We start from the raw sequence: 57,671 nt of genomic DNA, 5'->3' as shown, positions 1-57,671 counted from the left end.
TATCGCTGCGGCGGGGTCTGTCGCCGCGGCGGAGAAGGCGTCGAAAGAACAGATCGAACGCGGGCGCTACCTGGTGAATCTCGGCGGGTGCAACGACTGTCACTCGCCCAAGGTGTTCAGCGCCGCCGGCATGGCGCCGGACGAAACCCGGCTTCTGTCGGGCCATCCGTCGGACGCCAAGGTGCCGCCGGTGGACACGCGCGCCTACGCACCCGGCTACTGGTATCTGATGGGGCAGCACCTGACCGTGTTTGTGGGACCATGGGGTGTGACCTATGCCGCCAACCTGACGCCGGACGAGCAGACCGGCATCGGCCTGTGGACCGAAGACATCTTCGTCAAGGCGATGCACACCGGCAAACACATGGGCGACGGACGGCCCATCCTGCCCCCGATGCCGTGGCAGAACCTCGCCCAGGTGAACGACGACGATTTGAAGGCCATGTTCGCCTATCTCAAGTCGTTGCCACCCGTCAAGAACCTCGTTCCGGTCCCGACGCCGCCCGCGCCCGCGGGCAGCGGAACCCACTAGGATCGCCAGTTCCCGCCCCTCCGGCGTATGCCGGCGGGGCGGGATTCCCGGCCTTTCCGGGCGGGGCCGCTTCTGTTATAGTGGGAACCGCCTAACACGTTATCTTCACGCCACTTCGTTGCGGTGACCCACCGCCGCGGTGACCGTGCGGGCAGAGGGCGCCGCAAATGAATCTCAACGTCTATATCGAAACCTACGGCTGTCAGATGAACGAGTACGACTCCGAGCTCGTGAAGTCGATCCTCGTCGGGCACGGCCACGCGCTCACCGACCGCTTCGAGCGGGCCGACGTGGTGCTCATTAATACGTGCGCCATCCGCGAGCGCGCGCACCAGAAGATCTACGGCCGCCTGCAGCGCTTGAAGCACCAGCGCGCCGCGCGCCGCACCGAAATCACCGTCGGCATCCTGGGCTGCATGGCGCAGAACCTCAAACAGGACCTCATGGACGGACACGACGTCATCGACTTCGTGGCCGGCCCGGACGCCTACCGCCACCTGCCGGAGCTGATTGCCGCCTCGCGCGGTGTCACCGGCCTCGATGCCTCCACCCTGGAGAAGGCGGCGCTCAAGCTATCCACCACCGAGACCTACAGCGGCGTGGACCCCGTGCGCAGCGGTGGCGTGAACGCGTGGATCGCGGTCATGCGCGGCTGCGACAACATGTGCACCTTCTGCGTGGTGCCGTTTACGCGCGGGCGCGAGCGCAGCCGCGATCCGAAGGGTGTCGTGGCCGAGGTGGAGGCGCTTGTACGCGACGGCTTCCGCCAGGTGACACTGCTGGGGCAGAACGTCAACTCGTACCGCCACGGCGACGTGCGCTTCGCCGACCTGATGCGCATGGTGGGCGACGTCCCCGGCGTGGAGCGCGTGCGCTTCACATCGCCGCATCCCAAGGACTTCCCGAGCGATTTGATCAAGGCCATCGCCGGGCACCCCAACCTGTGCAAGCACATTCACCTGCCGCTGCAGGCGGGGAACGACCGTGTGCTCGACCTGATGCGCCGCACCTACAGCAACGCCGAATTCCGCGCGCTGGTGGACGAAATGCGCGGCACCATCCCCAACCTGGGGCTCACCACCGACGCCATCGTGGGCTTTCCCACCGAGACCGCGGCCGAGTTCGACGAGACCGCGCGCCTCATGCAGGACGTGCGCTTCGACGCCGCGTTCATTTTCAAGTATTCCGAGCGCAAGGGCACCTACGCCCAGCGCAAGCTTGCCGACGACGTGACGCCGGAAGAAAAGACCCGGCGCATCGTCCACCTGGTTGAGATGCAGAAGGAAATCACCCGCGAGATCAACCGCTCGCTGGTGGGGAGCACGCAGGAGATTCTGGTCGAAGAGACCGATCCTCATCGGGCCGGTTTCGTAACCGGCCGCACCGACAATTTCAAACACACCATTCTTCCCGCGGATGGCGTGGAGCTGGGCGATATCGTTCGCGTTGTCATCGAAGACGCGCACGGTGCCACCCTCCACGGCCGCGCACTCGAACCGGCGCGCCGCACCGCCACGGGATAGAAGCGACTTCAAACCGAAGGGAACATCTAAAATGTCGACATCATCGCGAACCAGCACCACGGGCCGAACGCAGCGTGTAACCAGCAAGCCGCGCGGCGCCGGCGCCGCGCGCACCGATCGCGAAGCCATGCCGCGCCAGGGCGAGGAGATGTGGGCGCTGGTCTACGACGCCGACAAGGATCGCTGGGACAAGACGCGCGGCTTCCGCCGCGAGCGCGTGCTGCGGCCCACGCTGGATGCTGACGATCCGCGCGACGCCGAGTCCGTGATCTTGAAAGTGAAGTACACCGGCTTCTGCGGCTCCGACGCCGGCATCTGGTTCCGGCGCTCGTTCAAGGCCATGATTCACGACTCCCTCAAGGCGGAGGGCAAGACCACGCGCGTCATCGGGCACGAAGTGCTGGGTGAAGTGGTAGAGGTGGGCGCGGTGGCGGGCGCGCACTACGGCTTCAGCAGGGGCGACCTGGTGGCAGCCGAATCGCACATCACCTGCGGGCGCTGCCACCAGTGCCTCATCAACCAGCGGCACGTGTGCACCGACGAGCGCATCATCGGCATCTCGCGCGACGGCGGCTTTGCCGAGTTCATCAAACTGCCCGCGAGCGTGCTGTGGCGCACCGATCCCAGGAAGATCCGGCCCGAAGTGGCGGCCATCCAGGAGCCGTTCGGTAATGCCGTGCACGCCAGCACGGCGGTGGACCTGCGTGGCAAGACCGTGGCCATGTTCGGCTGCGGCGCCATCGGCCAGTTCGCCATCATGATCGCCAAGGCGCTGGGCGCCTCGCGCATCATCGGCATCGAGCCCAACCCCATCAACGCGGAGCTCGCGCGCAAGCTGGGCGCGGACGAAGTGGTGACGTTCAAGCCGAGCAGCGACGAGCGCAATGGCTGGAAGGCCGACCCGGACGTCGTCGCGGCGGTGGTGAAGTTCAGCGGCATCGACGGCGTGGACGTAGCCATGGAGATGGCGGGCTACAACTCGTCGGTCAACAATGCGATCCAGGCGGTGCGCCGCGGTGGTGACGTGGTGCTGTTCGGCCTCAAGTCGGGCGACTTCAAGATCCAGGACTTCCAGCGCACCATCGTCAAGGGCATCCGCATCCAGAGCGTGATCGGACGGCGTCTGTTTGAGACCTGGGAGATCACGCGCAATCTGCTGGAGCAGAAGGAAAACGGCATCCAGGACAAGATCTGGAATCTCATGCTCAACAAGGGCAAGGACACCATCGTGGATGCGCAGGACTTCAATCCGGCGGCGTTCGAAAAGAAGATCGGCACCCACCCGAAACTGATCATCCGGTGGTAGGGCGCGCCCGCATTCCATGCCCCTGACCCCCGGCAGCAAGATCGGACAGTACGAAATCCTCGCCCCGATCGGGGCGGGGGGAATGGGCGAGGTGTACCGCGCCCGCGATTCGCGCCTCGCGCGCGACGTCGCCGTCAAGGCGCTGCCCGACGAGTTCGCGCGCGATCCCGAGCGGCTTGCGCGCTTCGAGCGCGAAGCCAGGCTGCTCGCCTCGCTCACCCACCCCAACGTGGCCGGCATCTTCGGCATCGAAGACGTCGGCGGCCACCGCTACTTGATCCTGGAATTCGTGGAAGGGGAGACGCTCGCGCAGCGCCTCGACCGCGGGACGTTGTCGATCGAGGAAGCGCTCCAGATCGCCGTGCAGATCGCGGCCGCCCTGGAGGCCGCGCACGAGAGCGGCATCGTGCACCGCGATTTGAAGCCCGGCAACGTGATGATCACGCCCGCCGGCGACGCCAAGGTGCTCGACTTCGGTCTCGCCAAGAGCGGTACCGGCTCCGCCTCGGGCTCCGACGTCACCCTCACCCATTCGCCCACGCTCACCCACCAGGTCACCGGCGCCGGCGTCATCCTCGGCACTGCCGCCTACATGAGCCCCGAGCAGGCGCGCGGGCGCGCGGTGGACAAACGCACCGACATCTGGTCGTTCGGGTGTGTGCTCTACGAGTGTCTCACCGGCCGCCAGTGCTTTGCCGGTGACACCGTCTCGGATTTAATCGCGCGCATCCTCGAGCGCGAGCCCGACTGGGACGCGCTGCCGGCGCGCACGCCCTCGCGCATCCGCAGCCTCCTGCGCCGCTGCCTTGAGAAGGACATCAAGCGCCGCCTGCGCGACATCGGGGATGCCCGCATCGAGATCGAGGATGTGATTTCGACCCGGGAATCGGGCTCGGGTGTGGCGCACGGGCCGCGTTCTTCCCGGACGACGCGCAAACGGTTCGCTGCGGCGATGGGGCTGGTTATCGCAACGGCCACGGCGACCTGGCAGTTGACGGGCATGTTGAACAAGCCCGCGCCCGTGCCGGCGGCGCGCTTCGAGATCGCGGATGATCCCGGGATGCGCTTCAATGGAGACGGTGTGCACCAGGCGATCTCGCCAGACGGAAGCATGATCGTCTTTGTCGCCGCGGACTCCGCCATCGCGCCCACGTTGTGGGTCCGTTCGATGCAATCTCTCTCCGCGCGACCGCTTGCGGGAACCGACCTCGGCCAGCAGCCGTTCTGGTCGCCGGACAGCAAGTACGTCGGGTACTTCGCGCGCCAGAACCGGCTCATGAAGATCGCGGTGGACGGTGGCCAGCCGGAGTTCATCTGCGAAACCACGGCCGCGCGCGGCGGCACCTGGAACCGCGACGGCGTCATCGTGTTCTCGCCGCTCTCGGAGGGTCCGCTGTACCGGGTGTCCGCCAACGGGGGCGAGAGCACGCCGATTACAACGCTCGATTCCACCGAGACCGCACACCGCTATCCTTATTTCCTGCCCGACGGGAAACACTTCCTGTTTTCGACGCTGCCGCCCCAGGACGGAAAGTTCACGATCTGGCTGGGTTCGCTGGACGGGAGCGAGCGCCGCAAGGTGCTCGACAACGCCGGCACCGGGGCGGTCTATGCGGCACCCGGCTACCTGGTGTACCAGCGCGACGACGTGCTGGTGGCGGTTCCGTTCGACGCGGCAAAAGGACAGGTCACCGGCGAGGCGATTCCGTTGGGCGATCGCCCGCTGGGAACGGGATTCTCCGGCGCGGCGCCGCTCTCCGCGTCAACCAACGGAACGCTGGCGTACCTGCGCAACGTACCCTCTGCGACCCGGCTGGTGTGGACGGATCTTTCGGGCAACGTGCTGTCGCCGGTCCCCATGGTGCCCGGCGAGTACACCGACGTGCAACTTGCGCCCGACGGCCGTCACGCCATCCTGAAACGCAGCGACGGGTTGTTTGCCAGCGACCTGTGGTCGGTCGATCTGGAACGCGGTGTGGTGTCGCGTTTCAGCTATGACCCCGGGTTCAATGAAAATTCAGCCTGGTCTCCGGATGGCAGCCGCGTCGCCTACCTGCAGGCCGCCGCCAATTCGGCGCCCTGCTTTGTCGTTGCCAGCGTGGGAACGGGTGCGGCGGTGCAGCGATTCATGGAGGGCGACGACGCGTTCAAGTTCCTCAGCGGTTGGACCCCGGATGGAAAGGCGCTCGTCTTCTCCCGCCAGGATCCCAGGACGCGCCGTGACATCTGGGTGCTACCGCTGGACGGCTCGGATCCATGGCCGTACCTGGTGACGCCGTACGTCGAGGAAAGCGGCAAGGTTTCCTCCGACGGGCGCTGGATGCTGTACAACTCCGATGAGTCCGGGCGCACGGAAGTGTACGTGCAGGCGTACCCGCAGGGCGGCGCCAAGTACCAGGTCACGACGGGCGGCGCGTTCAACCACGGCTGGTCGAAGGACGGAACCCGCATCTACTACTCGGAGGCGGCGCGCTGGCGGGTGGTGTACGCGGTGGATGTCATTTCCCAGGATCCGTTCCGGGTTGGACGCCCGCACCAGGCTGGGCAGTTTCCGGAAGACATGTTCGACGCGCAGTTGGCGCCGGACGGGAAGCGCCTGTTGATGCTCCTCCCCAACGGGATCATTCCGCCGCAGAGCATCGCCATTGTGCAGAACTGGCCGTCACTGCTGAAGAAGCACTAGACAGCCACAAGGAGACCATCATGTACGGATCATTGAAGGACGTGCTCAACACGGAAATCGCGGCCATCCGCGAGGCCGGTCTCTACAAGGACGAACGCATCATCCAGAGCGCGCAGGCCGCGGCCATCCAGGTGGCGGGCGGCGAAGTCATCAACTTCTGCGCCAACAACTACCTCGGGCTGTCGTCGCACGCGAAGGTGGTGGACGCCGCGCGCAAGTCGCTCGACACGTGGGGCTACGGCATGTCGTCGGTGCGCTTCATCTGCGGCACCCAGACCATCCACAAGGAGCTGGAAGCCGCCATCTCGCGCTTCCTCGGCACGGACGACGCCATCCTGTACTCGTCGTGCTTCGACGCCAACGGGGGCCTGTTTGAGACGCTGCTCGGCGCGGAGGACTGCATCATCTCCGACGAGCTGAACCACGCCTCCATCATCGACGGCGTGCGCCTGTGCAAGGCCGAGCGCATGCGCTACAAGAACAGCGACATGAACGACCTGGAGAAGTGCCTCAAGGAGGCACAGAAGCACCGCCTGCGCATGATCGCCACCGACGGTGTGTTCTCCATGGACGGCACCATTGCGAAGCTCAAGGACATCTGCGACCTGGCGGACAAGTACCACGCCATCGTCATGGTGGACGACTCCCACGCCACCGGCTTCGTGGGCAAGACCGGGCGCGGCACGCCCGAGTTCAACAACGTGGTGGGTCGCGTGGATCTCATGACCTCCACGCTGGGCAAGGCCATGGGCGGCGCGTCCGGAGGATTTACCACGGGACATAAGGAGATCGTGGAGATGCTGCGCCAGCGCTCGCGGCCGTATCTGTTCTCCAACTCGGTGGCGCCGCCGATTGTGGCCGCGTCGCTCGCGGTGGTCGGTCTGCTGGAAAAGAGCACCGACCTGCGCGACCGCCTGGAGGAGAACACGCGCTACTTCCGCACCGGCATGACGGCGGCGGGCTTCAACATCGTGGAAGGGTCACACCCCATCTGCCCCATCATGCTGGGCGACGCCAGGCTCGCGCACGACGTGGCGCACGACATGCTCGCCGAGGGCATCTACGTGATCGGCTTCAGCTACCCGGTGGTGCCCAAGGGCAAGGCGCGCATCCGCGTGCAGATCTCCGCGGGGCACAGCAAGGAGCACCTGGACCGCGCCCTGGCCGCGTTCAAGAAGGTGGGGAAGAAACACAAGCTGGTGGGATAGCCCCGTTGCTCCCCGCAGCGGAGAAACTCCCTCAGCGCATGATTACCATCTTGCGCGTTTGTGTGGCCCCCGCGCCTGTGACGCGATAGAAGTACACGCCGCTCGCCAGCGGGCGACCGTGGTCGTCCACGCCGGAAAACGCCATATCCTGCCAGCCGCCCGTGAGCCGCGCCGACGTGCTGCGCACGCGCCGCCCCGTTGCGTCGAACACATCAACCTGCGCCTCGTCCTCACGCGGCGAGCACACCCGAAACGTCGTGCTCGCCTGGAAGGGGTTGGGCGCGTTTCCCAGCAGCGTCAGGGCGTGAAGTCCGGGGGTGCCGCCGATGCCGGTGGCCGCCCCGGAAACCGACACCCGCACGTTGTCGAGCGCCCACGACTCATCGTTTCCGCCCTGCCAGTTTGCCGCCGCTCCCCCCGAAACGGCGCCCAGGTACCAGGTGACCACGAGCGAGTCGGCGGTGTGGGGAATGTCGTTGAACACCGGTTCCACCAACATGTCATAGGCCCGGTCGCGGGCGTACCAGGAGCCGAGGCTGAATCCGAGCTCGGTGCCCGAGCTCAACAGTCCGCCCGGAGGCGCGATGTAGCTGGATGCATCGCCGGAGGCAAGCTGGAACCAGTTGGAGAACACCTCCACGCCGTCCACCGACACCTTGAGCAGCTCGGTGCCGTCCCACGAGTCGATCACGGCCAGCAGAAACGAGATGGAAACGTGGTCGTGCGCGGGCAGGTTGTGAAGCGTGAGCTTTGTGTCGACAATGGAAATGGTGCTGTAGCGGAGGAAACTCCCGGAAAACTGGTTGCCCGGTGTTCCCAGTCCGGCCCAGCCTTGGACCCCGTCCAGACCGCAGCCCGGGGCGGACATCTCCGCCGGTAACCCATTATCAAAACTGGAGTTAAATACCTCGGTCGACAGCGCCCCCGCGATGCGGGGGAGGGAGAGAAACCCGACAAACGCCACCGCCGCCACGGCGGAAGCGACAAGACGCGTTCTCATTGCGGCACCTGTTCTTTCCGGGCACTCGGGCCCCTGGACGAACAATGAGACGCAGGTGCCGCGTCAGAATCACAGGGCTATTTCATGCAGAATGGTGATCGGGGTGGGTTCAGCCGCCCGACGGTTTCAGCGCTTCGCGCGCCTTCTGCTGCTCTTCCTGCATCTCCAGCGCGAGTTTGTAGGCGACGTAGTATTTCACGATGTTGCGCACGTATTTCGTCGTCTCGCTGCCCACCTTTTCCGACACCACGATCTCCACGTTCTCAAACCACACGTCCGGGTTGAGTCCGCGATTGGCCGCCTCCTTGCGCAGGCTCGAGATCCGGCTGGGACCGGCGTTGTAGGCCGCAAACGCGAACAGGGTACGGTTGAAGTCGTCGAAGTGTGCGTCCTGGAAGTAGTCGGTCATGATCTTGTTCAGGTACTTGGCGCCGGCGTGGATGTTGGGCTCGGTCACCGTGATGTCCCCCACCTTCATCGCCGCCCCCGTATTCGGCATGAGCTGCATGACGCCGATCGCACCCACCGGGCTGCGCACGCTCTGGTCCAGCTTTGACTCCTGGAAGCCCTGCGCCACCAGCATCAGCGGGTCGAAGCCGTACTGCGCGCCGTATTTCTCGAACAGCGCCATCGTTTCCTGGAAGCGCTTCCAGTCGTTGCGCCCGGTCGGGTCCTGCAGCCGTTTCACCTGCTTGTTGTACTGGGCAAAGCGATAGGGAATGGTTCCGCGCTGCTTCTCGTACTTGTAGTAGAAGTCGTTCAGTTCGGCCGCGAGCAGCGGGCTGTTCTTGCGGTACGCCCACCCGGTGAGGCCGCCGCTGTGCACCGCCGCCCCTTCGTTGACGAGGATGCCGGGGAGTATCTGGGCCCACATGGTTGCCTTCCAGTCGTCCACCACGATTGTCTGCAGCACGCCGGCGTCCAGCATCTCCATCAGGTCCTCGTCTTCGAGCACTTCTGAGACGGCGACGATCTTGATGGGTTTCTTCTTGTCTTGCGCAAGCGTCTGATTTACCAGGCGCAGGCTCTCGTAATAGCTCGACGATGCGCGCACCTGCACGGTGCGGCCCGCGAGGTCGTCAACGCTCGCCAGCGGACCGTCCTGCTTGCGGGTGAGCACGACTTCCGAGACGGGCCGCTGGTCCGGGGGCGCGGTGAAGTCGACCTGTTTCAGACGCTCGTCGGTGGCGGTGAGGTTTCCGGCGGCGATGTCGCCCAGCCCCTGCACCAGGTGGGGAATCAGCTGGTCGCGTGGGGTGGGAATGATGAGGACGGTGATCGGCCGGCGCTTGAGGGTCTTGCGGTACTTCTGGTTGATGTATTCCTCGAAGTCGCGCACCAGTTCCGCGGTGAGACCCCGCTCCTTGCCCTTGTCGTTGAAGTACAGGGTGCGGCTGTAGGGAACCAGGACGCGTATTACGCGGTTGTCGCGCATCGTGTCGAAGTCGCCGGTGCGCGCCTGGATGGCGTTGCGCGGAGAGTCGTCCGGCTTCCGGTCAGCCCCGGACGCCGGGATGGCACCCCCGCTGAGCGCCACGAACAGGGTGCCGGCGAGAAGGAAACACCTTATGGAACTGGCTTGTAGTATTTCATCGCCTCCGGCATAAGGCTGTTGAGATTATTGATGCGAGTCTGATCCGACGGGTGCGTGCTCATGAACTCCGGCGGCTTGCCGCCGCCGCCCGCCGCCATCCGCTCCCAGAAGGGCACCGCCACGTGCGGGTCGTACCCCGCCATGGCCATGAACACCAGCCCGAGGTGGTCGGCCTCGCTCTCCTGCTTGCGGCTGAAGGGAAGCAGCGCGCCGTACTGCGCGCCCACGCCGAAGGCGGTCATGGCCAGCGCCTGCGTCTGCTCGGGCTCGCTCTTGAGCGCTTCGGACAGCGCCACGCCGCCCATCTGTGCCAGCAACCCCTGGCTCATGCGCTCGGAACCGTGCTTGGCCACCGCGTGCGCCACTTCGTGCCCCATCACCACCGCGATGCCGTTCTCGTCCTGGCACACCGGCAGGATGCCGGTGTAGAAGACCACCTTGCCGCCGGGCATGCACCACGCGTTGACCTCGTCGCTCTCCACCAGGTTGAACTCCCACTGGTAGCCGTCGAGTTGTTTGCTGTTGTTGGTGTCGCGCGCGTACTGCTCCACCGCCGCCTGGATACGCTTGCCGACGCGCTGGATCATGGCCGTCTTCCCGGCGTCGGTGGACTTCTTGTTTTCGGTGAGGAACTGGTCGTACTGCTGATAGCTCATCGAGAGCATCTCGGAATCCGGGATGATGTTGAGTTGTTTGCGACCGGTGAGGGGAACGGTGGAACACGCCGCAACGAGCATCGTCGCCGCGCATACCGCGAGCATACTACGAATCCAGGCAAAGCGAACCATGCGGCTTCCTCCTGTGCAGTTACTTTCGCGCCTCGGGGATGATCGACAGCGACACGCGCTCGCCGTCCCGAATGACGACCACCGTCGCCGGCTCACCCACCTTGAGCGCATCCAGCGCGTAGGTGTAGTCGTAGATGTTCTTGATCTCCTTGCCGGCCAGTTCGACGATCACGTCGCCGCCCTTGAGGCCCGCCTTGTCCGCGGGGCCGTCGGCGCGCACGCCGGTGAGCTTGACCCCCTCCATCTCGCCCTCCGAGTAGTCGGGGATGGTGCCCAGGAACACGCGCATCGACGCGCGCGACCCGGTGTTCTCGCTGGACGGTGCCACCTTCACGTACGCCAGTTTCTCGCCCCCGGCCATGATGTCGAGCGCCATGCCCATCGCGAACTTCGCGACGCGCTCCATGTCCGGGTAGTCGAGCGTCTCGGTATCGTCGCTGGGGCGGTGGTAGTCCGCGTGGCTGCCGGTGAAGAAGGCAATCACGGGCACGCCGGCGGGATAGAACGCGTAGGTATCCGTGGGCAGGTACGGGTCCTCCTGCAGTTTCAGGTCGAAGCCGGCCACCACGTTGCGCTTCTCGATGAACCCGGCCCACGCGTCCGACGACCCCACGCCCTGCAGCATCAGCGTGTTGTCCTTCATGCGACCCACCATGTCGAAGTTCAGGTACGCGGCCACGCGCTCCAGCGGAAGGGTGGGGTGCTGCACCCAGTAGTTGGAGCCGATGACGCCGATCTCCTCGCCCGACCACGCCGCGAACACGATGCCAAAGGTGAACTTGTCCGGGTCGCTCTGGTACAGGGCGCTCAGCGCGTCGGCCAGTTCCAGCATGGTGGCGGTTCCCGACGCGTTGTCGTCTGCGCCGTTGTGAATCTTGCCCTGCTCGTCCTTGTCGGCCAGCGAGCCGCTCTCGCCGAGGCCGAGGTGGTCGTAGTGCGCGCCGATCACCAGCACCGGCGCGGTGTCGTCGTTGTTGGCGGGGGGCAGGTAGCCGATTACGTTGTTGCCCTGGCTCTTCTCGCGCTCGATGTCGGTGGAGATGGAAACGGTCACGCCCTCCAGGTCGAAGGTGCCCTCCGCGTGCGGATTCTCCACGTCCAGCTGTTCCTGGATCTCCTTGAGCGACTTGTCGTGGCCCTTGAGCAGCAGGTCCGCAGTCTCGCCGGAGATGGAAAGCACCGGGATGCCGGAGCCGGCCAGCGACTGGTCGAAGCCCAGCGACTGCAGCGCGCCCGCATTGGGCGAGGTGGGTCCGGTGACCACGAGGATGGCTTTCGCGCCGCGCTCGCGAGCGGCCATCGCCTTGTAACGGCCGCCGGAATACATGTTCAACTCCATGCGCCGTTCCATGCTGACACCTTCGGGTACGTAGTTGAGAATCAACAGCACCTTGTCCGTGACGTCGAAGCCGCCGTACGCGTCGTAGCTGCCCTCGCCCGAGGCGGGGGTCTTCAGACCGTAGCCCACGAACGCCACCGGTCCCTCGACCGACGTGTTATCGCTGTACGCCAGGGGGCGGAAGTCCTTGTCGACTTCCAGCGCGCGGGTTTCGCCGTTCGCGGTGACGGAAAGCGTATTCTTCCCGGGTACCAGCTTTACGCCCGACGTGAACGGAAACGGCTGCAGGTAGTCGTCGTCGCCGAGCGGCGTGAGACCCGCGTCGCGAAAGCGCGTCGCGATGTAAGAGCGCGCCTTCTTCTCGCCGTCGGAGCCGGTCATGCGCCCCGCGAGGTCGTCGTCGGCCAGGTAGGCCACGGTGTTATGCATGTCTTCGGCCCGAATCTCCGGGGACATGGTGATGTGCTGGGACTTCTTGTCGCGCTTCATGGGTGCGCGGTAGACAGCGGTGTTCCGGTCCCAGAGCACGCCGTCCAGACTCGAACGCTGGTCACGCGCCGGCGCCGCCGCAAGGGCGGCGCGCGCGGCCTGGTCGTTCCACGCCGCCATGAAGATCTGCGACTTCTTGTCCGCGGTGCGGTTGGCCGTCCACGCCAGCGTCTTTCCGTCCGGCGCAAACACCGGCAATCCGTCGAAGCCGTCGGTGAAGGTAACCCGCACCGGCTCCTTGCTGCCCTCGCGGTCCACGATGTACAGTTCGAAGTTCGAGAAGCCCAGCTTGTTGGTGGTGAAGATCACGTACTCACCGCTGGGGTGAAAGAACGGCGCCCACGACATGGATTCAAAATCCGTCAACTGCACACGGTTGCCGCCCTCGAGGTCCATGGTGAACACGTCGGCCACCATGCCGTCGGGCGCGAAGTGGCGCCACACGATGCGCTTGCCGTCGGGGGTGAAGAACGGGCCGCCGTCGTAGCCGGGCTCGGTGGTGAGGCGCTTCTGGCCGGAACCGTCCGCGGCCATGATGTAGATCTCGCCGAAGTACGACGGGTCCATCTCCAGGCGCTTCTGGTCCTCCTCGGACAACGTTCCCGAGTACGCGTCGCGCATCGACGCGAACACGATCCACTTGCCGTCCGGCGAGTACGAGCCCTCGGCGTCGTAGCCGCGGGCCTCGGTGAGGCGCTTCATGTCGCTGCCGTCCGGCTTGCACGAGAAGATGTCGTAGGTCTCGTCGTAGTCCCAGGCGTAGCGGCGCTCCTTGCCCGAGGCGCGGAACTCGAGTTCGTCCTTCTGCTTCTGCGCTGCTTCCGGATCGAGGTGGGTGGAGGCGAACATCACCCGTTCGCCGTCAGCGCGGAAGTACGCGCAGGTCGTCTTGCCCACACCGTTGCTCACCCGGTGCGAGTCGCCGGTTTCGAGCGACAGAATGTAAATCTGATAGAACGGGTTGTCCGCCTCGCGTTCGGCCTGGAAGATGAGTTGTTTGCCGTCGGCGGAAAAGTAGCCCTCACCCGCGCGCTTGCCGCCGTAGGTGAGCTGGCGCGTGTTCTTGAGGAACACGGCCTCGCCGGCGGTGTCATCGGATGCCGACGGGGTTTCGGCGTGGAGTGTCGGGACGGTTAGAAAGAGAATCAGTGCGGCCGGAAGCAACGTGTATCGCATGCAATTCACCTCGGATGGGGTTGAGCGCCTAGGGTACGCCATTCGACGCCGATCTTCCAGCCCCAACTGTCGATTCTGCATAGGGATGCGGACCCCGGCCACTTTCTTTGCCCGCCGGCCCCAAAGCCACCAACTTGTGGGGCCGTCCGCCTGTAATCCATGTGTCCTTGCTGAAACGACTGATGACCGGCGGCCGGCCGGCGACTTCGAAAAGGCATAACGCTGTGGCTGGCTATCGCACGTGGTCGATCGGGTTTCCGGTTGCCGCCGCCGTCATCACCCGCAGGCGAAGGCACAATGCTCGCGCAGCCCCCCCGCGAGCCGACATAGAGCGACGGCGGCGTGACACCCGCTGCAACGGCCCCACGATCCCGGACCCGCGCCGCCCTCGCAGTTGCTGACGAAGTCCGCCACGCCCCCACCGGCGTGGCGGTTTTCGTTTCAATGGGGATTGCCCGCGCCCCGCTGTTCCGGTAGCGTTGCAGGTGCGAAGCTCCACGAGACCTTCCGGGGAAGCGATCTTCATCAAGGGGAGCGATCATGAAAACCCGACTATCAATCGTTCCGTTGTGTCTCCTGGTACTGTCCGTTACCACCGTCGCATCCGACACGGCAGGCGATGCGGGCAAGAAGTGCGTGCTCCGCGTGGCCGAGCGCTATCGCGCAATGACCACTTACGACATCCGCGGCGAGACGAGAATGAGCATCCAGTCGTCGGCTATGCGCGAACAGGTCATCGAGGGGAAGTTGCACATGGCCGGCGTTCAGCCCGACCTCCACTTTGTAGAAACCAGCGGCAGCCCGATGATGAGTTCGTGGTCACTCATCCGGCAGGATTCCACCTGGACATATCTCGTCGCGATGCGCCAGTACACCGTCAAGCCCGCGTCGTCGGCCATTGGGAGCCAGAATGGCGGGACGTTCGGGGAATACCTGATGCTCGGCCGCAAGGCGGACGGTGCCCGCCTGGTCCGCGAAGAGAACGTGCAAACGGCCGCCGGTGAAAGAAACTGCCTGGTGGTGGTGCTCCCGCCCGACACCATGGCCGTCGGCGAAGGTACCCTCACCCGGGCCGACACGATGTGGGTGGATGCGGAACGTGACTTCGTACTCAAGCGCGTGCTGGGTGTCTCGGGGATCACGTCGATGGGAGAGGTGTCGATGTTGGCCACCGTGCGCATGGAAGCACCGGAACTGGATCGCCGCCCCCCGGATTCGTTGTTCGTGTTCACCCCGCCGCCCGGCGCAATGCGCGTGGACGAGTTTGCCGGAACGCCAGCGCCGGCGCCGACAGGTCAGCCCGCCGAACCGTTCACACTCGCGGACCTCGCGGGCAGGCAGGTTTCGCTTTCGGAGCACAGGGGCAAGGTGGTGCTGCTGGATTTCTGGGCCACGTGGTGCGGGCCGTGTCGGCTGGAGATGCCGCACGTCGACGCACTTAGCCGCGAGCTGGCCCGCGAGGGGCTGATGGTGTTTGCCATCACATCCGAAAGCCGCGAGCTGGCGTCGGACTTCCTCAAGAAGAACGGTATTGGGCTTCGCTGCCTCATCGACGCCGGGGGCAAGGTGTTCCAGGCATACCAGATCGAGGCGCTGCCCACCGTGGTCGTGATCGATCGGGACGGCAAGGTGTCCGACGTTCTGGTGGGACTGCAGACCGAGGCGAGCCTGCGCTCGGCGGTGCGCAAGGCGGGGATCGAGTAACTCACCGCTCTATGATGAGCTTCCTCTCCCATCTTGAATGCAGCCAGTGCGGGCGGCGCTTCATCGCCGACGTGCTGCACAACCTCTCCACCCACTGCCGGCGGCCGCTGCTGGCGCGTTATGACCTCGACGCCGCGCACCGCGCCATCGATTTCAACACGCTGCCCCAACGGCCCCGTGGCGTGTGGCGCTTCCCGGAGCTGCAACCGGTGCGCGATCCCGCCCGGCGCCTCACGCTGGGCGAGGGGGGCACCCCGCTGGTGCGTGCGTCGCGCCTGGCCGCCGCGCTGGGTGCGGGCGACGAGTTGTACATCAAGGACGAAAGCCCCAATCCCACCGGCTCGTTCAAGGCGCGCGGCATGGCGGTGGCGGTATCACGCGCGCTCGAGCTGGGCGCACGTTCGCTTTCTGCCCCGTCGGCCGGAAACGCCGCGTGTGCGCTGGCCGCCTACGCGGCGCGCGCAGGGGTGGAAGCGCACGTCTACATGCCCGCCGATGTGCCGCCGTCGTTCGTGGCCCAGTGCCGCGCGTTTGGTGCGCACGTGCACCTGATCGACGGTCTCATCACGGACTGCGGGCGCGTGTCCACCGAGGAGGCGGGGAAGCACGGGCGTTTCGACCTCTCCACGCTCAAAGAGCCCTACCGCCTGGAGGGCAAGAAGACCCTCGGCTACGAGCTGGCCGAGCAGTTGGGCTGGACGCTGCCCGACGTGGTCATCTATCCCACCGGCGGCGGCACCGGCCTGGTGGGGATGTGGAAGGCTTTCCAGGAAATGGAGTCGCTGGCGTGGATCGGAAAGAAGCGCCCGCGCATGGTGAGCGTGCAGTCCGACGGCTGTGCGCCCATCGTGCGCGCATTCGAGAGCGGCGCGGAAACCGCGACGATGTTCGAGGACGCGCACACCATCGCCGACGGCCTGCGCGTGCCGGCGGCGGTGGGCGACGTGCTCATGCTGCGCGCATTGCGCGATTCCGGCGGCACCGCGCTGGCGGTGCCGGATGCAGCACTCATGGAGGGCGCCAATCTCATGGCGCGCACCGAGGGCATCTTCGCCGCACCCGAAGGCGGCGCCACGGTGGCGGCGTACCGGATGCTGCGCAAGCGGGAATGGATACGGCCCGGCGAACGCGTGGTGCTGTTCAACACCGGCAGCGGCCTGTCGTACGTGCACCTGTGGAATCCGGCCGCGGAGTGAGCCGTAGACGCGCCACCCCCGTGTCCGCTAAAATATCCCCTGGGCAGGGCACCACTCACTGGTAGGGCATGCAGAGCAGATCCTCTTCACAAACCGACACCGGACGGCGCGCCTTGAAGCCGCCGGTTGCGCGCCGCGTGCCGCGGGAAATCACCGTCCACGACAACACGCGCGTGGATGACTACTACTGGCTCCGCGAGCGCGACAACCCCGAAGTGACCGCCTACCTCCGGGCCGAAAACGCCTACGCCGACGCGCTCATGGCGCCAACGGAGCCCCTGCAGGAGACCCTCTACCAGGAAATGCTCTCGCGCGTGCGCGAGACCGATGCCACCGTCCCCGTCCGCGAGGACGATTATCTTTACTATCTGCGCACCGAGGCGGGGCGCCAGTACGAGATCCTCTGCCGGCGCCGCGACCGGCCGGGTGCGGCCGAAGAGATCATCCTCGACGAGAACCAGCTGGCGGAGGGCCACGCCTACTGCGCGGTGGGCGCGGCCGAAGTGAGCCCGGACCACACGCTGCTCGCCTACACGGTGGACACCTCCGGCAGCGAGGTGTACCAGCTCTTCGTGCGCGACCTCGCCACCGGTGCGGTCATCGACGGCCCCATCTCCGGCGTTTCCTCCGATGTGGAATGGGCCAACGACAGCCACACGCTCTTCTACCTCATCCTGGACGAGCAGATGCGGCCGTACCGGCTGCACAGCCACGAGGTCGGCGCCGACGCCGCGCGGGACCCCGAACTCTACAGCGAACCCGACGCGGCCTTCTACGTGGGAATCGAAGTGTCCCGCAGCCGCGAGTACCTGTTCGTCACCATGGAGAGCCATGCCACCAGCGAGGTGCGCGCGCTGCACCTGGACCAGTCGGTGCAACGCGAACTCACCGACCCGGATGCGCTGCGTCTGATTGCGCCGCGCAAGGCAGACGTCGAGTACCACGTGGCCCACAGCGGCGAATCGTTGTTCATCGTGAGCAACGAGGCGGCCATGAATTTTCGCGTGTTCGAAACCCCGGTCACGGATACGGCGCGCGAAAGCTGGCGCGAGATCATCCCCCACCGCCCGGCGGTGAAGATCGAGGGCATCGAAGCCTTCGAGCGCTACCTGGTGGTGGTGGAACGCGAGGGCGGCCTCAAGCGCATCCGCATCATCGACCTCATCACGCGCGAGTCGCGCTACGTCGCCTTCGACGAGCCGGTCTACACGGTGGGGCTGGAGCGCAACCCCGGCTTCCAGGAGACGCAGCTGCGTTTCAGCTATTCGTCGCTCACCATGCCGCGCAGCGTGTTCGACTTCGACATGCAGACCGGCACGCGGGCACTGTTGAAACGCTACGACGTCCCCGGCGACTACGACCCCGCGCGCTACACCAGCGAGCGCGTGCACGCCGCCGCCACCGACGGAACCCGCGTACCCATCTCCCTGGTGTACCGCAAGGACACGCCGCGCGACGGGTCCGCACCACTGTTGCTGTACGGCTACGGCGCGTATGGCATCAGCGTGGAGCCGCATTTCTCGCCCAACCGCGCGAGCCTGCTGGACCGCGGCTTCATCTTTGCCATCGCGCATGTGCGCGGCGGCGGAGAACTGGGCCGCGACTGGTACGAGCGCGGCAAGAAGCTGTACAAACGCAACACGTTCACCGATTTTCTCGCCTGCGCCGACCACCTGGTGGCGCGCAACTACGCGCGCAAGGGCAACATCGTCTGCTACGGTGGCAGCGCGGGCGGCATGCTGATTGGCGCGGTGGTCAACGCGCGTCCGGAGGTCTGGCGCGCGGCGGTGGCGGTGGTTCCGTTTCTCGACGTGCTCAACACCATGCTCGACGACACGTTGCCGCTGACCGTGCTCGAGTACGACGAGTGGGGAAACCCCGCCGACTTGAAGTTCCACGACTATATCCTGTCGTATTCGCCGTACGACAACATGCGCGCCCAGCACTATCCGCCCATGCTGCTCCTGAGCGGCCTCAACGACCGGCGCGTGCAGTACTGGGAGCCGGCCAAGTGGACGGCGAGGCTGCGCACCATCAAGACCGACGGCAACCCGCTGCTGCTGCGAACACGCATGGACGAGGGCCACAAGGGCGCCTCGGGCCGCTACGACTACCTGCGCGATGTGGCGCGGGAGTATGCGTTCATCATCGAGAGCGATCGCATCGGCGCCGAGACAAAGGAAAAGGCATGAAAGAGCCCGCCATCCAGGACTACTACCCCGACGACTTCTCGCACTGCTACGGGTGCGGGAGGCTCAACGCCGCCGGATACCGCATCCGAACGATGTGGGATGGGGACGAAACCGTCACACATTTCACGCCGCAGAGCCACCACATCGCGCTGCCGGGATTCGTCTACGGCGGACTGGTGGCGTCGCTCATTGACTGCCATGCCATGGCAACGGCGGCGGGGGCGGCACTGCGCGCCGCGGGTCATGCCATCGGCGAGGTGCCGTCACCGCGCTACGTGACCGCCCAGTTGAACGTGAGTTACCTCAAGCCCACACCGCTGGGCCACGAACTGGAAATCCGCGGGCGGGTAAAAGAGGCGACGCCGCGCAAGACCATCGTGGAGGTTACCGTGTCGGGGCAGGGCGGGGTGACGGCGAAGGGCGAGGTGGTGGCGGTGCCCATGCCGGAATCGATGGGGCGATAGGCTAGCCGTGCATCGAGTCGATCAGCCGCACGTCCCAGTGTGAGCGATCGACCGCGGGTGTTCCACCCAGCGACCATTCTCCCCCCGGGACGAGTTTCTTGAGCAACACGCACGGCATCCCCCGCGCCTGCTGATCCAGCAGCGACGGCCGGAAGCCGAAGCGTTTGAGCGTCGCGCGGTCCTCGCTGCCCAGCGTTCCCGTCCACACGCCGATGTCCTTCGCGCCGCCCCGCGACAGGGCGTGGTGCAGGAGTTCCGCGCGCAGGCCTGCATCGCTGCCCTCCCAGTCCGCAACGTTGAAGGGCAGCTTCGGTTCGCGGTAGGAGCGGCTGCGCGCCAGCAGGAGGTAACCCTCCAGCCGCCCGTCGCGTTCCGCATACACGAAGCGATACTCGCGCGACGGGTTACGGCAGCGCCACGCGAAAAACGCGGCGTCGTGCAGACCCCGTATGCGCCCGTCGTACGGCAGCCGCGCGGCCAGTTCCGCCATGGCCTCGGCGCGCGCGTGCTTCTCGCTGGCAATCCGCAGGCCCGAACGCGTGGTGGTGTGGCCGGAGCGGTCGAGCCGCTCGAAGACCCGCTCGTCGCCGTGCCTGAGTTCGTTGGAGACGTGCGCGAGACGCCACAGCACCCGGCGCCCCCGCACCCGCGGGCGCAGGCTGTCCTGCACGCGGCGCCGCCAGCCCGTCCGTGTCATGGGTTCCATGGCGCCGACACTCTTCCAGCCCATGGCGAGCGATTGCAGCACGGTGACGCGCCCGCCGCTGGTGTTGAGCACGTAGTCGTAGCCGCGCCGCGCGAGATCCTCCAGGGCGAAACGCATGATGGCGGTCATGAGTCCCTTGTTGCGGTGCGCCCGCGCGATGGCGAAATCGTCCGCGCACGGAATCACCACCGGCCCGCCGGCGGTGCGCCAGCGGGTTCCGTAGCACCCGCGCATGCCGGCCACGTTTCCGCCGGCGTCGAGAGCGAGATAGAGGATCGGCTCGCCGATGTACGGGTTCTGGCCGTACTTCCATGCCATGTACTCGGGGGCATCGGCGAATTCTGTTTCGTACGCGCTGCGGCGCAGCTCGAGGATCTGCTCCTGGAACTCGGGCCGGGCGGCGATGATCTGGTATTCGCTCATCGCACGCTCCGTTCCCGCTCGACGAAAGCAACAATGGCATTCACCGTGTCCCACTCCGCGGTCATGTCGATGGCGGTCGCGTCGATGGCGCGGCCTGTCTTCTGCTCGATCCACACCAGCAGCTGGAACAGGCCCAGGGAATCCAGACTGCCGGAGGAGAGCAGCGGGGTTTCGCGTTGCACGGCGCCGGCGAGCGCGGGGTTCCACTCGCCGATGGCGCGGATGAGTTCGTCGTGGAGCACGCTCAGGCGCCCCCGGCGCCCGAGTCCCGCCGCAACGCGGCGAAGTTGACCGGGGTGCCGCCCGCACAGGCTTCGGCCACGGAGGCGCGGTTCACCTTGCCCCGCGACGTGCGCGGTATCTCGGGCACCACGTACCAGCGCTGCGGCATCTGGTGGCGGGCGAGGTGGCGGTGGGTCCAGTCGTACAACGACAGCAGCGTTGCCGGGGCGGTGTTATCGAGCACGACCGCCACCCCCACGTCCTCGCCCAGCAACGGTTCCTCAAAGGCAAACGCGCATACGTCGTTGGTGGCCGGAAAGCGTTCGATCACCGAGTCAATGTCGGCGGGATAGACCTTCGTTCCACCCTTGTTGATCTCCTCGCGTTCCCGTCCGCGCAGGTACAGCCAGCCACGGCCGTCGATGACGCCGACGTCGCCGGTGAGGAACCAGCCATCGCTCACCACCTGCCCGGTGAGATCATCGCGGTCCAGGTAGCCGCGCATCAGCGCCGGCGTGTTGACCCAGACGTGACCGGGGGCATCCGCCGCGCACACGGCGTCCGGCTCGCCGGGGGCACCGGGCTGGTTGCTCTTGAGAACGCGGATCACGCCACCCCACGCCTCACCCACCAGCCCGTCCTCCGGCGCGAAACCGGGCACGGTGGTGCCGGCCAGCCAGCTCCCGGTTTCGGTGATGCCGTAGGCGTTGAACACGGCCGTCGTCCCCGACCATACCTGCACCGTTTCCCACAACGACGCCGACAGCGGCGCGGAACCCACGAACACACGTGTCAGCGAATGCTTCTGCGGTGGTCTGGCGATGCGCTGTGCCAGGCGCCACACCGCGGGAACGGATGACATGAACGTGATGTCGTGCTCGTCCACGACGGCACCAAGCTGCGAGACGATCTCGGGTTTGAACGGCGGCAGGATGTGCAGGTCACATCCCGACAGCCATGGAAACAGGCAGTTGCAGATGAGCCCGTGGCCGAAGTGGGTGGGCAGCAGGCATAGCGTGCGCGCGTACGCCTCGAGGCCCAGGTGGTCGCGCAGGCTCGTCCAGCGCGCGCGCAGCGAACGGTGGGTGTGCACCACGCCCTTGGGCTGCCCGGTGGTGCCGGAGGTGAACAGAATGAGTGCGTCGTCGTCCAGCCGGATCCCGGGCGCCGCGGATGCGGCGCCCGCGCTCTCGCGGACCGTAATGTCCACCATGGGCACGCCGAGCCGCTGAAGCACACCCGCCACCTCGGCATCGGGTGACCCATTGAAAAGAGACACCCGCGGCTTCGCCCACGAGGCCAGCGTCTCGACCTCGAAGGGGGTGAAGCGCGCATCGATGGGAATCGCGCACCCGCCCGCCCGCCAGACGGCGAGCAGCTCCACGAAGAACTCGTTGCAGTTGCCAAAATGGATGAAGGCACGGTCGCCGCGGCCGAAACCCCGCGACCGCAGGTCCGCGGCGCGCACTTCTATGCGGAAGGCGCATTCTTCCGGGATCCAGCGCTTTCCGGAGAGCGGTTCCAGCAGCGAGCCGGTATGTATGTCGAGCATCATCGCGCCAGCATAACGAAAAAGGCCCGCCAGAGCGACGGGCCTTTTTCAGTGCCGCAAAGAAGCTGCGCGACGCTCAGATGGTTTCGGGCAGCGTGTACGTGCGTCCCTGGTTCTGCTCCTTGAGGTACGGCATGATCGGCTCGAAGTAGCGCAGGATGGGTTGCGCGCTCACGTCGGCGCCGGTCGCCTCGCGGGTCAGCTCACGCCAGTCGCGGGTGGCGCCGGGGGTGAGAATCTGGCGCAGGAAGTCGCCCACCGCGGTGCTGCCGTAGTAGTTGGTGGCGTGCGGATCTTGCTTGAGGATGTTGCTGGCGATGTGGTCGTGCAACTGGAAGAGCAGCACGTACGACATGGCGTAGTCATAGTACTGCGCCGCGTCGTCGATGATGTGCGTCTTGGTGGCCGCGTCGCAGAACGCATCGCCGCGCGGCGACGGCGGTACGATGCCCTGGTACTTCTTCACCAGCTCCCACCACTTGTCGTTGAACTGGGATTGGGGAAGGTTCTCGCCGTACAGGGAGTACTCGAACTCCGTCATCACGCCCGCCGACCACGGCAGGAACACGATGTAGTTGAGCGCTTCCTTGAGCAGCGCCTGCGTCTCGTCGGTCTCGGCACCGTCCGGGAAGAGGCCGATGCCCTCGATGAACGGCTTCTGCATGGCGGCCAGCCCCATGAGGCTGCCCACGCCCTCGTGATAAGCACGGTTGGCGCCGCGCCGCAAGAGCATCGGCACGCCGGGGTTGGTGTAGGAAATGTAGTAGTACACGTGGCCCAGTTCGTGGTGCGTGGTCTCGTACCAGTCCGCGTTGGGAATGACGCTCATGAGGCAGCGCACATCCTTGTCCAGATCCATGTGCCACGCCGACGCGTGGTTGTTCTTCTTGTAGTCCGCGCCTTCCGGTGCCGGGTAGAGATCCGAACGCTCATGGAACGTCGTCGGCAGCGAGGAGAAGCCGAGGCTCACGTAGAAGCTCTCCGCCTGCTTGACCAGCCACTCGGGTTCCTTCTGCTTGAGCTTGGAATCCAGATCCAGCCCCTCCACCTTGACCATCGACGACCAGTCCTGGCCCCAGCGGTTGGGGAGCCAGTGCGCCGGCAGCATGTCGGGGACCTCCGTCACGCCGTAGCGCTTGGCCAGCTCGTAGCGCGCCCAGGTGTGCAGCTCGCGATACAGCGGCCAGATGTCGCGCACGGTTTGCAGCATCTCGGCGCGAAGCTCCGGGGTGGTCATGCCGTACTCGGACACCTGGTAGTCGAAGTAGTCCTTGTAGCCCAGCGCCTGCACCGTTTCGTTGCGGTAGCGCTGCAGGTCCACCAGGCCGGGGCGCAGGCTGGTTCCAACTTCCTTGCTCGCGGACCACGCGGCGAGGCGCTGGTTGAGGTCGGTGTCCGCGCGCAGCAGCTCGTCGATGTCGTTGGTTGAAATCGACTTTCCGTCCATCTTGAAATCGTAGCCGAACAGCACCTCCACCATCTCCGTCTCCACCTTGATGCGCTGCTTGACCAGGTCGGGGACGGTCTGTGGATTGTTGGCGGCCTCGTACAGAATGGCGTTGAGCTGGCGCACGAGGATGTCGGGGAGCGCGTCCTTCTGTGCCAGAAAGCCGCGTGCCTGCTCGATGTTCTGGGTGCTTCCGGTAAAGGCGGCCATCGTCTCCTTCGCCATGCGGGAGCGATAGGCATTGGTGGTGTCGCCATCGACGATGTGGGTGTTGACCGCCCATTCGGCGAGGCTTGTCTCATAGTAGAGTTGCTGGAGCTGGGCCGTGTAGCTGTCCACGAACGCCTGTGCTGCCTGCTCCGGGCTTTCCTTCTTGCCGCACGAGGCAAGCATTGCCGAAGCGGCCACGAGGAGCACGGCCACGAGAGTGCGTTTCATTATATCCTCCTGGGATTTCCCGATATGTGGTGGCGCGATCAGGGACGGGAGCCCGGCGCCATCCGCACCATGGTAGCCCATCACAGGAGCAAGTCAAGGTGCTATAATGCGCGTCCATGACGCCAGAAAAAGAACAGCTGACCAACGACAACGGATCGCTTGTGCCGGTGACATCGTTCTCGACCCCGGTGGTGGAGTTTGATCTCCCGGGGCTCGCGATTGGTGTCGCCGAGTACGCGGAGGGACCCACCGGGAGTACGGTGTTTCACTTTCCGGATGGAGCCACCGGCGTTGCCGACGTGCGCGGTGGCGCGCCGGGCACGGTGCTGTCGCACCGCGAGGGCTGGGTGGACGCCATATGCTTTGCCGGCGGGTCGGTGTACGGGCTGGAAGCTTCCAGCGGCGTGAGTGCCGGGCTGCTGGCGCGCAAGGACTATGACACCAACTATAACAACATCGCCATCGTGTCGGGCGCGGTGATCTTCGACTTCAACCGCTTTCGCGCCAACAAGGCGGTGTATCCCGACAAGGCGCTCGGGCGGGCCGCGCTGGAATCGGCACGACCGGGCGTGTTTCCGCTGGGACCGCGCGGCGCGGGCGCGTGCGCCACGGTGGGCAAATGGCTGCGAAGTCCCTACCAGCTCGAGCGCTGCGGGCAGGGTGGTGCGGTGTACGCCTCCGGTGACGTGCGCGTGGCCGCTTTCTGCGTTGTGAATGCGGTGGGGTGCCTGGTGGACCGCGAGGGGCGCGCAGTGCGGGGCCATTTGAACGCCGAGACGAAACGCCGCCATCGCGTGGGCGAGGTGGTGTCGATTCGAGACGAGGTGGAGCCACAACCAGACGTGCCGCCGGGAAACACCACCCTCACCGTGGTCGTAACCAACCAGGTGATGGGACTGCGCGAGTTGAACCAGATGGCGCGGCAGGTGCACAGCTCCATGGCGCGCGCTATCGATCCGTTTCACACCATGTACGACGGCGACGTGCTCTATGCGGTGACGACCAACCAGATCGACCCCGCGCCCCTCAAGTACAACGAGATCAGCTACATTGCATCGGAGGTCGCATGGGACGCGGTGCTGAGGAGCTACTGAAACGCTGCATCTGGCCGGGCGACGACCCGCTGATGCTCGCCTACCACGACGAGGAGTGGGGCGCGCCGCTGCACGACGACCGCCGCCTCTTCGAATTCCTCATCCTGGAAGGCGCGCAGGCCGGGTTGTCCTGGCGCACCATTCTGAACAAGCGCGCCAATTACCGCCGGGCGTTCGACCGTTTCGACGCAAAGAAGATCGCCGCCTACCGCGCGGCCGATGTGCGCCGTTTGCTCGGCGACGCGGGTATCGTGCGCAATCGACTCAAGATCGAGTCCGCCATCGACAACGCGCGTGCCTTTCTGGATGTCAAAAAGGAGTTCGGGACGTTCGACCGCTACGTCTGGTCGTTCGTGGACGGGAAGCCGGTACAGAACAAATGGAAGGGCCTGCGTGAGCTTCCGGCGAAGACAGCGGTGTCAGACACAATGAGCAAGGACCTCAAGAAGCGCGGCTTCCGCTTTGTGGGATCGACCATCTGCTACGCGTTCATGCAGGCGACGGGTATGGTCAACGACCACACGGTGGATTGCTATCGTCACAAGGCCTGCGCGAGGATGCGATGAACGAGGCGGCACGCACAGAAGCCCGGTCGGAACGGGCGCCCCGCCGCGTCTGGAATTTCCTCAAGACGCGCTGGGGCGTCACCGGATGGGGTGTGGTGGCCATTCTGCTGTCGTTCTCGCTGGCGGGAATGAGCGTGCTCAAGCTGGCCTACCCCATCGTGCACGCGGTGGTGCCGCACGATGCGCCGGGCTGGCAGTACTGGACCATCAAGTTCCTCATCGTGATCCCGGCGTACGAAGTCCTGCTGCTGATCTGGGGCACGCTGCTGGGACAGGGCCGCTTCTTCCGCCTCAAGCTGCGGCAGACGCTGCGCTTCATTGCCAGGCCGTTTCGCCGCGGACGCTGAGGCGGAGGGCCGCGGGCGGCGGCCCCGGCGTAACCCCCCTTGCGTGCCCGTGCGTCGCGGTCTATACTGCCGCCGATGTCCTACCAGGTCGAGATTCGCAAGGTCACCGAGCAGCCGGTTGTGAGTATTCGCGTGCAGTGTCATGTGGCGGAACTCGGTGCCATCCTCGCAGAGATTCTCCCCGAAGTATGGCGCTACGTGCGCAACAACGGTGTCAACCCCAGCGGTCCCCCCTTCACCCGTTACCACGGCTTCTCGGAAGACCGTGTCGACATCGAGGGCGGCCTCCCGTTGCCTGCGCCCTTGCCGGGTGAGGGCCGTATCACCGCCGGCATGCTGCCCGCGGGTGACGTTGCCACCACCGTGCACATGGGGCCCTACGACAGACTCCCGCACGCGCACGATGCCCTCCACGAGTGGATCGAAGCCAACAAGCGGTCATCGGCGGGGCCGCAGTGGGAGGTCTACCTCACCGACCCGGGTCTCGAGCCCAATCCCCAGAAGTGGAAGACCGAGCTGATGTGGCCGATCAAGTGATAGCCGCCGGCCGCCGTCCCCGCCTCCACAGATGAAGCGAGACATTCATACGCTGATGCTGCTCGGCGCCGGCGAGCTGGGCCGCGAGGTCGTCATCTCCGCCAAGCGCCTGGGCAAGCGCGTGGTGGCGGTGGACCGCTATGCGGGTGCGCCCGCCATGCAGGTGGCGGACGCGTTCGAGGTCATCAACATGCTGGATGCGCAGGCGCTCGCCGCGGTGGTGGCGAAGCACCGTCCCGATATGATCGTTCCGGAGATCGAGGCCATCCGCACCGAGAAGCTGGCCGAATTCGAGCGCGGGGGCCTGGTGGTCATTCCCACCGCCGAGGCCGCGTTCCTCACCATGAATCGCGTGGCCATCCGCGAAGTCGCCGCACGCGAGCTGGGACTGCGCACCGCGAAGTACGCCTACGCGACCTCTCTGGAGGAACTGCGGGCCGGAGCGGAACACACCGGCATCCCCTGCGTCATCAAGCCGGTGATGTCATCGTCGGGCAAGGGGCAGTCCACGGCGGATTCCGCGGACAAGCTGGGTCACGCATGGGACTACGCCTGCAGCAACATGCGCGGCGACGAGAAGAAGGTCATCGTGGAGGAGTTCATCGACTTCCACCTCGAGATCACCCTGCTCACGGTGAAGCAGTGGGAGGGGCCCACGCTGTATGTGGACCCGGTGGGCCACCGCCAGGAGCGCGGCGACTACCAGGAGTCGTGGATCCCCGCGGCACTCCCGCCGGCGCAGCTCGCCGAAGCGCAGCGTATGGCGAAGACGGTGACGGACCGTCTGGGCGGCGCCGGCATCTTCGGCGTGGAGTTCTTCGTCACGAAGGACGAGGTGATCTTCTCGGAGCTGTCGCCGCGCCCGCACGACACCGGCATGGTGACCATGATTTCCCAGGACCTGTCCGAGTTCGACCTGCACGTGCGCGCCATACTGGGCCTTCCCATCCCGCAGGTGAACTACTACGGACCCTCCGCGTCGGCGGTGATCCTGGCCGACCGCGAGGCGCCGCGTGTCGCGGGCTATGACGGCCTCGACCGCGCGCTCGCACTCCCCGAGACGCAGATCCGCCTCTTCGGCAAGCCCGATACGCGCAAGTACCGCCGCATGGGCGTTGCACTGGCGCGGGCCGGGGACACCGACGCCGCCCGCGAGCTCGCACGTCAGGCCGCGGACTGCGTCACCATCCGCTACGAGTGACCCCATGAAGTTCACCTGGATCGGTGGCCCGTCGTACCTGCTCGAGCTGGGGCCGTTTGCCATTGTGGGCGACCCGCTCCACCTTCGCGAAGCGAAGGGGAGTGAAACCGACGCCGTGCTGGTCACGTCCGCGCTGTCCGATCATTTCGACCCGGACGCGATTGCGAGTTGCGAAGCAAAGACGGTGGTGGTTCCGGCGAACGTGACGGACCCCCCGATCGAGAGTGCGAGGCCCCTCGTGCACGGCGACTCGCTTCGCCTGGAAAAGAAGGGTACGGTTCTGACCATCGCCGCGGTTCCGGCGGCGGGGAAGGACAACGGCTACTTTCTGCGTTTGGAAGGCGCGGGCAGTCCCTTCACGGCCTACGTCACCGGTGACACGCTGTTCTCCGAGGACACGCGCGAGATCCAGCGCACGCACGGCTACGCCAACCTGCTCGTGATTCATGTTGGCGCCGAGCGCGCGTCCGATGGCACGCTGCGCAGCGCCGACGCCAAGGAAGCCATGCAGATCATCTACCGCATGCAGCCCAACGCCATCGCGGCGGTCCACCACCACACGTTCCCACACTACACCGAGTCGCTCGAGCCGCTGATCGAGAGGATCGGCCTCACCATCTACGAAAAACGCCTTCGCGTGTTGCGCGAAGGCGAATCCTTCCAGAAAGTCATTTCACCGGCGGAGTAGCGGGGAGAGGCCGTGCGGCGTCACCAGCGGAAACGCGTGCGGCTGGCGGTCTCGCGCAGGCGATCGAACAGGTCGCGCGCGGTGTCCTGGTTGAGGTAGGGAATGTTGATGCGGTGCGCGCCGCCGCCCGCGGTGTCCGCCGCCAGCGAGGCCATGCGCCAGCGCCGGTCGAAAGGCGAACGGTGCATGCTGACCACCTGCACCTTCTCGTGGCGCGCCGTGCTGGTGTGCTTCCACAGCCAGCCGGTGCGGAACGACAGGTGTTCCGTGCCGAGTGCGTAGCCGTAGCCTCGCGCCTGGCCGCGCGCGGCGAACCAGGCGTAGGTGGTGAGCGCGAGCAGCACCCCGATGCCCAGCGCATCGGCGATGAGGCTCGCAACCAGCGCCGCCACCAGTGTCACCCACAGCCACTCCCGCCAAAGGCGCCAGCGCGCGTGCGCGCCAACCGGCTGCCAGTCGATCTCGCCGGGCGCGAGGCCGGGGAGGACGTCGCCGAGGAGACGGTCGGCCAGTGCGCGCGGAAGGATGGGTGCCAGCCACTCGCGCGTGGCCGCCTTGTTCTCTTCGCCGCCCGCCGTCTGGACCCGGACGCTCACCCGGCCGAAACGCCGCTGCAGCGGAGACTCGTCCACCGTCACCAGCTGGATGCGCTGCAACGGGATGGTGCCGTGGACACGCGTAAACAGGCCGCTCGACGAACGCAACTCCCCTCCGATCAGCTCCAGCGTGAAGCCCCACAGGCGAAACACCGCCCACGCCACCGAGAGTATTCGCACCACCACCACCAGCGCCACCAGCCCCCCGGCCAGTATCAATGAATGACGCAGGAAATGCGCGAACGTCCAGCTTTCGAACCCGCCGCCGGTTCCGGCCATGGAGTTCCACAGCGAGCGGATGAGGCTCGACGACTGCTCGTCGAAGAAGTCGAGCAGGTCGAGTTCCCACAAGAGTCCCCACGCCGCCGCCACCACGATGAGGCCGCGGTTGTCGATCAATCCGAACGCGACGATGTCGCGCAGCCTCAAGCGCAGAAGCGTGCGCGACTCCGCGCGGGCGTGGGCGTCCGCCGCTTCCGTTGCGCCGGAACCCGCCTCGACGCCCGCGCGCCGTTTCCCATCGAAGACGTGCCGGCGCAGTTCCTCCACCGCGTCCAGCGACAGCACGCGCAGGCGTGCCTCCTGCTCGGAGGCGCCGGCGGTCTCTATGCGCACCTCCGCCACGCCGAACAGCCGGTGAAACGGATTTCGCACCGTTTCGATGTTCTGGATGCGCGCGTAGCGGATGTGCCGCTCGTTCTTGAACAGCGCACCGGAGGTGACGATCATCTCTTCGTCGGCGAAGGAGTAGCGCATGGTGAAATAGCGGTACACGGCGGCGAGCGAGAGGGGAATGGCCGCCCACAGCAGCCAGATGTCCCAGGGACCGGACCGCGCCGCAAAGAACACCACCGCCGCCGGCAGGATGAAGCCCCGCAGCTGGGCCGCGATCCCGAACAGCGGGGATAGCGGGTGCAGGCGGTGCCTAGACGGCGTCGTCATGGGTGGTCACCAGCAGATGATCACGAATAGCGAGCGCAAGCGCGTGGTCGAGGCCGTGCAGCGTCACCTTGCTGTGTTCGGTGCCCGCGGTGTAGATGTGCAGGCGCGCCAGGCCGAAGTTGCGCTCCAGCGGGCCCTGCGAAATGTCGGTGTGTTGCACGCGCGAGCGCGACACGGTGGATGCCTTGCGCCACAGCACGCCGCCGTGGATCTCGATGTCGTCTTCAGTGAGCCGGTACGACGCGTAGCGGTGTTCCACAACCGGCCAGAACCAGGCCAGCGCGCCCCACGCGGCCACCAGCAGAAACGCGGCGATCGGTATGAAGAGGCGGAAGAAGGCGGGAAGCGGGACCACAATGGCGACGATGACTGCGCCGCCCAGGACCACGGGCATGATGAACAGGAGCGTCCAGGCACCCACCGCCCGCGAGTAGGGGATGAAGCGCGGGTCGAGACGGTGGGTGGTGCCGTCGGCGACCGGCGCTGTCACGAGCTGACCTTCTCCTCCACCAGACGCTTGAAACGCGGGTCTTCGCGCAGCGGGTCGAAGCCGGGGTGCAGTCGCAGGATGGCGCGTGAGAAGGCCGAGGGGACCGACAGCAGGAACTCCAGGTCGCTGATGGAGAGGTCGTAGTCCCCGGTGATGATATAGATGATGGACCGCGCGTTCAGTACGTCGGTGCCCGTCATGGCGTCGCGCGACATCGGCATGATCACCGCCGCCCGGTCGATGACGGCCCTTGCCTCCGTGGACCGGCCGAGCATCGCGAGGGCGGTGGCGTATTCGCCCAGTTTGGTCGGATCGTCGGACTCAGCAATGCCGCGCGCTTCCATGAAAGCGCGCGCGGAGTCCGCAAACACCACTGCGCGACGGTCGTCTTTGAGGAAGTGGTAGGCGCTGGCGCGGGTGATATAGAAGCTGGCGGTATCCATCTGCGCCACCACGTTCAGGTTGGGCAGCCGTTCCGCGACGCGGGTGTAATCGCGCGCCATCAGGTCGCACATCACCAGAAAGTCCATTACGAAGAAGTGCCGCGTCGCCATGGGGTTCAGAATCTCGCGCGCACCCTTTACGTTTTCGTCCCGGACCACCATCAGCAGCGCCTGATAGCTCGGGAACACAATCGAATTTGGGTCCAGCGCATTGCCGCGCGCGATGTAGCGCCCCATGTCATCCCAGCGGCGCGTGTAGAGCAGCGTCTGCATCAGGTTGCCGATGCGGTCGGCGTTGCTGGGGTCCAGATCGATGGCGCGCTCGAGGTTGGCGACGGACTCGTCGAAGCGCCCCTGGCGCCGCTGCACGAAGGAAATCGCCTCCAGCACGTCGGCGTTGTTGGGCTGCAACTGGCGGGCGAGCTCGAACTCCTCCAGGGCGTGCTCGTAGTCGCGGCTGCCGTAGTAGTGGTAGTAGCCGAAGGCGATGTGCCCCGCCGGGCCCCCGCCGGCGTGACGTCTTGCTGCCAGGGCGGCGGCGCGCGCCTGCTCCAGCCGTGGCAGCTCGGGGTGGATGTGGCTGAAGTACTGGTTCGCATAGCGCCGCGCCAGGAAGGCCTGCGCATCCGCGAAGGTCGAATCCAGCGCCACCGCTTCTTCCACCAGCCCCGCGGCGGCGTCCATGTCCGCAGTCGACAGGGCGCGTTCGTAGCCGGCGCGCCCGCGGATGTAGAGGTCGTACGCCTGCAGGTTCTGCGTGGGCGCCGCCGCCATGGCGGCGCGTTCCGGCGCCAGCAGGGTAACATTGAGTTCTTCCGCGACGTTCTCGGCGATCTCGCTTTGCAGGCGGAATATCTGGTCGTACACCCGGTCGAAGTTCTCGGCCCACAGGTGGGTGTCGTCGTTGATGCGGATGAGCTGCGTGCTGATGCGCACGTTGTTCTCGCCGCCGGACTTGTCCCAGCGTACCGAACCCTCGAGCACATAGTCGACGCCGAGTTCCTTGCCGATTTCGCGCAGGCTCTTGCCCGAACCCTTGTACTTCATGGCACTGGTGCGGGAAATCACGCCCAGGCCGGAGAGATTGGCGAGGTGGGTGGTGATCTCCTCGGTAACGCCGTCGGCGAAGTACTCCTGGTCGGTGGGGCCCAGGTTCTCGAACGGCAGCACCGCGAGCATCTTGCGACCCGCGTTGGCATCGGTGACCAACGGATCGTTGCCCGGAAGGCGTCCCCTGGCGAACCACAGCGCCGCCAGCGCGATCGCCGCCACCGCCGCAATCGCCACCATGGCGGTGGCGGGCCGGCGCGTGCGTTTTCCCACGCGGCCGCCGTGGCCCAGGCGATCGAGATCCGCGATGGCGTCCCCGGCGCTCTGGTAGCGGTCGCGCGGGTCCTTCTCCAGCAGTTTCGCGATGACGTTTTGCAGCGCCGGCGGCGCCGCCTTGTTGTGCGCATTCACCGCGGTGGGGGACTCGTTCACGATCGAGTAGGTCACCGCGGATTCGTGCTCGCCCTTGAAGGGCATCCGCCCCGTCACCATCTCGTACAGCACCACCCCGAACGAGAAGAGGTCCGAGCGGTGGTCGACCTCGCCGTCCTGCACCTGCTCGGGTGACATGTACGCCGGCGTGCCGGCGGAGGACCCCACGCGCGAGACGTAGGCGCTGGTGTCGCGCCCGCGCGCGAGGCCGAAATCGAGCACCTTCAACTGGCCCTTGGGGGTCAGCATGATGTTGTCGGACTTGACGTCGCGGTGGATGATGTCGTGTTCGTGCGCCACCGCCAGTGCCGACAGAATCTGCGGCGCGAGTTCCAGCGCGCGCTGCCACGTCATTTCGCCACGCTTGACCAGGCTGCGGATGGACTCGCCCTCCACGTACTCCATGGCGATGAAGATGTGCTCGGGGGTTTCCTCGATGGCGTGGATGGCCACGATGTTCGGGTGGTTGAGGCGCGAGGCGGCGCGCGCCTCGCGGATCAGCCGCTCTCGGGCGTTGGGGTCGTCCTGGATGGTCTTGCCCACGAACTTGAGCGCCACCCGGCGGTGGAGCTTCTCGTCCTCGGCGAGGTAGACGATGCCCATGCCCCCGGCGCCGATTTCCTCGAGGATCCGATAGTGGAGTATTTTGCTTCCGACGAGTGTCATGGTTGGTGCAGTTTAGGTGAGCGGACCGGGCCCCGCAATCGCAAGTGACCGGTTATACGTGGGATTCATCGCCCGGGTTGCCCAGGTGGGCCCGCATCAGGCGCGCAATTTCCCGGGCGGAGGGGTCCGCGGACGCTTCCAGGGCCCGGCCCCCCCCTCCCGGTCCTCGCGGGACCGGTTCTGGCTGAGCTTGAACTTGCCCTCCAGGCGGTCGATGGGGATCTCAAAACGTGCATCATAGCCAAAGCACGCGGGGGCGGCAAATGGGGGAAAACAGATGGGGCCGGCGCATGTCTCGCGCCGGCCCGTGGTGAATTCCTGAAATTCGTGGGGCTTGTCAGCCGTTGGTGAACGTGATCAGTAGCGTGGCCTTGCCGTAGCCGGTGATGACGTATCCCACCATGGAGCCGCTCCAGTCCGCGAGGGGCTGGTAGCCCGTCTCGCCCGGATTGGCCGCGGCCCCGTCGACCGGTTCGGTGTTGGCCCTCGTGAACGGATTCTCCAGGGGCTGGCTCCAGGGCAGCAAATCAATGAGCGTGTCGCCGTTGGGGAGCGGGTCGGCGAGACTGGCGGGGTAAAAACCGCTGTTCTGCACGCAGAAGTCCTCCGACGCCACCTGTACGGTGTGGCTGTTGGACTTCACGCCCGCTTCCTGTGCGTTCACTTTCATGCGGACGAAGTTGGGCACTGCGATGGTTGCCAGAACGCCGATGATCACCACGACGATCATGAGCTCGATCAGTGTGAATCCTGTGTTCTTCATGGCTCTACCCCTTCGAATCGTGCCGCGCTTGCGGCGGTTGATTTAGTCTGCCGTACAGGGCTTGAGCAAGCCGCGTACCAGCGGGCCCGGGCCGGTGGTGCGCGGTTTCCGGTTGCAGCGCGAAAGGGAGCGGTATGGCGGCGTGTGGCGCCGGGGGGGGCGGCCGGGGTCAGGAGAGCTGGATGGCGGACTGCAGGTAGCGCATCAGTTCGTCCGCGACCGACATGTCCTCGCCGGGGGCGATGCGCTTGTAGTGGGAGAGCGCGTCGTATGCGGTCTTGTAGTCCTCGGTGAGAGCCGTCACCAGCCCCAGGTTGAAGTAGGCACTGGCCAGATCGGGGTCGCATTCGATGGCTTTTTCGTAGTGCATGCGCGCCAGCTTGAGGTCGCCGTACTCGAAATACAGGTTCCCGATGTTGTAGTGGGACTCCGCGTGGCGCGGCTCGAGGGAAAGTGATTGCGCGAAGCACTCAAACGCGCGGTCCAGGTCGCGCCGTATCGATTTGAGCACGCCCAGGTTGCACCATGCATCCGCCGGGTAGTCGCCCTCTTCCGCCGCGCGCAGGTACATGTCCTCCGCGCGCGGGTCGTTGCGGTCGTCCAGCATGATGGCGGTCTCGAAGAGGCCGGTCTGCAGCGGCAGCGGGACCACGTCGCCCAGACGCGCCGCATCCGGCGCGGCCCCGGTGAACATGTTCATCTGTCCCTCGGCTTCCATGCGCGTGGCCTTGCCCGCGCGGGTGTCCGCGCGCTGGAAGCCGATGCGCGACACCGCCTCCACCGGGAAGCGGATGATGTTGGTGGGCCGGGCCTTGATGGGGTTCTTGGTGTTCACGGGTCCCGTCGTCGCTGCTTACGCGGTCTTGCGCGCCTTCGTCTTGGCCTTGGCCTTGGTCTTCGCCCTGGCCGTGCTCTTCTTCTTTTCCTTGGCGACCGCCTTCTCCGCGGTCACCTTCTCCATGGGCTTCTTCTTGCCCTTGGCCTGCTCGATGCTCTGCTTGAGCGCGGTCATGATGTCCACCACTTCCGGCTCCTCCACCTCGATGGCCACGATCTCCTTGCCCTCGACCTTGGCCTGCACCATCTCCCGCACCGCGTCATTGTACTTGTTCTCGAGCTTCATCGAGGAGAGATTCGTCGACATCGAGTCGATCAGGCTCTTGGCGAGCTTGAGCTCGTCCTTGTTGGCCTTGTGCGACTCCACCAGCGGCACGTCCTCGATCTTCCGAATCTCCTTCGGATAACGCATTTTGTAAAGCACGATTCCGTCGCCCTTGGGCGCGATCATCACCACGTCCTCGCGGTCGCGCAGGATGACCTTCCCAACCCCCATCTTGCCGCTGTCTCTGAGCGCGGCGGAGAGCAGGGAGTAGGTCTTGGCGGCGACGTCGCCGTCGGGACCGGCGTAGTAGGGGGCGTCATAGAGTGTGGGGTCGATTTCGGCCGCGTCCACGAACCCCTCGATGTCGATGACCTTGGTGCTCTTGAGCCTGAGTTTGTCGAGGTCGTCCTTCTCGAAGATGACGTACTGGTCGGGTTCGTACTGGAACCCCTTGACGATCTCGTCGTTGTCCACCTGGTTATTGCACTTCTTGCACCGCTTGTCGTAGCCGATGCGGCCGTTGCACTCCTTGTGGATCTGGTTGAACGAGACGGACTCCCCGGTGTCGACCGCGTTGTAGATGCGCACGGGGATGGTCACCAGGGAGAAACGGATATGACCTTTCCAGATGGATCTCAGGGCTGGCATGACGGTGCTCCTTGTGTTTCCGGCGGCCCAGGCGCACGTTGCCGGTGTTGCAAGCTTCCCGCAGGGGTTTCGATGCTGTCAAGATACGATCCGGAAGGGTGTTAGCGCCACAGCCGGTTGGGGTTGCCCAGCAAGAAAAGGGCAAGATGTGGGCCAGCGGGGCGGGGGCCCTCCCGCGCGGGGCGGGAGGGCCGGTTCGGGATCCGCCTACTTGAGCAGTACCATTCTTCGCGCGGATGCCTGTTCGCCTGCGACCAGGCGCACCACGTAGACACCGCTGGGCGCGACGTGGCCGGCGTCCGTCTCTCCATTCCATGCCAGCGCGTGGGTGCCGGCGGGTAGGGAGCCATCGAACAGGGTGGCGACGCGCCGGCCCCGCGCGTCGTACACGTCCAGCATTACCTTTGCCGCGCGGGACAGCGTGACCGGAATGGTCGTCGCGGGGTTGAACGGGTTGGGATAGTTCTCTCCGAGCGATGCCATCGCCGGTGACGCGGTGACGGCGGACGCGCTCGCGTTGCCCTCCAGCTTTGCGAGGAAGGGCGACGCCGCGGTCAGCGGGCCGCCGCCAAAGTCGACACCGGGCGCGCTGGATCCGGAGAGCAGGATGTCACCCGACGGGAAGACCGCGGCGTGAATCTCGTAGCCGCCCACGTAGCTCGTGCTCCACAGGTGCGCGTTCGATGCGTCGAACACCGCGGCGAACATGTCGCTTCCAAAGCCGCCGGAGTGCGCGAGCGGGCTGCCGCCGAAGGTTATGCTGGTGGAGAGGAACGTGCCCGCCAGGATGAGGTTGCCGGAGGCGTCGTAGGCGACACCGGTGGCACCGTCGCTCTTGGTTCCGCCGAACATGGTGCTGGTCTGGTGCACACCGCCCGCGTCGAAGCACGCTAGGTACGCATCCACACCGCCCGCCGCGCTCAGCACGCCGCCGCCGAAGTTGACGGTGCCGGAGGCCTGTCCCGCCACCGCGATTGCGTCCGCGGGGCCGGCGGCGAGGCCCATCGTGAACAGGATGCCGGAGCCGGAGGTGAACTTGCCGGCGAAAATCTGGCTCCACTGGTGTGCTCCCGCGCCGCTGAACTTCACCAGGCACAGGTCCGCGTCACCGTCGAAGGTCAGCGGGCCGCCGCCGAAGTCCGCGCTGCCTTCCACCCCCGCCGCCAGAATGACGTTGCCGCTTTCGTCCACGGCGAGTGCCATGCCACCCTGGTTGGACGCGTCGCCGAAGAGCGCGCTCCACGCGTGCGCACCGGCGCTGGTCATGGCACCCACGAAGCAGTCTCCGCCGCCCGCGCTCGTCATCGTGCCGCCCCCGAAGTCCATGCTGCCGTAGGTGTAGCCGGTAACATAGACGTGCGAGGACGATGCGGCCATTGCGCGCACGGTTCCGGCGCCGACCAGGGTGCTCCACTGGTGCGTGCCCGCGGCGTCGAATGCGGCGAGAAACACGTCGCCGCTGGCGCCGCTCAACACGCCGCCGCCGAAGTTCACCGTTGCGGCTCCCTGCAGGTACCCGGCCACGTAGATGTTGCCGGTGGGACCGGCGGTGCAACTGGTGACCGATGCGCCCGCACCAGGGCCTCCACCGGGTGTGAACTGCTGGCTCCACAGGTGCGCACCTGCGGCGTCAAAGCGCGCCACGTAGATGTCACCGGTAAAGATGTTGGTGGGTGTGAGCACGCCGCCGCCAAAGTTGGTCGGGGCGAATATGTTTCCTGCGCACGCCACGTTGCCGGTGCCGTCGGCGGCCGCCTGCCCGCCAGCCTCGTAACCCTGGCTCCATACGTGATCGCCGAGTGCGGCGCTCGCCGCTCCGGCGAGAGCCATAATGGTCGCCACCGTTGCGGCGAGGCTGAGAATCTTGATTGCCTTCATGACAGGCCCCCTTTCGCCACCTGTGGCGACGGAACGGGGAGCCAGCGGACACAGAAAGCGGGGGTTTTTCTAGTCGAGAGATTCAATCTGGTGGCGCAGCCACGGATCGGCCAGGCCCCACGCGAGGTACGTCTCGCGCGACACCGTCAGCAGGGCATTGGCCTCGTCGCGCATGCCCATATCCACAAGGCTCATGGCCAGGCCACAGCGCAGCGCCGCCAGGCGGGGATGCCCGGCGGGATATGCCTGCTCGCCCAGGGAGAGGGCGGCGCGAAACTCGGCTTCCGCCCCCCGCGCGTCGCCGGTCTCCAGTCGCCCCATACCGAGCCAGCCGCGCACGTCCGCCCGCTTCCCGGCCCGTTCGCCGGCCGCATCCACGGCCGCCGCGGCCTGTTCGAGGTCTGTGAGCGCGCGCGCGCGATCTCCCATGCGCAGCAGCATCAGCGCGCGCTGGCCGCGCATGTAGGCCGCCTGGGCGGGGTCGGACTGGTTGCCGGTGCTTATCTCGATGGCGCGATCGATGTAGGGCAGTCCCTCCTGGTAGCGTTCCTGCAGCGCCAGCAGCGCGGCCACGTTGCGCAAGGCGTTCGCGATGCGCCAGTGACCGGGTGCGAGCGCCTCCTCGAACGCCGCCAGCGCCTGCGCGAATGCGTCGCCCGCCTCCTCCAGGCGCCCCAGGTTCGCCAGCGTGACGCCGAGGGACTCCCATCCGCCCGCCACGGGCAGCCCGCCGCCGTAGATGCGCAGCCGCGTGCGCAGGACTCTCCGCTGCACCGTCTCGGCGTGAGCATAGTCTCCCAGGCGTGCGTACACGGCGGAGAGGTTGTGGTCCACGGCCAGCCGGGAGGCGCTGGTTTCGCTGGCGGTCTGCGCGAGGATCGACGCGGACTCTTCGAAGTACGCGCGCGCGGATTCGTAGTCCTCGCGATCCAGCGCAACCCGTCCCAGCGCGTTGAGACTCGACGCGATGGCGGGATCGCCGGGTGGCAGCGTTGCCCGTCGCATGGCCAGCGACTCCTCGTACAGCCGTTGCTGTTCGTCGATGTCGGCGACGGCGTCCGCATAGTCCTTGATCGCCGCCGCCACGTCCGGGCTGCGGGGACCGTACAGCTCTCGGTGCAACTCCAGCGAGGCGCGCAGCAGCGGCTCGGCGGCGGTGGGACCGTCGCGATTGAAAGCCACCACGGCCTGGCGGTGCTGGAGCCGCGCGCGCGCACGCGGGTCGCTTTCGTAGGCAAGCGCACTGTCGAGCAACGACGCGGCCTGCACCAGCTCGCCACGTTCGCTATGGATGGACGCGAGCACGCCGAACAGCTCCGCGCGCGAGTCGGGCGGATCCAGCGACGCGACCATTTCCGCGCCGCGCTCCAGAAACTGGGACACGCGCAGCGTGTCTCCGCCGGGCATGGCTTCGGGGCGGGTGGATTCGAACAACTGCACCAGGGTTTGCACGACGCGCTCGGCACGATCGCGTTCCACCTCTGCGCGGTCGCGTTCCGCGGCGACGCGCCGCGCCTGCCACGCGGTGACGCCGGCAAAGCCCACCAGCAGCACGCCCACCAGCGCCGCCACCGTCACGCCCACCCGGTTGCGACGCACGAACTTCATGGCTCGGTAGTGCGCGGTGTCGGGTTGCGCGCGCACCGGCATTCCATTCAGAAAGCGCGTCACGTCGTCGGCCAGCGCGCCGGCGGTTCCATAGCGGCGCTGAGGTTCCTTGCGCAGCGCCATGAGAACAATGGCGTCCAGGTCGCCCCGCAGCCGTCGCGACAGGCGTGCGGGATCGCTGCGGCGCGCCGCGGCGAGCGTGCTGCACTGGTCGGATTCCTGAACACACCGCGACGGCGCACGCGGATCGACCTCGGCCGCGATGCGTTCAATCTCTGCCGGAGACCGGGTTGGAAAATGCAGCGGCCGGGCGCCGGTGAGCAACTCGTAGAGCAGCACACCCAGCGCGTAGACGTCCGTTGCGGTGGTGGGTGATTCACCGCGAATCTGTTCCGGTGCGGCGTGCTCGGGCGTCATGACGCGGTCGAGGGAGCGCGTCTGCTCACCCTGTTCGATCTCCGGATCCAGGATGCGGGCAATGCCGAAGTCCAGCAGGCGCGGTGTGCCATCGGGAGCCACCAGGATGTTGGAGGGCTTGAGGTCGCGGTGCACGATGAGCCGTTCGTGCGCCGCCTGCACCGCTTCGCACACCTGGCGAAAGAGAACCAGCCGCTCGCGCACGCCGAGCATCTCGCGGTCGCAGTACTCGGTGATGGGCAGACCGTCCACGTACTCCATCACCAGGAAGGGGGCGCCGTTCTCGGTGGCGCCGCCGTCGTACAGGCGCGCGATGAGGGGGTGGTCCAGGCGCGCGAGGATGTCGCGCTCGCGGCGGAAGCGCGCGTCCAGCAGGCCCGGGTACCCCGGACGCACCAGCTTGATGGCCACCTGTCGTTCGTAGGCGTCGTCGGCACGCGCGCCCAGGTACACGTCTCCCATGCCGCCCGATCCCACGCGCGACAGCAGGCGGTAGGCACCCACGCGCTCGCCGCTGCGATCCGCCGGCGACGCGCCGGGCCCCGCCTCGCCCAGCAGGCGCGACTCCACGCGCATGGCGGCGTCATCGAGGTGGGCGGCGAGCATGGCCTCGACCTCGGCCCGCAGTCCATCGTCGCCCGCGCACGCCGTGTCGAGGTACGCGGCGCGTTCTTCACGCTCCCGCTCGAGTGCCGCAAAGAATACGGTCTCTATTCTGTCCCATGCGCCCGACACAATCCCTCCCTTTGTGGTCATGGCGACATTCGTGTCCCGGGCCGGACACCGCGCTACAGACCCAGCTCGCGCCGGACCTCCTTGCGCAGCCACGCGCGCGCAACAATCCAGTCGCGCTGCACCGTCTTGGCGGAGACGTTCAGCAACTGCGCGGTTTCCTCCACCGAGAGTCCCGCGTAAAAACGCTGCTCCACCACTTCCGCGGCGCGAGGCTGCAGCTCCGCCAGCCGGGTGAGCGCGTCGTCCAGCGCGAGTATCTCATCCGCTTCGACTTCCGAGAGGAACGGCTCCACGTCCTCCAACGGGAGGTGTTCCGCGCCGCCTCCGCGCTTTATGCGCTTTCGGGCACGCGCGTAGTCCACCAGGACGCGGCGCATGGTACGCGCCGCCACCGCAAAGAACTGCGTGCGGCTGGCCGCGTTGATCTGCTGGTCGCGCGAGAGCTTCAGGTAGGCTTCATTGACGAGGGCGGTTGCCGACAGGGTGTGTTCCGCGCGTTCGTCGCGCAGCCGGGCGCGGGCCAACGTGCGAAGTTCGTCGTACAACAGCCGCATCACCGCGTCGAGCGCGCGCGGATCGCCCTGGCCAAGGCGCTCGAGCCAGCGGGTTATGTCATCGGGTGCGGCCATGACCTGCTCTATCGGTGAACCGTTTCAGTCCGTTCGTTTTACCATTTGTCCCCGCACCAGCTCCGCCCACGGCACCACCTTTCCGTCCACGACGACCTCCTTGAAGCGCACCGGCAGCCCCTCGGCGGTGGCCATGTCGGGGCCGTCCTGCAGGTGGTAGTGGATGTGGGGTTCGGTGGTGTTGCCGGAATTGCCCACCAGGCCGAGCACCGTGTTCGAATCCACCGCGTCGCCCACGCCGACTCGCAAGGACCCCGGCTGCATGTGCGCGAGCAGCGAAAACTCTCCGTCGCTGTGGTCGATGACAACGCCGTTGCCGATGGGTTGCGCGGAGTTGCGCGTGCCGATCTGCTGGTCCGGAAGACTGTCACAGGCCCATACGATGGTTCCGGCGCCGGGCGCCAGCACCTCTTGTCCGTAGCAGTAGTAGTCGGTGAGTTTGCTTCCGTCGCCGGAGTGGGTTTCGTCGCCCTTGATTATCAACAGGTCGTGCGCAAAACGCTGGCTTTTCGACACCGCGTGGTAGTTGTCGTCGAGGTAGCGTCCGCCCCAGAACACGTACCACTCGCCCCGGAAGGGGAGGTCGAGTTCCGTGCGCGTCTGGTAGTCCATTTTGGTGCTGGGATACTCCTGCGGCGTGTCTGGCTGCACCTGGAGCCCCGCCACACGGCCGTCGGGCGCGAACGCCATCAGCATGAGCAGCGGCACGTCGATTTTGGCGAACTTGCAGCGCGCACGATACACCCACATGGTGCGCTCGCGGTCCACGCGCTCCTGGAGGATCTCCTGCAGGTCGCCGATTTCGGCGTGGATGCCGATGAGCATGGCGTCGAACCGCATGGAGTCGCCCATGGCCGCGCGCATGGCTTCGTCGAACGCGGTCCACACGGGACCCGACTCGGCGCGGCCGACGTAGGGCGCGAGCGCGCGGGCCTTCGCAAGCGCGGCGGCGGAGTCGATGGGAGCCTCGGCGGCGCGGGCTACGGATGTCGAGAGCAACGCGAGCGACAACGCAGCGAATGCGATGGCACATGTTTTCATGCGCAACATGATAGCACATCCGGCGTGCGTGCACGTGCGCGCGCCCGGCATGCGTGGCGCGCCATGAGCCGCGCATTCATGTCAGTCCTGTATCGCACACGTGTGCGCGTTTCAATATGACAACAATGCATGCGCGTGCGACACATTGCATGTTGATGATCTCGTGAACATTGCTATGATGGAGGTGAAACTCCTCCCGGGGTGCAGCGGGTGGTGCCATGACGACGACGAAGGAGGAGTCTTATGTTGCTACGATCATTATCTGACGAAGTCATTCTCGCCCGTATCAAACATCTTGTCCGCCGCGAGCGCGCAATGACATTGCGCGTCCTCGATCACCTGGCTGAAATCGAGCGGCGCAAACTGCATTTGGCGCTGGGTCATTCCTCCATGTTCGACTACTGCACGCGTGGCCTGGGGTACTCGGAGTCGGCGGCGTGGCGGCGCATCCAGTCGATGCGTTGCATGGTGAGGTTTCCGGAAGTACGCGCAATGCTGGAATCGAACGACCTCAACCTGTCGACGCTCGCCCACGTCGCACGGGTGCTCACCTGGGAGAACAAGGACGAGCTGCTCGCGAACATTCGCGGGTGTTCGCTTGCGGAGGTGAAGGCGATCCTCGCGCGGCGTGAGCCGCGCGCGGCGCCGCGTGATGTCATTCGGCCGCTGGGGGTGCGGCGGGAAGTGCGTTCGCCGGGGCCGGCTGGAGAGTTGCGACTGGTTCAAGAAGTAGCCGGCGAGGCGTCCGCTCGCGCGGGCGTGGGCTCGGCTTGTGAAAATAGTGATTACTGCCGCAGCGGCAGTAAAGCAGGACCGGCCACGCCGGTCCTGCCCGCCGTTCCGGCCGACCGGCCGGTCGCGTCTGTTGAGGGAAACTCAGCCGCGGCGGTCACACCTCTGGAAACTGAAATGCGCACCCGACTGTCCTTCACCGCCGGCGCCGAGTTCATGTCGGCTCTCGATCGTATCAAGGCGCTGGCGTGGCATCGTCTCGGCACGAATCGATCGTTGGAGCAGGTGTTCACGATGACCATGGACGCGTTTCTCGAGAAGAACGATCCGATCCGGCGAAGGGCGCGACGCTTGGAGCGCGAACAGAAGGCGAACGCCCGGGCGGTGGCGATACCGGGGTAGCGACCGTGTCGGCAGGGAGGTCGGCAGGAGATCAAACATCCTGCCGGCGGGCGCTGCGGTGTCGCCGCTTGCCCGATGGCTTGTGAAAAAAGTGATTACTGCCGCTGCGGTAGTGGCCGCTCACGCCTCCCCGCGATCCGGGCGCAGGCGCACGAACACCGGTTCGCGCAGCGTTTCGTTGGGCGTGATGGTGCCGTAGGCCACTTCGCACCACATGACCGGTTCGAGCCAGGTGGTTTCCTTGTCATCGGCCGGCTTCTGTTCAATGGGACGTTTACCTTCCGGGATCTTCTTGAGCGCTTTGAGAACCAGATCCAGCGTCTTGTCATCGAAGCCCGTGCCCACCTTGCCCAGGTAGTGCCACGCACCGTCGCGCGGCTCGGCGATGTGCAGCGCGCCGAACGTCGCGGCGCGGTCGCCCTTGCCCGCCGTGTAGCCGATGACCACGCAATCCAGCGTGTTGCGCGTCTTGATCTTGAGCCAGGCGTCGTTGCGGCGGCCGGGCGTGTAGACACTTCCCGCCTTCTTGGCCATGATGCCCTCGAGGCCCATCTCGCCGGCGGCCTTGAACAGCGCCTCGCCGTCCTCCACCGTCTGGCTCACGCGGTACGACGATTCCCGCTTGATGGCGTCGGCCATCCACTCGCGCCGCCGTTCGATGGGCTCATTCACCAGCGGGCGGCCGTCGAGGTACAGGCAATCGAACACATAACACACGGCCGGGTGCTTCCTGCGCCCGCGCTCGGCGGCGTCGCCGCGCTGGCGCATGCGGTTGATGACGTCGCGAAAGATCGGCCGCCCCGACGGGTCGAGGCACACGATCTCGCAGTCGAACAGCCCGCAGGTTGCCGCAAACGACGACGCGTCCGCCAGCTCGGGGAATGCAGCGGTAATATCATTCATATTCCGTGAGAGAATGCGCACCACGCCTTCGTCCAGCGACACCATGGCGCGGATCCCGTCCCACTTGACCTCGTAGATCCACTCGCCGCGCGTGGGGACCTCCTTCGACAACTCCGCCAGCATGGGTTCGACGGGCTCGCTGAGCCAGTCGGTCTGCGGCGCGTCCACTCGTTCCAGGATGTTCTCCTTGTTGCGCGTCGGGATGATGCGGTACTCGCCGCTGAGCCCGCGGCTGGAGAGACGCACGTACATCGAGTCTTTCTTCTGCTTCGTAATTTCGTAGCGGCCCGACGCGTACACCCACATGTCGCCGCCGCCGTACTCGCCCTTCGGGATGGTCCCCTCGAAGGTGAGGTACTCGATGGGATGGTCCTCGGTCTGCACGGCGAGGCGCTTGATGCCGGGGCGCGGCGGGAGTCCCTTGGGGACGGCGTAGGAGCGCAGCACGCCGTCCATTTCGAGCCGCAGGTCGTAGTGCAGCCGCGAGGCGTGGTGGCGGTGCACGACGAAGCGATTCACGCCCTCGTCGAGTTCGCCCGGAGCCGGTTCCGGTGTCTTGCCGAAGGCGCGCTTCTTTGCGTACGTCTCGAGCTGGTCGGGCGTCTTGTACTTCCCGGACTTCGGGAGCGAACGCCGCGGCGAGGCCGCGGCGCGGGAGGTATGCAGCTCCACGGCATACGCGTTCATGCCTTCCCACACGTCGCCCTCGCGTTTCACAATGTCGGGAACATTGCGGATGTGAAACGCGCGGATGCCTTCGATCTCGTGCAGCTGCTCCCAGCGCAGCGGCATCGACACCGTGGCGCCGGGCAACCCGCGCACGCTGTACGCGCTCACGATGGTCTGCGACGGGCGGTTGCGGTAAATGTCGATCAAGATCTTGTCGTCGCGCTGATTCTTCTGGATGCGCAGCGTGCACGTCTTTGCATTCGCCGCCACGAACGGCTTCGCGATGGCTTGCGTGGCGGCGAACACTGTATCGAAGTCCCACTTCGGTTCGATGGGCGACACCACATGCAGTCCTTTGCGCCCCGTCGTTTTCACAAACGTGTGGTAGCCGTGCGCTTCGATCACCTCGCGCAGTTTGAGCCCGGTGTCTGCAATCAGCTCCCACGGCGTGCCGTCCGGCGGGTCGATGTCGAACACGAAGTAGTCCGGGTTGTCGCGGCTCTTCACACGGCAGTGCATCTGGTGCATCTCGATGCACGCCAGGTTGGCCAGCCACACCAGCGACGCCGCCTCGGTGGGCACGAAGTAACGGATGGATTTCTTCGCGTCGCCGATGTCCGCGCTCTCGATCCAGTCCGGGGTCCAGTCCGGGAGGTTCTTCTGAAAGAAGGTCTCGCCGTGAATCCCGTCGGGGAAGCGCACCAGTGAGAGCGGCCGCCCCTGGATGTGCGCCAGGATGGTGGGCGCGATGGTGAGGTAGTATTGAATGAGCTCGGCCTTGAGGACGCCGTCCTCGGGCCAGAGCACCTTCTTCAGGTTCGACAGCTCGATCTTGCGCTTGCCGACTTGAACAACCTGGGAGGAACGGGCCATAATGACATTATAGAAGGAGCCGCCATGAACCTCTACGCCGGAACCAGCGGATATTCGTACAAGGAATGGAAGGGGTATTTCTACCCCGAGAAGATGCCCAACGACGAGATGCTCGCCTTCTACGGCAGCAAACTCCCGTCGGTGGAGATCAACAACACCTTCTACCGGCTTCCCAAACGCGAGCAGCTCGCCACCTGGGCGGAACAGGTGCCGGCCAATTTCCGCTTTGCCGTGAAGGCCTCGCAGAAGATCTCCCACATGAAGCGCCTGAAGAACGCCGGGGAGGAGACCGACTACCTGATGGACGCGGTGGGGGAGATGGGGGAGAAGCTGGGCGTGGTGTTCTTCCAGCTCCCGCCCAATTTCAAACAGGACCTCGAGCGTCTGGGCGCCTTCCTGGAAGCGCTGCCCGACAAGATCCCGGTCGCGTTCGAGTTCCGCCACAGCACGTGGTTCGAGGAACCCGTCTTCTCGTTACTGCGTGAACACAACGTCGCCTTGTGCCTGGCCGATGCCGAGGACGACCTGGAGGTTCCCCTGGTGAGCACCGCGGACTGGGGCTACCTGCGCCTGCGCCGCCCGGACTACACCACCGCCGAACTCCAGGAGTGGCGGAAGTGGGTGGTGGGGCAGAAGTGGAACAACGCCTTCGTGTTCTTCAAGCACGAGGACGCGGGGGCGGGCCCGAAGATGGCCACCGAGTTCCTGTCTCTGACCGGGTGAAGGGCGTCCGCACACGGGCGACGGCCCCGCGGCGGGTCTGCCCCTTGAAATACGGTCATTTCTGTGGTATAAATCGCTGTCTATTCCTCCCCGGGGCCCCGAACCTGTGGCCTCCAAGTAGTGCACGCCCAACCGCGGAGGTTCGCGACATGCGCATGCGATACCCTCGGTTATTGTCTCTTCTCGTTTTCTCCGTCTTCGTGATTGCCAGCGCGGCCGCGTCGGCAAAGGTAACCATCGAAACACCCGAGCCGTCGATTGACGACACCACGCTTCGCTCGATGGAAGCGGTGGCGACGGGCCCTGTTGCCGAGAAGGTTCCCCCCGGAATCATGCTCACACCTGGCCTGCTCTTTCCGCCGGTCGATTGCTGGAATTTCGACACGTCCATCCCTTACACCGGGTCGATCTTCATTCCGCCCGATCCGCACGCCGCAGCCGGCCTCGAGCACGTGATCAACGTGGTGAACGTCGGCATCGAGTGGCGCACCAAGGCCAATCCCGCCATCCTGCAGTACCAGAACAGCCTGGCCGGCTTCTTCGCCGGCGTTCCGGGTGGACTGGGAACGCAGACCTTCGACCCGAAGGTGATCTACGACCAGTACCGGGACCGCTTCATCGTTGTCACGTTGGAGCGCGTCACCAGCCCGGCGCTTGACTCACGCATTCTCATCGCCGTATCGAAGACCCACGACCCGAACGCGGGCTGGTGGCTGCACTCGATCAACTCGCTCACCACCATCGGCGGCCTGCCCCGCTGGGCGGACTATCCCGGCTTTGCGGTGGATGACGACGCGGTCTACGTGTGCGCCAACATGTTCAGCGCGGCGGGATCGTTCGGCGGCGTGCGCCTGTGGATCATCGACAAGCCCGCGACGTATGCCGGCCCCAACGGCAGCATCGTTTCGGCCATCTATGATCCGTACGGGGCGGTCGGTCAGCCGGGTCTGGCCACCACCACGCAGCCCGCGCACATGTACGGCCCCGAGCCGGCCAACGTGGGCACGTTCCTGGTGAGCTACTCGGGTCTCACCGACGGGACCAACGAGTACATCGACATCATCCGCGTCGACACCCCCATCGCGGGACCGGTGTTCAGCTTCCAGCAGCTGTTCGTCGGCAACATCGACAACACGGCGGCTGCGTTCGGCGATGCGCTGCAGCTGGGCACCGCGCGCCGCATCGAGACCAACGACCGCCGCGCGCTCAATGCGGTGTGGCGCAACAACAACCTCTACATGTGCGCCACGCTGCTCCCGCCTGCGGGCATCGACGCCGGCTTCGAGACGGCGCACTGGTGGAGGGTCAACACCATGAACCTGGGCGCCCTTTCCGTTGCGGACCAGGGTGACGTGGGCGCCGAGGATCTCGGCGTGGCCACGTACACCTTCTTCCCGTCGGTGATGGTGGATCGCTGCGACAACATGGCGATCGGTTTTGCGGCCTCGAACCAGAGCATCTACTGCGGCGCGTACTATGCGCTGCGTGCGCTGGGTGATGCGCCCGGAACCATCCAGAACACCGCCGTGCTCGCGTTGGGCACGGACTGGTACGTTCGCACCTTCAGCAACAACCCGGCGGCCCGCAACCGCTGGGGCGACTACACCGGCCTGTCGCTGTGCCCGACCACCGAAGCATCCTTCTGGGTGTTCAACCAGTACGCGTGCACGCGCGGCACGCCGACCACCGTCGGCGGTGTCACCGAGGACGGTCGCTGGTGCACCAAGGTGGGCGAGTTCTCCATGTGCCAGGTCGTCTCCGTGGCGATCACGTCGTTCAGCGCTCGTTATAGCGACGGCGAGGTCACCCTCCGCAGCACGTTCCGCTCCGACATCGGTGTCGAGGCGGTCAACGTGTACCGCGCGGTGGGAAGCGGCGAGATGGAGTTCGTCGACATGCTCTTCGGTGCCGATGGCACCGGCTTCGTGTACACCGACCGCGGCGTCGTGGCCGGCAACACGTATCGCTATCAGATTGGAATCGCGGACGCCGACGGTGAGTTCCTCTCGCCGGTCGAGGAAGTCAAGGTTCCGAAGATGGCGGTGTCGCTGGGCCAGAACACGCCCAACCCGTTCAACCCGACCACCATGATCAACTTCACCCTGGCGTCGCGCGAGCATGTGACCGTTTCCGTCTACGACGCGAACGGCCGCCTGGTGCGCACGCTGGTGGACGAGACCCGCGGTTCGGGTTCTCATGACGTGCAGTGGGACGGCCGCGACGACGCGGGCGTCACCGTGGGCTCGGGCGTGTACTTCTACCGCCTGCGTGCCGGATCACACACCGAATCCAAGAAGATGGTGATGCTGAAGTAGAGCGTTCATCGTCTTTTCACGATCCAGAAGGGGGCGTCCGCATCGCGCGGGCGCCCCTTTTTTTGACCCCTTGCGGTGGCAATGAGAGCCAAAATCGTGGTAACATTACGGAAATCCTCGCCAGCCGATAGCCAGTACGCGCTAGCATCCATCAGCCCATCAGGAGGAATTCGGAATGCAATCCCGAACGCTCTACGCCCTTGCAGCCGCCGTGTTGACGGCGGGATGTCTCGTGGGCACTGCCTTTGCAACCACCGTCCGCATCAGCGATGTCCCGGTGCCGTCGGCCGGCTCCGGTGTCCACGTCAGCGACGTCACCCCGACCACCATTCCGCCGTCGGCCACCCTGGTCCCCAAGGCCGGCCCGGGGCCCTTCGGTGCGCCGCCGCTCTCGGCCCCCGCGGTCGAGGGGTTCAACTATGTGACCAACGGGACCTACAACGGGACGTTCTTCATCCCGCCGGATCCACACTGCGCGGCCGGCCCAACGCAGGTGATCAATATCGGCAACTGCCTCATCGAATGGCGCCGCAAGGCGGCCATGAGCGACACGCCCGACTTTCTCGACGACTTGAAGGGTTTCTTCTCCGCGTTACCGGCGCCGGCGCCCAACCCGGGCCCGGGTACGACGCTGGGAACGGCCACCTTCGACCCCAAGGTGATCTACGACCAGTACGCGCAGCGCTTCGTCGTGATCACGCTGGAACGCTGGGACACGGCGTCGGGCAATCCGTCCAACCAGTCGCGCATCCTGGTGGCGGTCTCCAAGGACTCCAATCCGGACAACGGCTTCTGGTTCCACGCCATCGACTCGAAGGTCAACGTCGGCGGCCTCGACCGCTGGGCGGACTACCCGGGACTGGCGGTGGACGACAAGGCCATCTACATCACCAACAACATGTTCGCGTTCCTGGGCGCGGGCGGCAGCTTCGGCGCGTCCCTCCTGTGGATCATTCCCAAGACCGGCGCCTACTCCGGCCCCAACAACGCGCTGTCCTTTGCGCTGTACGACGCGTACGCGGCGGTGGGGCAGTCGGGCTTCGCGCAGACCACGCAGCCCGCGCACATGTTCGGCGCGCCGGGCAACGGCTTCGATGGCAACCCGCTGGGCACCTTCCTGGTGAGTTATGGCGGGCTGAGCGACGGCTTGAACGAGTATCTCGACATCATTCAGGTCACCGATCCGCTCGGCACGCCGAACTTCAACTTCCACCAGTTCTCGGTGGGCAACGTGGACAACACCGCCCTCGCCCAGCCGGATGCGCCGCAGTTGGGCAGCGCGTACACCATCGAGACCAACGACCGTCGCGCGCTCAACGCGGTGTGGCGCGACCGGAACCTGTACATGTGCGCGGTGGTGGTGCCGCCCGCGGGTGCGGATGCCGGACAGACCACGGCGCACTGGTGGCGGCTGAGCACGGTCAACCCGGCCGTGATCACCACCGCGGACCAGGGCAACGTGGGTGCCGAGGACCTCGGCGCGGGGACACACACGTTCTTCCCGTCGGTGATGGTCGACTGCGACCTCAACATGGCCATCGGGTTCGCCGCGTCCAATGCAGCCATCTACCCCGGTGCGTATTACACCACCCGCCTCGCCGGCGACCCGGCGGGCACGGTGAGCGGAACCGGCACGCTGCACGCCGGGGTCGACTTCTACAAGCGCTTCTTCAGCGGGCCGCGCAACCGCTGGGGCGACTACAGCGGTCTGGCGCTGTGCCCGGTGGGCGAGTCGGACTTCTGGGTGTTCAACGAGTACGCGGGCACGCGCGGCAACGCGAGTGTCGGCAGCCAGGGCGCCGAGGACGGGCGCTGGAACACCGCCCTCGGCGTGTTCCGGGTGAAGGCGCCGACGGCGGCGGGGGACACCCCGGTGGCCACGCGCCTCGCGCAGAACATTCCCAACCCGTTCAACCCGACCACGTCCATCCAGTTCACGCTGGAGGCGCGCGAGCACGTGACCATCGCGATCTACGATGCGAACGGCGCGCTGGTGCGCACGCTGGTGGACGAAGTCCGCTCCGCCGGCGCCAACGATGTCACCTGGGACGGCCGTGACGCGCGCGGCAACACCATGAGCTCCGGCGTGTACTTCTGCCGCCTGACGGCGGGCGGCAAGTCCGAGTCGCGCAAAATGACGCTCTTGAAGTAGGGCGTCGAATCGCAATGCAATGCACGAAGGGCGTCCGGGTTCAACCCGGGCGCCCTTTGCGTTGCGATCCGCATTTCATTGTTGCCTGGCGCCTCTAGGCCGATTCCAGTTCGCGCGCGGCGGCGGCGCTGAGCGGGGCCGCCGCCTTCTCCTTCGACAGGTAGGAGTACACCACCGGGATCACGAACAGGGTGAGGCCGCTGGCGAAGATCATTCCGCCCACCACCGCGACACCCATCGACACGCGGCTCTCGCCGCCCGCGCCCAGACCCAGCGCCACCGGCAGGATGCCCAGGATGGTGGAGAGGCTGGTCATGAGGATGGGGCGGAAGCGTGCGGCGGCCGCGTCGACGGCCGCGTCCATCACCGACAGCCCGGCGTTCTTGCGCTGGTTGGCGAACTCCACCAGCAGGATGCCGTTCTTGCTGACCAGGCCGATGAGCATGATCATGCCGATCTGGCTGAAGATGTTGATGGTCTGGTTGAAGTACCACAGCGACAGGAGTGCCCCCGCCACCGCCAGTGGCACCGTGAGCATGATCATCAACGGGTCGCGGAAGCTCTCGAACTGCGCCGCCAGCACCAGGTAGGTGAGCACGAGCGCAAAGATGAACACGAACAGGAGGCTCGACGAGCTCTCCGAGAAGTCGCGCGCGGCACCGCCCAGATCGCTGGAGAACGACTCGTCCAGCACGCTATCTGATATCTCGTGCATGGCGGCGATGCCGTCGGCCAGCGTGTAGCCCGGGTTGAGCCCGGCCGAGACCGTGGCGGAGACGTAGCGGTTGTAGCGGAACAACTGCGGGGGGTTGGACGACTCCGAGTAGTTGATGACGTTGTCGAGCTGGATGAGTTGGCCGTTGCGGCTGCGCACGTACACCGACGCCAGGTCGAGCGGTTCGTCGCGGTCGCTGCGCCGCAGCTGGCCGATCACCTGGTACTGTTTGCCGTCCCGGATGAAATACCCGTAGCGCTGGCCACTGAATGCGAGCTGCAGCGTCTGCGCCACGTCGGCCACCGAGACGCCCAGCGAGCGAGCGCGCTCGCGGTCGATCTCTACCAGCAGCTCGGGTTTGTTGAACTTGAGGTTCACGTCCACCACGCTGAATGCGGGGTGGTTGCTCGCCTCCTCCTGGAAGACCGGCAGTGCCTCTTTGAGCTTCTCGATGGTGGGGGCCTCCAGCACGTACTGCACCGGCAGCCCGAAACGCGCGATACCGCCGCCCACACTTATCGTTTGCTCCTGGGTGACGAAGGTGCGCGCGTCGCTGAGCCTGCGCAGCGACGAGGTGAGCGCATCGGCGATTTCCTGCTGCGAGCGCCCGCGCTGCTCGGGCGGAATCAGCGCGATGGTGGCGTTGCCCGCGTTGGCGCCGCCGGCGAACCCCGAGGTGTTCGCGAGCACCACGTCCGCTTCCGGTACATCGCTGCGAATCAGTTCGATCACGTCGTCCATGTACGCGGCCATGCGTTCGAACGACGTCCCCTCGGCGCCGGTGGCGGTGACGCGCAGGCGGCTGCGGTCCTCCAGCGGCGCCAGTTCGCGCGGGAGTGTCTGGAAGAACAGCACCATCAGCCCCGCGGAAGCCAGGATGAAGGCGATCCCCAGCCAGCGCCGGCGCATGAACGCCGTCAGTGAGCGGCGGTACGCGGCATTGAGGCGCACGAAGAACGGCTCGGTGGCGCGGTAGAACGGGCTGTGCTTTGCGTGCGGCTTGAGAATGTGCGATGCCAGCATGGGGGTGAGGGTAAGCGCCACGAACGACGAGATCACCACCGCACCACCGATCACGATGCCGAACTCCTTGAACAGGCGCCCGGTGAGCCCCTGCAGAAACACGATGGGCATGAACACCGCCACCAGGGCCACGGTGGTGGCGATGATGGCAAAGAACACCTCGCGCGACCCTTTGAAGCCTGCCGCGATGGGGTCCATGCCCGCCTCGATCTTGGCGTAGATGTTCTCCAGCATGACGATGGCGTCGTCCACCACCAGCCCGATGGCCAGCACCAGCCCCAGCAGGGTGAGTACGTTGATGGAGAAACCGGCCAGGAACATCACGAAGAACACGCCGATCAACGAAATGGGAATGGCGAGCACGGGAATGAGCGTGGTGCGAACATCGCGCAGGAACAGAAAAATGATCATCACCACCAGAACGAACGCCACCAGGATGGTCTGGCGCACCTCGGCGATCGACTTGCGGATGTAGCGGGTGGTGTCCCACGCCACGCCGACGACGACGTCGTCGGGGATGTCCCGCTGCAACTGTTCCAGGCGGCGATAGAACTCGTCGGTGATCGCGATGTGATTCGACCCGGGCTGCGGCACCACGGCCACCGCCACGCGCGGACCGGTGAGTCCCATGGACAGCCGCCGCTCTTCTTCCGGGCCCAGTTCTGCGGCGCCTATGTCGCTTAAACGCAATAGCTTGCCGCCGCTCTCGCGGATGATGAGGCGGTTGAACTGCTCCGGTGTCTCCAGGCGGCTGAGCGTACGCACCGGCAGCTCGACGGTGGCTCCTTCGATGCGCCCGGAGGGAAGTTCCACGTTCTCGGCGTTCAGTGCCGTGCGCACGTCGAGCGGGGTCACGCCGTGCGCGGCCATCTTGAGCGGGTCCATCCACAGGCGCATGGCGTAGCGCTTCTCGCCGTAGATGCGCACCTCGCTCACACCCGGGATGGTCTGCAGCCGTTCCTTGAAGACCTTCTCGGCGATGTTGGACAGCTCCATGAGATCGCGGGTGGGGCTGGAGACACTCGCCACCACGATGGGGGTTGCATCGGCGTCCGCCTTGGATACGCGGGGCAGGTCGACGTCCGGGGGAAGCCCGCCCACTGCGCCCGCCACCTTGTCGCGCACGTCGTTGGCGGCCGCCTCGAGGTCGACGCTCAGGTTGAACTCGATGGTGATGTCGCTGCGCCCCTCGCGGCTCACCGAACTCATGTAGCGGATGCCGGGCACACTGCTGATGTCCTCTTCGAGCGGCTGCGTGATCTGCGAGTCAATCACGTCCGCGTTGCTGCCGGTGTACTCGGTGCGCACCGTGATGACGGCGGGATCCACGTTGGGGTACTCGCGCACACCCAGGTAGGTGAAGCCGATGACGCCGAAGATGACGATGGTGATGGCGAGGACGATCGTCAGAACCGGGCGCTGGATGCAGGTGGTGGAGAGGCTCACGGCGTCGTCAGTGCACGTTGGACAACTGCACCGGCATGCCCGGCTTGAGCTGCAGGATTGCCGAGGTGATCACGGTGTCGCCGGGGGCGAGCCCGGCAATGATTTCCACGCGTTCGTCGGTGCGTGTCCCGACCTCGACGGCGCGCGATTCCGCGCGGCCGCCGCGGTAGGTGAAGACGGTGTGCCCCTTGAGCTGGGGAATCAGCGCGTAGGCGGGAATGGTGAGCGTCTCGCGCTCCACCAGCGGGACGGTGACGTCGGCGAAGGCGCCGGGCACCAGGCTTCCGTCCGGGTTGGGTGCGCGGGCACGCACGCGCAAGGTGCGCGTGGTCTCGTCGATGCCCCCCTCCAGCGCGAACACGCTGGCGGTGAAGACGCGCGTCGATCCCTGGATGCGGAACTCCACGCGATCACCCGGGGCGACGCGGCCCGCGTACCGTTCCGGCACGGTGAAGTCGATCTTCATGGTGGAAACGTCGCGTAGCGTGGTGATGAGCGCGGCGGGGGAGACATAGCTGCCCTCGCTGACCTCGCGCAGCCCCAGCACGCCCGCAAAGGGGGCGCGAATCTCGGTTTTCGCCAGCTGGGCGCGGATCAGCGCCACCTCGGCGGAGGCAACGTCGGCCTCGTTGACGGCGTTGGTGTATTCGCGCTCGCTGGTGAGGGTCTGGTCGAAGAGCTGCTTCTGGCGGTTGGCCTCGTCGCGCGCAATGGCCAGGCGCGACTCGGCACGGGCCAGTTGCGCGCGCAGCTCGGAGTCGTTGATCTCCACCAGCAGTTGGCCCTTCTCCACCCGCGTTCCCTCGTCGAAGCGGATCGATACGATACGCCCCGCAATCTCGCTGCGGATGTCGACCTCTTCGTTGGGCAGGATGGTGCCCACCGAGGTGACGCGGTCGGCCAGGCGCTCGCTGGCCACCACCGTCGCGGTGACGGCGGGACCGGCCGCGTCGTTGTTGCCGGAAGACCGCGCGGCGCCACCCTGTCCCGGGTTACGCAGCAGCGTCAGCTTTACCAGCGCCAGCACGGCGACGATGACAATGACCGCAATCGACGCCTTGCGACGCATGGGCGCTAGCCGATCTCCAGCATGCGATCGACCGCGCGTCTTGCGCGCACGCGGATCTCCTCGGGGACCTCGATGACGTAGCGGTTCTCCTGGAGTGATGCGAGCGTGTCCTCCAGGGTGATCTCGTTCATGTGCGGGCAGCGAACGCTGCACAGGCGCAGGGTTTCCTTGTCCGGGTTCTCCGCGATGATGTTGTCGCCCATGCTGCACTCGGTGAGCAACAGGTAGCGCGGCGCCCGGGAGCGCTTGACGAAGTCGATCATGCGCGACGTGCTGCCGGAGAAGTCAGAGGCCTCCACCACCTCGGCGCTGCACTCGGGGTGCGCCAGCACCACCACGTCGGGGAACTGCTTTCGCACCGCGACGATGTCATCCACGGTGAACTTCTCATGCACCTCGCAGCGGCCGTGCCAGCCCACCAGGTGGTAGTGCAGGTTGTCCGGCGCGGCCGCGCGTGCCTCCGCCGACTTCGGCTCTTTGGTGGGAAAAATCACCTGGCGGCCCGTCTCGCGGGCCACGTTCTGCGCCAGGTACTCGTCGGGGAGGAAGATGATGCAGTCCGCGCCCAGCGCCTCCACCACGCGCGCCGCGTTGCTCGAGGTGCAGCACACGTCGGTTTCGGCTTTGACGTCCGCGTAGCAGTTGACGTACGTCACCACCGGCACACCCGGGTACTGGCGACGCAGTTCGCGCACGTCCTCGGCGGTGATGCTGGCCGCCAGCGAGCAGCCCGCCACCTTCGCCGGCAGCAGAACGGTCTTGTCGGGATTGAGGATCTTGGCGGTCTCGGCCATGAAGCGAACGCCGCAGAACACGATGGGGTCGCGGTCGGTTTGCGCCGCGCGCCGCGCGAGTTCCAGGGAGTCACCCACCACGTCGGGCACGGTGTGGTACAGCGCGGGCTCCATGTAGTTGTGGCCCAGGATGATGGCACCGCGCTCTTCCTTGAGCTGGTTGATCTGGAAGACGAGCTCGGCCTTGGCGCGCAGTTCCACGTCCGGCACCACGCGCGAGAGCTTCTGCGCCATGAGGCGGTAGGTTTCTTCAACGGTGGCGGCGTGAATACTCATTTGGCTTCAATCGGTTGGGACCCCAACAAGATACCCAATAATGGCATGGGTCCGCAACGGTTGTGGTGCGTTTGACGGGTGCGGAGGATGGGAGTACAATTGCAATCCCACACAGTGATAGGCGCAGGTATCCCCAGCCTGTCCCTCGATGGCCCGAACCTAAGGAGCCTGCCATGAATTACCTCAGGCGTTTCCTTCTGACGACTTTTCCACTGATGGTCCTGCTTGCGCTTTCGATGGCCGCGTTGGCGCGGGAACCAATGCACGTAGCCAAGGATGGCCCCGGCCCGCAACGGACCCTGATCCTGGATGGTTCACCCGTCCACGACGTGGGCAACCTGTGGGTGCATGCCTCCAACTGGGGGGCCATCGGCTCGGCACCCGGGTCCGGCAGCACGTTTTCCACCGCCCCCTCCGCCCAGTGGCCCGGCGGGTCCGGGGTCGAATACCTGTTTCTCGGCGGATTGTGGGTGGGGGGAGTGGTGGGCGGTGTCCCCAGTGTTTCCACTTCCGCTTTCACACCCGAGTTCCGGCCGTCCCCGCTCCCCGTCGAGATTGTCTACGAGAGCGCGTTTGGCGCCACCGGTGGCGCACGCGTGCCGGCCGCGAATGCGAACGACGATGGCGACGGCGTGACGGACGAAGACCCGCTGGACGGTCTCGACAACGATTTCGACGGCTTGATTGACGAGGACTACGCCGCCATCTCCGACCAGATGCTGAGCCGGCGTTTCCGCGACGACGAGCCCGCGGCTATCGCGATCTTCCCCGAGCATCGCCCCCTGCACCTCGAGGTGCGAGAGGAGAGTTACCAGTTCAGCCACCCCGACTACGACGACTTCGTGGGTTTCACCCTCTGGATTACCAACACCGGCAACGCAACCGTCGAGGACGCCTACATCGGCGTGTTCGCCGACGGCGACGTGGGCCACCTCGACACACCGAACTACTGGGAGGACGACGCCACCGCCTTCGCGGGCGACATCCTGGTCGACCACGGCGTGCACGGTACGCAGTTGTACGACTTCGCCTACTGGTACGACGCGGATGGAGACGGCGGGCAGGCGCCCGGCTACTGCGGCATCGTGGTTCTCGATCACCCCACCGATCCGTCCGGGACCAACGCGCCTCCGGAGGTTGGCGCATCGATGTACGCGAATTTCTCGGGGAACGCATCGTATGAGGACGGCGGCGACCCCACCAATGACTTCGAGCGCTATGAACTTCTCTCCAGTGGCACCATCGAGCGCGACGCGGTGGTTCCGCGCGACTATCGATCGCTCATCGCCGTTGGTCCGTTTGCGTCGATCGCCCCGGGGGAGACCGTTCAGTTCAGCTTTGCGCTGGTGGTGACACCGCGTGGCGACTTTTCGAACGTGCAGCGCGCGGCGCAGGCATATTACGGCCTGTGGTTCGATCTCGACAACGATCCGTCGACCGGCATCGATGGCAAGGAGCACCAGGAACACTGGTACCTGCCCAGCGACAACCCGGTGCCGGTGGCGATTACGAGTTTTGAGCCGCGCGTGGCAGATGGGGCGGTGCACCTGGAATGGGAGACGTGGTCCGACGAGGGGCTCGCGGGCTTCGAGCTGTTGCGCGCGGTCGGATCGGGAGAACTGCGCGCGCTGGGCGACGGGATGCTCCCCGGGAACCAGCACGACTACGTCGACCGTTCGGTGGAACCGGGAACTCGCTACGACTACCAGCTGGTCGCGCACGGC

41 protein-coding genes and 1 pseudogene (1 of these 42 running past the window's edge) are annotated in these 57,671 nt (G+C 66.0%); 20 read left to right on the top strand and 22 right to left on the bottom strand.

The window, feature by feature from the left end; all coding sequences use genetic code 11:
• The 5 genes from OEX18_09160 to kbl form a co-directional block, all read left to right on the top strand.
• Positions 1-532 carry the 3' portion of a diheme cytochrome c-553 gene (locus OEX18_09160; GenBank protein MDH4337424.1) on the top strand. It extends 38 nt beyond the left edge of the window, so 532 of the gene's 570 nt are visible here — the last part of the coding sequence; its start codon lies off the left edge, out of view; its stop codon occupies positions 530-532.
• A 167-nt stretch (positions 533-699) separates the two neighbouring features.
• The gene (gene miaB / locus OEX18_09155; GenBank protein MDH4337423.1) at positions 700-2,055 is read left to right on the top strand and encodes a tRNA (N6-isopentenyl adenosine(37)-C2)-methylthiotransferase MiaB; all 1,356 of its coding nucleotides are present in this window, start codon (positions 700-702) and stop codon (positions 2,053-2,055) included.
• 31 nt (positions 2,056-2,086) lie between these two features.
• Positions 2,087-3,361 carry a zinc-binding dehydrogenase gene (locus OEX18_09150; protein ID MDH4337422.1) on the top strand — a complete coding sequence of 425 codons (1,275 nt, stop codon included), beginning with the start codon at positions 2,087-2,089 and terminating at the stop codon, positions 3,359-3,361.
• 16 nt (positions 3,362-3,377) lie between these two features.
• Positions 3,378-6,044: a serine/threonine-protein kinase gene (locus OEX18_09145; GenBank protein MDH4337421.1), complete on the top strand. Its 2,667-nt coding sequence runs from the start codon at positions 3,378-3,380 to the stop codon at positions 6,042-6,044.
• Positions 6,045-6,064: 20 nt separating this feature from the next.
• Positions 6,065-7,252: a glycine C-acetyltransferase gene (gene kbl / locus OEX18_09140; protein MDH4337420.1), complete on the top strand. Its 1,188-nt coding sequence runs from the start codon at positions 6,065-6,067 to the stop codon at positions 7,250-7,252.
• Between the two features lie 31 nt (positions 7,253-7,283).
• Here kbl and OEX18_09135 read toward each other — a convergent pair whose 3' ends face one another.
• From OEX18_09135 to OEX18_09120, 4 genes are all read right to left on the bottom strand, one after another.
• Positions 7,284-8,252: a T9SS type A sorting domain-containing protein gene (locus OEX18_09135; protein ID MDH4337419.1), complete on the bottom strand. Its 969-nt coding sequence runs from the start codon at positions 8,250-8,252 to the stop codon at positions 7,284-7,286.
• A gap of 109 nt (positions 8,253-8,361) precedes the next feature.
• Positions 8,362-9,789, bottom strand: coding sequence for a transporter substrate-binding domain-containing protein (locus tag OEX18_09130; protein ID MDH4337418.1), 1,428 nt, complete (start codon positions 9,787-9,789; stop codon positions 8,362-8,364).
• A 29-nt stretch (positions 9,790-9,818) separates the two neighbouring features.
• Complete coding sequence (locus OEX18_09125; GenBank protein MDH4337417.1) at positions 9,819-10,634, bottom strand: M48 family metallopeptidase; 816 nt, start codon at positions 10,632-10,634, stop codon at positions 9,819-9,821.
• A 19-nt stretch (positions 10,635-10,653) separates the two neighbouring features.
• A complete protein-coding gene (locus OEX18_09120; GenBank protein ID MDH4337416.1) occupies positions 10,654-13,638 on the bottom strand; it encodes a M28 family peptidase in 2,985 nt (994 codons plus the stop codon).
• Between the two features lie 540 nt (positions 13,639-14,178).
• On the opposite strand from OEX18_09120, the gene OEX18_09115 reads away from it, so the two are divergent.
• The 4 genes from OEX18_09115 (at position 14,179) to OEX18_09100 (ending at position 19,194) form a co-directional block, all read left to right on the top strand.
• Positions 14,179-15,342, top strand: coding sequence for a redoxin domain-containing protein (locus tag OEX18_09115; GenBank protein MDH4337415.1), 1,164 nt, complete (start codon positions 14,179-14,181; stop codon positions 15,340-15,342).
• A gap of 11 nt (positions 15,343-15,353) precedes the next feature.
• A complete protein-coding gene (locus OEX18_09110; protein MDH4337414.1) occupies positions 15,354-16,538 on the top strand; it encodes a threonine synthase in 1,185 nt (394 codons plus the stop codon).
• Between the two features lie 113 nt (positions 16,539-16,651).
• Positions 16,652-18,730, top strand: a complete 2,079-nt coding sequence (locus OEX18_09105) for a S9 family peptidase (GenBank protein MDH4337413.1) — start codon at positions 16,652-16,654, stop codon at positions 18,728-18,730.
• Positions 18,727-19,194, top strand: a complete 468-nt coding sequence (locus OEX18_09100; protein MDH4337412.1) for a PaaI family thioesterase — start codon at positions 18,727-18,729, stop codon at positions 19,192-19,194. Before OEX18_09105 ends, OEX18_09100 begins: the two co-directional genes overlap by 4 nt.
• Position 19,195: 1 nt before the next feature.
• On the opposite strand, the gene OEX18_09095 is transcribed toward OEX18_09100, so the two are convergent.
• The 4 genes from OEX18_09095 to OEX18_09080 form a co-directional block, all read right to left on the bottom strand.
• A complete protein-coding gene (locus tag OEX18_09095) occupies positions 19,196-20,323 on the bottom strand; it encodes a GNAT family N-acetyltransferase (protein MDH4337411.1) in 1,128 nt (375 codons plus the stop codon).
• Positions 20,320-20,565 carry a phosphopantetheine-binding protein gene (locus OEX18_09090; GenBank protein MDH4337410.1) on the bottom strand — a complete coding sequence of 82 codons (246 nt, stop codon included), beginning with the start codon at positions 20,563-20,565 and terminating at the stop codon, positions 20,320-20,322. The genes OEX18_09095 and OEX18_09090 overlap by 4 nt, the downstream gene beginning before the upstream one ends.
• Positions 20,566-20,567: 2 nt before the next feature.
• Positions 20,568-22,100, bottom strand: coding sequence for an acyl--CoA ligase (locus OEX18_09085; protein ID MDH4337409.1), 1,533 nt, complete (start codon positions 22,098-22,100; stop codon positions 20,568-20,570).
• 73 nt (positions 22,101-22,173) lie between these two features.
• Positions 22,174-23,982: a M2 family metallopeptidase gene (locus OEX18_09080; protein ID MDH4337408.1), complete on the bottom strand. Its 1,809-nt coding sequence runs from the start codon at positions 23,980-23,982 to the stop codon at positions 22,174-22,176.
• 116 nt (positions 23,983-24,098) lie between these two features.
• Between OEX18_09080 and OEX18_09075 the strand changes: the two genes are divergently transcribed.
• The 6 genes from OEX18_09075 to OEX18_09050 all read left to right on the top strand — a co-directional run bounded on the left by OEX18_09075 (position 24,099) and on the right by OEX18_09050 (position 28,415).
• A complete protein-coding gene (locus OEX18_09075; GenBank protein ID MDH4337407.1) occupies positions 24,099-25,076 on the top strand; it encodes a P1 family peptidase in 978 nt (325 codons plus the stop codon).
• Entirely contained in the window at positions 25,049-25,642 is a 594-nt protein-coding gene (locus OEX18_09070; protein ID MDH4337406.1) for a DNA-3-methyladenine glycosylase I, read from the top strand. The genes OEX18_09075 and OEX18_09070 overlap by 28 nt, the downstream gene beginning before the upstream one ends.
• Entirely contained in the window at positions 25,639-25,989 is a 351-nt protein-coding gene (locus tag OEX18_09065; GenBank protein MDH4337405.1) for a hypothetical protein, read from the top strand. The genes OEX18_09070 and OEX18_09065 overlap by 4 nt, the downstream gene beginning before the upstream one ends.
• Before the next feature lie 75 nt (positions 25,990-26,064).
• Complete coding sequence (locus OEX18_09060) at positions 26,065-26,526, top strand: GyrI-like domain-containing protein (protein ID MDH4337404.1); 462 nt, start codon at positions 26,065-26,067, stop codon at positions 26,524-26,526.
• Positions 26,527-26,557: 31 nt separating this feature from the next.
• Positions 26,558-27,727 (top strand): formate-dependent phosphoribosylglycinamide formyltransferase, encoded by a 1,170-nt coding sequence (gene purT, locus OEX18_09055; GenBank protein MDH4337403.1) that lies wholly within the window; start codon positions 26,558-26,560, stop codon positions 27,725-27,727.
• Between the two features lie 4 nt (positions 27,728-27,731).
• Entirely contained in the window at positions 27,732-28,415 is a 684-nt protein-coding gene (locus tag OEX18_09050; GenBank protein ID MDH4337402.1) for an MBL fold metallo-hydrolase, read from the top strand.
• 20 nt (positions 28,416-28,435) lie between these two features.
• Here OEX18_09050 and OEX18_09045 read toward each other — a convergent pair whose 3' ends face one another.
• The 10 genes and pseudogenes from OEX18_09045 to OEX18_09000 all read right to left on the bottom strand — a co-directional run bounded on the left by OEX18_09045 (position 28,436) and on the right by OEX18_09000 (position 41,864).
• Positions 28,436-29,953, bottom strand: a complete 1,518-nt coding sequence (locus OEX18_09045) for a PH domain-containing protein (GenBank protein MDH4337401.1) — start codon at positions 29,951-29,953, stop codon at positions 28,436-28,438.
• The gene (locus OEX18_09040; protein ID MDH4337400.1) at positions 29,937-30,443 is read right to left on the bottom strand and encodes a PH domain-containing protein; all 507 of its coding nucleotides are present in this window, start codon (positions 30,441-30,443) and stop codon (positions 29,937-29,939) included. Before OEX18_09040 ends, OEX18_09045 begins: the two co-directional genes overlap by 17 nt.
• Positions 30,440-33,034: a protein kinase gene (locus OEX18_09035; GenBank protein ID MDH4337399.1), complete on the bottom strand. Its 2,595-nt coding sequence runs from the start codon at positions 33,032-33,034 to the stop codon at positions 30,440-30,442. Before OEX18_09035 ends, OEX18_09040 begins: the two co-directional genes overlap by 4 nt.
• 676 nt (positions 33,035-33,710) lie before the next feature.
• Positions 33,711-33,797, bottom strand: a pseudogene (locus OEX18_09030) (prepilin-type N-terminal cleavage/methylation domain-containing protein).
• Between the two features lie 169 nt (positions 33,798-33,966).
• The gene (locus OEX18_09025) at positions 33,967-34,632 is read right to left on the bottom strand and encodes a tetratricopeptide repeat protein (GenBank protein ID MDH4337398.1); all 666 of its coding nucleotides are present in this window, start codon (positions 34,630-34,632) and stop codon (positions 33,967-33,969) included.
• An 18-nt stretch (positions 34,633-34,650) separates the two neighbouring features.
• Entirely contained in the window at positions 34,651-35,547 is an 897-nt protein-coding gene (locus OEX18_09020) for a Ku protein (GenBank protein MDH4337397.1), read from the bottom strand.
• A gap of 207 nt (positions 35,548-35,754) precedes the next feature.
• Entirely contained in the window at positions 35,755-37,425 is a 1,671-nt protein-coding gene (locus OEX18_09015; GenBank protein ID MDH4337396.1) for a T9SS type A sorting domain-containing protein, read from the bottom strand.
• 69 nt (positions 37,426-37,494) lie between these two features.
• A complete protein-coding gene (locus OEX18_09010; GenBank protein ID MDH4337395.1) occupies positions 37,495-40,206 on the bottom strand; it encodes a serine/threonine-protein kinase in 2,712 nt (903 codons plus the stop codon).
• Positions 40,207-40,238: 32 nt separating this feature from the next.
• Positions 40,239-40,814: an ECF-type sigma factor gene (locus tag OEX18_09005; protein MDH4337394.1), complete on the bottom strand. Its 576-nt coding sequence runs from the start codon at positions 40,812-40,814 to the stop codon at positions 40,239-40,241.
• A gap of 24 nt (positions 40,815-40,838) precedes the next feature.
• Positions 40,839-41,864, bottom strand: coding sequence for a M23 family metallopeptidase (locus OEX18_09000; GenBank protein MDH4337393.1), 1,026 nt, complete (start codon positions 41,862-41,864; stop codon positions 40,839-40,841).
• 234 nt (positions 41,865-42,098) lie between these two features.
• Between OEX18_09000 and OEX18_08995 the strand changes: the two genes are divergently transcribed.
• Positions 42,099-42,989 (top strand): hypothetical protein, encoded by an 891-nt coding sequence (locus tag OEX18_08995; protein MDH4337392.1) that lies wholly within the window; start codon positions 42,099-42,101, stop codon positions 42,987-42,989.
• Positions 42,990-43,109: 120 nt separating this feature from the next.
• Here the strand turns inward: OEX18_08995 and ligD are convergent, their stop codons facing one another.
• Positions 43,110-45,434, bottom strand: coding sequence for a non-homologous end-joining DNA ligase (ligD, locus tag OEX18_08990; protein ID MDH4337391.1), 2,325 nt, complete (start codon positions 45,432-45,434; stop codon positions 43,110-43,112).
• A 24-nt stretch (positions 45,435-45,458) separates the two neighbouring features.
• Here ligD and OEX18_08985 point away from each other — a divergent pair, with 24 nt between their 5' ends.
• The 3 genes from OEX18_08985 (at position 45,459) to OEX18_08975 (ending at position 50,624) form a co-directional block, all read left to right on the top strand.
• Positions 45,459-46,157 (top strand): DUF72 domain-containing protein, encoded by a 699-nt coding sequence (locus OEX18_08985; GenBank protein MDH4337390.1) that lies wholly within the window; start codon positions 45,459-45,461, stop codon positions 46,155-46,157.
• A gap of 173 nt (positions 46,158-46,330) precedes the next feature.
• Positions 46,331-48,472 carry a T9SS type A sorting domain-containing protein gene (locus tag OEX18_08980; GenBank protein ID MDH4337389.1) on the top strand — a complete coding sequence of 714 codons (2,142 nt, stop codon included), beginning with the start codon at positions 46,331-46,333 and terminating at the stop codon, positions 48,470-48,472.
• A gap of 175 nt (positions 48,473-48,647) precedes the next feature.
• Complete coding sequence (locus OEX18_08975; protein ID MDH4337388.1) at positions 48,648-50,624, top strand: T9SS type A sorting domain-containing protein; 1,977 nt, start codon at positions 48,648-48,650, stop codon at positions 50,622-50,624.
• A gap of 94 nt (positions 50,625-50,718) precedes the next feature.
• Here the strand turns inward: OEX18_08975 and OEX18_08970 are convergent, their stop codons facing one another.
• The 3 genes from OEX18_08970 to nadA are packed head-to-tail and all read right to left on the bottom strand — an operon-like array spanning position 50,719 to position 55,947.
• A complete protein-coding gene (locus OEX18_08970) occupies positions 50,719-53,808 on the bottom strand; it encodes an efflux RND transporter permease subunit (GenBank protein MDH4337387.1) in 3,090 nt (1,029 codons plus the stop codon).
• A 7-nt stretch (positions 53,809-53,815) separates the two neighbouring features.
• Positions 53,816-54,877, bottom strand: coding sequence for an efflux RND transporter periplasmic adaptor subunit (locus tag OEX18_08965; protein ID MDH4337386.1), 1,062 nt, complete (start codon positions 54,875-54,877; stop codon positions 53,816-53,818).
• 5 nt (positions 54,878-54,882) lie between these two features.
• Complete coding sequence (gene nadA / locus OEX18_08960) at positions 54,883-55,947, bottom strand: quinolinate synthase NadA (GenBank protein MDH4337385.1); 1,065 nt, start codon at positions 55,945-55,947, stop codon at positions 54,883-54,885.
• 173 nt (positions 55,948-56,120) lie between these two features.
• Between nadA and OEX18_08955 the strand changes: the two genes are divergently transcribed.
• A partial coding sequence (locus tag OEX18_08955) for a hypothetical protein (GenBank protein MDH4337384.1) occupies positions 56,121-57,671 on the top strand: 1,551 nt, incomplete at its 3' end.

The organism is Candidatus Krumholzibacteriia bacterium (assembly GCA_029865265.1).
In the GTDB taxonomy this organism is placed as follows: domain Bacteria; phylum Krumholzibacteriota; class Krumholzibacteriia; order WVZY01; family JAKEHA01; genus JAKEHA01.
The sequence above is the reverse complement of the archived record's forward strand: the minus strand, read 5'-3'. Positions and strand labels throughout refer to the sequence as shown.

Bases quoted from the DNA above. Each gene is read 5' to 3' on its own strand.
- OEX18_09075 (MDH4337407.1), top strand. From the start codon at position 24,099: ATGACGCCAGAAAAAGAACAGCTGACCAACGACAACGGATCGCTTGTG.
- OEX18_09150 (MDH4337422.1), top strand. From the start codon at position 2,087: ATGTCGACATCATCGCGAACCAGCACCACGGGCCGAACGCAGCGTGTA.
- OEX18_09000 (MDH4337393.1), bottom strand. From the start codon at position 41,864: ATGTTGCGCATGAAAACATGTGCCATCGCATTCGCTGCGTTGTCGCTC.
- OEX18_09035 (MDH4337399.1), bottom strand. From the start codon at position 33,034: ATGACACTCGTCGGAAGCAAAATACTCCACTATCGGATCCTCGAGGAA.
- OEX18_09050 (MDH4337402.1), top strand. From the start codon at position 27,732: ATGAAGTTCACCTGGATCGGTGGCCCGTCGTACCTGCTCGAGCTGGGG.
- OEX18_09060 (MDH4337404.1), top strand. From the start codon at position 26,065: ATGTCCTACCAGGTCGAGATTCGCAAGGTCACCGAGCAGCCGGTTGTG.
- miaB (MDH4337423.1), top strand. From the start codon at position 700: ATGAATCTCAACGTCTATATCGAAACCTACGGCTGTCAGATGAACGAG.
- purT (MDH4337403.1), top strand. From the start codon at position 26,558: ATGAAGCGAGACATTCATACGCTGATGCTGCTCGGCGCCGGCGAGCTG.
- OEX18_09085 (MDH4337409.1), bottom strand. From the start codon at position 22,100: ATGATGCTCGACATACATACCGGCTCGCTGCTGGAACCGCTCTCCGGA.
- OEX18_09135 (MDH4337419.1), bottom strand. From the start codon at position 8,252: ATGAGAACGCGTCTTGTCGCTTCCGCCGTGGCGGCGGTGGCGTTTGTC.
- OEX18_09115 (MDH4337415.1), top strand. From the start codon at position 14,179: ATGAAAACCCGACTATCAATCGTTCCGTTGTGTCTCCTGGTACTGTCC.
- OEX18_09070 (MDH4337406.1), top strand. From the start codon at position 25,049: ATGGGACGCGGTGCTGAGGAGCTACTGAAACGCTGCATCTGGCCGGGC.
- OEX18_09100 (MDH4337412.1), top strand. From the start codon at position 18,727: ATGAAAGAGCCCGCCATCCAGGACTACTACCCCGACGACTTCTCGCAC.
- nadA (MDH4337385.1), bottom strand. From the start codon at position 55,947: ATGAGTATTCACGCCGCCACCGTTGAAGAAACCTACCGCCTCATGGCG.
- ligD (MDH4337391.1), bottom strand. From the start codon at position 45,434: ATGGCCCGTTCCTCCCAGGTTGTTCAAGTCGGCAAGCGCAAGATCGAG.
- OEX18_09010 (MDH4337395.1), bottom strand. From the start codon at position 40,206: ATGACCACAAAGGGAGGGATTGTGTCGGGCGCATGGGACAGAATAGAG.
- OEX18_09080 (MDH4337408.1), bottom strand. From the start codon at position 23,982: ATGAAACGCACTCTCGTGGCCGTGCTCCTCGTGGCCGCTTCGGCAATG.
- OEX18_09095 (MDH4337411.1), bottom strand. From the start codon at position 20,323: ATGAGCGAATACCAGATCATCGCCGCCCGGCCCGAGTTCCAGGAGCAG.
- OEX18_09045 (MDH4337401.1), bottom strand. From the start codon at position 29,953: ATGACGACGCCGTCTAGGCACCGCCTGCACCCGCTATCCCCGCTGTTC.
- OEX18_09005 (MDH4337394.1), bottom strand. From the start codon at position 40,814: ATGGCCGCACCCGATGACATAACCCGCTGGCTCGAGCGCCTTGGCCAG.
- OEX18_09110 (MDH4337414.1), top strand. From the start codon at position 15,354: ATGATGAGCTTCCTCTCCCATCTTGAATGCAGCCAGTGCGGGCGGCGC.
- OEX18_09125 (MDH4337417.1), bottom strand. From the start codon at position 10,634: ATGGTTCGCTTTGCCTGGATTCGTAGTATGCTCGCGGTATGCGCGGCG.
- OEX18_09015 (MDH4337396.1), bottom strand. From the start codon at position 37,425: ATGAAGGCAATCAAGATTCTCAGCCTCGCCGCAACGGTGGCGACCATT.
- OEX18_08985 (MDH4337390.1), top strand. From the start codon at position 45,459: ATGAACCTCTACGCCGGAACCAGCGGATATTCGTACAAGGAATGGAAG.
- OEX18_09145 (MDH4337421.1), top strand. From the start codon at position 3,378: ATGCCCCTGACCCCCGGCAGCAAGATCGGACAGTACGAAATCCTCGCC.
- kbl (MDH4337420.1), top strand. From the start codon at position 6,065: ATGTACGGATCATTGAAGGACGTGCTCAACACGGAAATCGCGGCCATC.
- OEX18_08975 (MDH4337388.1), top strand. From the start codon at position 48,648: ATGCAATCCCGAACGCTCTACGCCCTTGCAGCCGCCGTGTTGACGGCG.
- OEX18_08965 (MDH4337386.1), bottom strand. From the start codon at position 54,877: ATGCGTCGCAAGGCGTCGATTGCGGTCATTGTCATCGTCGCCGTGCTG.
- OEX18_09065 (MDH4337405.1), top strand. From the start codon at position 25,639: ATGAACGAGGCGGCACGCACAGAAGCCCGGTCGGAACGGGCGCCCCGC.
- OEX18_09020 (MDH4337397.1), bottom strand. From the start codon at position 35,547: ATGCCAGCCCTGAGATCCATCTGGAAAGGTCATATCCGTTTCTCCCTG.
- OEX18_08995 (MDH4337392.1), top strand. From the start codon at position 42,099: ATGTTGCTACGATCATTATCTGACGAAGTCATTCTCGCCCGTATCAAA.
- OEX18_09120 (MDH4337416.1), bottom strand. From the start codon at position 13,638: ATGCGATACACGTTGCTTCCGGCCGCACTGATTCTCTTTCTAACCGTC.